We start from the raw sequence: 55040 nt of genomic DNA, 5'->3' as shown, positions 1-55040 counted from the left end.
GGCGGATAGTCGGTCACCTGGCTGACGGTGAGCGAGGGCGCAGCCCGGCCGAGGTCGGCGAACGCGTCGTCCCGGACCGCCAACATCCGCCCGGTCAGCCCGTGCCGGCTCGCCACCGTGAAATCCCAGGCCAGGTAGAGGCTGTGCCGTTTGACACCGGCCCGGGTCAGATCGGTGAGGATCCGCCGCATCTGCGGCACCCGGGCGTCGTGGCGCTTGAGGCCGACACCGGTCACGTACGTCGTGAACGCCTTTGGTGCCCGGATCGACGCCCCGTTGCCGTCGCGCAGGCCGCGCAGCCCGACGACGTAGCGGGTGCCCTCGGTCAGTGCCACCGCCGGACGGATGATCAACAGTTGTCGGTCGGGCTGGCCGGCGGCGTGTGCGTCCAGTTCGGCCCAGTACGGCGTGCGTTTGCCGGTCCGGGCGTTGAGCAGCACGATCGGCGCGTCCGGCGCCAGCGACCGGCCGATGTCGGTGACCGGCGCGATCCGGCTCGCCGTGGCGTCGAGCCCGGGTACGCGCACCAGGATCGGCGAGCCCGGGCTGAACCCGTCCTGCCGGTTCCACTCCGTCGGGTCGATCGGGGTTCCCTGCACGTTGGCGGGCATCGCGGCGGCGGCGAACCGTACCCGCTTGCCGGTGGGGCTGCTCCGGTCCGGCACGGTGAAGTAGTCGTTCGGGAACGGCAGCAGACAGGCGGTCGGGTCGATCGGGTCGCAGGACGGGTGCCCGGCCGGTGCGGGAGTCGTTGGCGGTGCCGCAGGGGCCGCCGTGCCGAGCAGGACGACGACCCCCGCGGTCGCCAGCACGGACACGGCGAGACGGAGCCCTCTGGAGGTGGTCACACGCATCTCCTTTGACGCTGGACGGATCGATGCAGGGGCCGACGGTGGTGGTGATGTTCTTCCTACGCTCATGAAAGAACCTCAGCAAGCGTCGATGCGTCCGCCCACGCCAGCGGTGACTCACCAGAACGTCAGGCGGTGATCACCGGCCAGGCGTAGGCGAGCAGGGCGCAGGCGGCACCGAGAAGCGCGAGCGAGACACCCCTCGTGGGCAGCGGCAGAGCGGCGAGCACGATCAGGATGACGGCGATGACGTAGAGAAATGCCTGGGCCGACATGATGTTCTCCTCGATCAGGGGGTAGAGGGCGGCTGCCCTTCATCCGCCGGGATGCCCCCGAGCGTGATCGCGGAAACGTCCCGCTGATCACGGTTCGGCCCACAGTGGGGACACCGGGCCCCCCGGCCCCCCGCCCCCACGCCTGGAAGGGAGAGGGTGTGACCAGCAGTCCGCCCACCCCCCCGCCCCCAACACCAACACGTGAATGCGCTCGTTCGGAGGGCTCGGGAGGATCAGCAGCCGATCCGGCTGGTCCCCACCGCGACGTCGTCGTACCAGAGGGTGTCGGCTCCGCCGCCGTAGCTCTCCCAGCCCAGCTTCAGGTCGGTGAGCTGCGGTCGCCAGGTGCGGTTGTACCACTGGCCGTCGATGTCGTGCGTCGGTGCCCCGTCGGCGGTCAGCCCCGGGATGGCGGTGCCGTCCAACCAGGTACGCAGCTGACCGGCCGCTCCGTCCACCATGAATTCCACGCAGGTCCACCGATTGGTGGGTAACGGCAGGCTCTGCGCCACCCCGGCCGGGCTCTGCTCGGGCAGGGTCGCGTCGTCGGAGGCGCGGTTCCACTGCAGGGCGCCGTTCTGGCCACCCAACCGCAGATCCTTGTTGCCGTCGGCGGCGTCGACCATCGCCATCATCGTGGTGTGTTCGGTGGGCTGGGCGGTGGTGTGCCGGACCCAGATCCGGCCGTACCGGACGTTGCTCACGCTGCCGAGGTTCTTCGTGGACCTGACGAAGACGTGATTGCAGTACCCGGCGGCGCCGTTGATCCGGACCGACCGGCTGCCACTGTGCGTGGTGGCCGTGTCGATGGTGGCGGTGCCAGCGCCAGAACAGTCCGGGCTTACCACGGCCCAGTCACCAGACGGCGTCGAACCGGTCTGGCTCTCGAAGCCGTCGCAGAGCACCGCGCCGGCGCACCCGGTCGGAGGCTCGGTCGTCGGCGGCGGGGTGGTGGGCGGGGGCGTCGTCGGCGGGGTGGTGGCGCCGTTGCACGGTACGCCGTTCAGACTGAACCCGGTCGGCGCGCCCGCACTGGAGCCGTACGTGCCCTGCAACCCGAACTCGGTGGAGCCGCCGGCCGGGATGCTGCCGTTGTACGACAGGCTGCGGGCTGTCACTGTCGAGCCTGACTGGCTGACCGTGGCGTTCCAGCCGTTGGTGACGCGCTCGTCCCCGGCGTACGTCCAGGTGACGGTCCAACTGGAGACGGCGGTGTCCCCCGGGGAGACCTTGACGGTGGCGGTGAATCCGCCGGGCCACTGGTTGGGCGTGTAGTCGACCTGGCAACCCTGGGCGGCCACGGCTGGGCCGGTGAGCACTGCCGCTCCGGTGGTGGTCGCGGCGGCGGCCAGCGCGGCGACGACCACCAGGGTCGAGGCGGGGCGGGCACGGAAAATCCTCATGGAAGGTCCTTTGGATCGAGCTGGGTGGCGGCGGCGACGGCACGTCCTTCGACGGACGCGACGCGACAACGTGCCCTGGATGCGGCGCGGCGGTGCGCCACAGCGACCGGTCGCGCGTACGACCGAAGTGCCCGGCTCGGGGTGGACCTGTCAGTCGCCGACGGCCCGGTCTCCCAGACTTCAGCGACGCCCGCCCTCAATCTATTGACGAATGCCTATTCAATCAAGCGTCGGCGCTCGGGGTTCCGCTCCGACGCCACCCGCCTGGCGCGCTCTCTCCGGCGGGCGAGATCCGGTGTCGACAGGGAAAGAATGTTCCGGTCCCGTGTCGATCCGTGGGCTGCCCGTTCGACGTGGGGATGCTGGGGCCGGGAGACGGCCCCGTCGAATGAGGAGAACGCGATGTCCAAGTACCTGTTGATCATGCGGGGCACCGATGAGACGAACGCGGCCATGATGGCCGATCTCGACCAGATGATGGCCGCGACCCACCAGTTCATCGAGGACATGATGAAGGCCGACGTTCTCGTCGCGGCCGAAGGGCTGGACGATCCGCGCCTGGGCGTCGTGGTCGACTTCCGTGGCGAGGCACCGGTGGTCACGGACGGCCCGTACGGCGAGACCCGGGAGTTGTTCGGGGGCTATTTCGTGCTCGATGTCGCCACGAAACAGGAGGCGGTCGAGTGGGCCAAGCGGGTCCCGGCGGTCCGCGGCTCCAAGATCGAGGTACGGCGGGTGGCCGAGGCCGACGAGGTTCCGCAGGGCGAGCGCGACGGCCGGATCTGATGGGTACGGCCGACGTCGAGGCCGTCTGGCGGATCGAGTCGGCGCGGATCATCGCCGCGCTGACCCGGTTCACCGGTGACTTCGGGCTGGCCGAGGATGCCACCCAGGAGGCGGTGGCCGAGGCCCTGGTGTCCTGGCCGCGGGCCGCTCCGACCAATCCGGCCGGATGGCTGATGGCCACGGCCAGGCGGCGGGCGATCGACGCGATCCGCCGCCGGGCCGCCCTCCAGGACCGATACGCCCTGTTGGCCGCCGACCCCGCGATCGACCAGGAGATCGACCCTGACCGGATCGACGATGACGTGCTGGCGTTGATGTTCGTCAGCTGCCACCCGGTGCTCCCCCGCGAGGCGCGGGTGGCGCTGACCCTGCGGGTGGTGGGTGGCCTGTCCAGCGAGGAGATCGCCCGCGCGTTCCTGGTGCCCGTACCGACCGTGCAGGCCCGCATCACCCGGGGCAAGAAGGCGATCGCGGCGGCCGGAGTGCCGTTCGAGCTACCGCCGGCCGGCGAGCGCCGGGAGCGGCTCGGCGGCGTGCTCAGCGTCATCTATTCGATCTTCACTGAGGGGTCGACTGCCACGTCGGGCGACCGGCTGTTGCGCCCCGACGTGGCGTACGAGGCGATCCGGCTGGCTCGCACACTGGCGGCGCTACAGCCGGACGAGCCGGAGGTGCACGGCCTGCTCGCGTTGTTCGAGTTGACGGCCGCGCGCTTCCCGGCCCGGACCGACCCGGAGGGCGCACCGATCCTCCTCGCGGACCAGGACCGCCGGTTGTGGGACTTGTCGGCCATTCGCCGTGGGCTGGCCGCGCTGGCAAAGGCATCGCAGCGCGGCCTCGGCCCCTACGGCCTGCAGGCCGCGATCGCGGCCACCCACGCGTCGGCACCCTCTGTCGAGGAGACAGACTGGGCCCGGATCGTCCGGCTCTACGAGGCGCTCGGCCGGGTCGCGCCGTCGCCGGTGGTCGAGCTCAACCGGGCTGTCGCCGTCGCCATGGCCTCGGGCCCGGCAGCGGCCCTGGCCGTCGTGGACGACGTGATCGCCTCGAACCGGCTCCCCGGCTCGCACCTCGTCCCGACCGTACGCGGTGAGCTGCTGACCCGCCTCGGCCGGCTTCCGGAGGCACGCGCCGAGCTGGAACTGGCCGCCCAGCTCTGCGCCAATCAGCGCGAACGCTCAGTGCTGCTCGGCAAGGCGGTCGCGCTGAGCCGCGAATGAGTGGCCGGGTCGGCACAGGGCCACGTCCTGCTCATGGTCACGTGCGACGGAGGCCGGCGAGGACGAGGGCGATCACGCCGTCCGCGTCGGTTCGGTAGGTCGGCTGGTCGTAGGCCGCACAGATGCCGTGGAGGGTCATCATGACGGCGCCGGCGCCCACGTCGTCGCGGATGGTTCCGGCCTTGACGGCGGCGGCCAGCAGGTCGGCGACGACCTGACCCAGGGCCTGGGTGCCCTCCGCCAGCGCCCCCGACTGAGTGGCCATCAGCGTCGCGAGGGTGCGGGCGAGCCCTTCGTGGCGGTGCAGGTGGTCGACGAAGCCACGCAGGAAGGATTCCAGCGCCTGGTCGGCGGGGAGGGTGGCTTGCAGCTCGTGGGCTCGGTCACACATGGCGGTGAGTTCTTCGCGGTAGACCGCTTCGGCCAGGGCTTCGCGGGTGGGGAAATGGCGGTAGAGCGTGCCGGTGCCCACACCGGCCAGTTTGGCGAAGTCGTCGAAGCGCAGGTCGAAGCGGCCGTCGGCGAAGAGCTCGCGAGCCTTGGCGATCAGGGCGTCGCGGTTGCGGCGGGCGTCGGCGCGCAGTGGCTTGGCATCGGTCACGTGGGGGCCCCAGGTTGACAAGTGGAGACTATCTCCATATTTTCGAAAAGCGGAGACGGTCTCCAATTATAGGGTACGAGGTGCCAGGTGAAGATCCTGATGTTCGGCCGCGGCGTGATCGGCGCGGTGTACGGGTGGGCCCTGGAACGGGCCGGGCACCATGTCGAGTTCTACGTCCGGCCCGGGCGGGCGGCGACGTACGGTGATGCGATCGATCTTGATCTCCTTGACGCGCGGCGGCGACCGTGGGGGAAGCGTGTCGCCGAGAGGTGGCCGGTGCGCTACCGCGAGTCTCTGGAGCCGGACCACGACTTCGATCTGATCGTGCTGAGCGTGCAGCACTACGGCTTCGCCGAGGCCGCGGCCTTCCTGGGACCGCGCGTGGGCAAAGCCACCGTGCTCGTCTTCAACAACCTGTGGGTCGAGCCGCTGACCGCGACAGAGCACCTTCCCGCCGATCAGGTGGCCTGGGGATTTCCCGGGGCCGGCGGCGGTTTCGGCGACGACAGTGTGCTGCGTGCGGCTCTGCTTCCCGTGGTCACCTTCGGCACTCTCGACCGGCCGCCGACCGAGCGCGAACGGGCCGTACGCCAGGTGTTTCGCGAGGCGGGGTTCAGGGTCCGGGAGAACCGTGACTTCCGTGGCTGGCTGTCGATCCACTTCATCCAGAACGCGGGCCTGCACACGCAGAGCCTGAAGCTGGGCTCGTTGTCCAAGCTGACGCCCAGCACCATGCGCGAGGCGATCCTTGCCATCCGCGAGCTCCTGCCGCTCGTCGAGGCCCGTGGCGTCGACCTGCGGCGGCACCGGAGCGACCTCCTGCCCTTCACGGCACCGGTCTGGCTGGCAGCTCCGGCACTTGCCTGGCTGTTCGGCCACTTCCCGCCGATGCGCCTGGTGATGAAGGCCCACGCCAACCCCGAGGAGCTGCGCGCGGTCTGCCGCGACACCCTGGCGGAGGCACGCAGGCTGGGCGTGGAGGTGCCCCGGCTGGAGGCGGCCGAGCCCTACTTCACCAGGGAGAGAACGATCTAGCCGGGGCCGCACCCGGGCGACCTGTTCCCCGACAGAGGCAGCGCTTCCTCTTCTGTCGGGGAGGAGGGCGACAAGTCGTTACCGGTGAAGACATCGCGGCGATACTGGCAGCGTGGGAACACGTCCGTGGCGAGGCGCTGTCCCACTGGCAGTCGGTTGACCTACTCAGGGAGATGGCAAAGACATGGAACTGACGGGCGCGAAGTGGCGCAAGAGCAGCCGTAGCAGCGGCAACGGCGGCGACTGCGTCGAGGTTGCCGACAACCTTCCGGGCGTCGTCGCGGTGCGTGACTCCAAGGACCCATCGGGTCCAGCGCTGACTTTCCCTCCGACCGCGTGGGTCGCGTTCGTCGGCCAGGTCGCCGAGCGGTCGTAACTCCCGCCATACGCACAGAAGCGCCCGTCCCCGCTTCGGGCGGGCGCTTACGGTGTGCGGCCGGATGCACACGCCCAGCGGGCCTCGACCCGTGCCCGCCTCGATGAGCAGCGCTGGCCCTGGAAACAACGGGAACAGGCGAGCGCGACGCTGCCGGACATGGCCAGTGACCGATCGCCTCGCAGCATCGTCGCCCGGTCAGCTGGTCGCCGGCTGGTAGTCCATGCCGTTGGTGCCGGGTATCAGGCGAGCGGTGTAGCTCGCACCGGCGGTGGTGTCGGCGTCGTCGTCGGCCTCGAAGCCGATGATGGCGCGGGTGAACGGCACGTCGGCGTGGACGGTGACGGCGATGTCGGCCAGCCAACGGTCGAGTGGGGCGCGCCAGGTCAGCGACTCGACGCCGCTGCGCTGGTCGAACGGGTACCCGCCGATCCTGCCGTCCACCCGGGCCAGCGCACCGAGCGGCAGGTAGAGCACCAGGTTGTCGACGTTGTCGTACCTCGTCGTGTAGCTGCCACACACCACCCGCGCGCCGGACGGCAGCGTGAGCGTCCCGCGCAGGTGCCCGCCCATCGTGAACGCGTCCGCGCCGGGAGTCATCTCGACCAGGTCAACCCCGACGCGGCACTCACGGACGTCAGCGGCCCGCCACAGAGCACCCGCGGCCAGGTCGAGTCGGGCATCATCGGCTGCCCCGAGGACCAGGATCAGCTCGTAGAACCCGCCGGTCCAGTTCTCGACATCGCTCATGTCGTCGGCTGCCATCGCGTCAGGATGCACCTCGGCGAGTGCGGTGTCAGGCGGATAATCACGGGGCCTGAGCTGTCGAGCCGGAGGTCCCCATGCGCGTCATCCGCATCCTGCCGAACCTTCCGGTGGCTGACATCGGCGCCGCGAAGGGCTTCTACACCGACTTTCTCGGTTTGAGCACCGAGGAGTTCAACCTCGGCTGGGTGGCCCGCTACAGCTCGCCTGACCCCGACGTGGCCGTACAGCTCGTCTCCGGCGACGCGTCCGCACCCGAGGACTCGGTCATCAGCGCGCAGGTGGACGACGTGGACGCCGCCTACGCGGAGGCACAGCGGCTCGGTTACGAGATCGTGCACCCGTTGACCACTGAACCGTGGGGTGTGCGCAGGTTCTTTGTCCGTGCCCCGGACGGCAACGTCATCAACGTGGCGGCTCACCGCCCCTGAGGTTGACTGCGGACGACCGTTGCCCCGTCGGCGCGGGTGGACCGCGCCGACGGGGCAACGACTGCGGGTGTGGCGCTACCTCTTGGCGATCGTGATCGTCGCCGAGCGGTAGTTGTTGCGCTTGTCGTTCTTCGTCGGGTCGTAGTTCTTCTCGATGTTGCCGGCGCTGTCGACCGAGAACCAGCGGAACGTCGTCGTCTCGGTCACGTGGAACACCTGCCCCGGCTCACGGAACTCGGTCGCCGCGTAGCGGGGCGACTCGAGGGTGGGCCGGCTGCCGTCGGTCGTGTAGTAGATGGTGGCCGGTTCGCTGGTCTCGAAGTGAACGTCGACCGGCCCGGAGTAGCGCCCCGCGCCGGGGACCAGCTCGGACGTCGGCTTCTTCTTGTCCTTCCCCCAGTCCGCGGCGACCCGGAACATCTCCATGATCCCGTTGGCGTACTCCATCGTCTCGGCGTGGCCGCTGACGAGCTCCGGGTTCCCCACCCACTCCGGTTGGAACGAACCGCCCTGCCAGTTGCCGGTGGCCGGGTTGTAGACCGAGCCGCCGACCTCCCAGCCGAACGCGTAGATCCCATAGGTGTTGTAGAGGTCCTCGCGCACGTTGCCCGCAGAGGAGTAGAGGACGTCGGACGAGCCGCCCACGTTCTCCGGCGTGACGACGGTCTCCCGGTGCGCCTTGACCTGCGACAAAATCCGGGCGGCGGACTGCCAGTAGAACGCCTCGTCACCCAGCGGCGGTCGCGGCGTGGTGATGCGGCCGTCCGCGATGTACGCGCCGGGCTGCCAGAAGAGCTGACCGCCGTTGGAGTGCACCGACATCATGAACTTGATGTTCTTGTACTTCTCGACCAGCCAGATGATGTTCTTCGACTCGGGCTCGGACAGCTCCGCCGGCCCCTGGTAGGTGTCGCTGACGCAACTGGTCGACGCGCCCGCGTACCCGTCGTGCCCGGAGCCGACCCGGTAGTTCCGGTTCAGGTCGACGCCCCAGGAGTTGCGCCTACCCGGGTCGGCGTTCGCGTCCGGGCAGTGGTTGGTCATGTTCCGGCGCTGCGAGGCGAAATTGTAGAAGCTGTAGTTCGCCCCGTCCGGGTTGTTCGACAGGATGAAGAAGACGTCGGTGTTGTCGACGATGTTCTTCGTCTCCCGGTCGGACCGGTAGTTGTGCACCAGACGCTCGGCGGACTCCAGGCTCGTCGTCGCCGGCACCCACTCCCGGGCGTGGTCCTGTGCCTGAATCAGGACGCCGGGCTTCTTCCCGTCGCGGTGCTTGCCGATACGCAGGACCGGGATCGTGACCGGGCCCCGCGGCACCTCCCCCTCCGGCGCGCCGACGCGCTTCTGGTCGAGGAAGTCGGTCAGCGCGACCGGCCCAGCCGTCGGGGCGACGATTCCGGTGCCCCCGTTGGTGCGGTACGGGTGCGCCCGGTCGATGAGACCCGCGGACCGGGTCCGCAACGCCTCGGCCACCTCGGCGGCCGTACTCGCCGCCGCGCCGGCGGCGTCCGTGGCGAGCAGGACCCGGACCGCCGTGCCGGCGACCTCCACCGCGAGCGGCAGGTCCGGCTCGGACCGGCCCACGAAGTCCACAGTGATGTCGTTGCCGCCCTCGTGGCCCCACGCTGCCGAGGTGACGACGACCGCGGCCTGCCCCGTACCGCCGATCTGGGCCTGCGCCTTGCGCTGGTACCCGTTCGTCTGGTTCGGCAGGTAGACGATCTCGGCGATGTCCGGGTACTGGCGGGCGATCTCCTTGGCGCGGCTGTAGAGCTGCTGCGGGTTCCGGTAGCCGTCCACGAAGTCCGACTTGTAGGACGGGTTCGCCGTCAGCGGCGGCGGAGCGTTCTCCAGCCAGTTGGAGACGACGCCGGTCGTGACGCCACCGGTGGAACTCGTCACCTGGATCTTGTCGGGGCGTACGTCGAGCTTGAACAGGTTCCGGTGGAACATGTACTGCCCGGAGTCGACGAACCGGCTCATCGTCCGGGCGAAGCCGAACGGAGTGCCCTTCCCGGTGTCGTTCTCCACCTGCATCCCGACGATCGGGTTCGCCTGCTGCCCCTCGGTGGTCCGCGCCTCGACGTAGAGGAAGCCCTGGCCCTTGGTGGTGAACCAGTCGGCGCGGACGACACGCACCGTCGCCTCGTGGTTCGCGGGCTGAATCGCCCGCGTGTCGGCCGCGCCGATGCCGCCGTCGGCCTCGTCGCTCCAGGCGAAGCCCGCATCGTCGCCGAGCACCTCGACGCCCATCGCGGTGAGTTCGGCGGTCTGCTCGGCGGTCACCACCGCCTCACCTTCGATGCCGTTCGGTACGCGCCGCAGGCCGTGTTCGAGATCGAAACCGGCCGCGGCGACCTTGTCCAGCATCTCGGCACCGGTGAGCCTGATGTGTACGAGGCGTACCGTCTCAGGGTTTTCAAGCTGGGATCGGCTGGCGGTGGCTGAGGGCGCCGCGGGCTCCGCGCCCGCAGGGCCGGTGGTGACGAGCGTGCTCCCCACCAGAGTGGACAGTGCGAGAAGTGCGATGCGCCGATGTCTGCGCCGCATTCCCCCTCCTTCTGCTGACGACGGGTGATTGCCGGCCGGCCGGGTCCGGTGAGCGTATGTGCGTTTACCGGCGCAGAGCTTCGCCTCGATCGAATTTGAGCATTCCTTGAGGCGCTCGATGGCTTGTCGCCCAGCAGAGGGAGGGTTTCCCCTGCTGTCGGGGAGGTGCGTCGCCCGCTCGCCGTGTACCGCGCTGGCGAACCGGTGGGATGGGGAAGTCCGTCGCCCGTCCTCAGGACGCGCGAAGCTGTGCGCGGAACCAGGCCCGGTCGGGGTTCACGACCGCCTGGTCGCCGAGCACGACGGTGGGCACGGTCTCGTTGCCGTCGGCTACCGCCCGGACGGCGGCAGCGCCGGCCGGGTCGTGCCAGATGTCCACCCAGTGCGCCCGTCGGGCGAGCCGGCCGAGGGAGAACCGGAGCTGAAGGCAGTAGCGACAGCCGGGACGCCAGTACACGATCGGCCGTCCGTCGGACGCGCTGGCCCGCTGCGCTTCGGCGGCGCTCACCGAGCGGGGGAAGGCCCACGGCGACAGCAACAGCGCCAACACCAGAAAGACCAACAACTCGACGCCACCGACGGCGGGCAGACCGGAGGTCAGTTGCGTCACCGCCAGCAGCACGCCGCAGGCCGCCATCAGGATCGCCAGCATCCACCGTCGCAGCACGCCGAGGACACTACCCCCAGGTACGCGGGTGGCCGCAGTGGCCGCCAGGTGAGCAGCCATCATGCCTTGACATGCATCAATGTTAACGCCAACATAAGTCCGCCACCTGCACGCAACGCCACCGTCACATACCCAGCCTTTTCGGGCTTCTCTCCCAGTCGTTCCCGACATCGCTGCGTGACGTCGACCGAATCGGCCACGACATCACGGCGCGGTTGTCCGTGCTGGTCAGTGGCCGTTCCCAAGCTCGCGGAGGCCAGATGCCGCTGCCACTCCCTCCTACCGACCCGACCACCCGCCGGGGGCCTGCCGGCCGCGGCGGCCATCGGCGTCTGCGACCGGTGCTCGCCGCGGTGTTGGTGGTGCTCGCCGTGTCGGCCGGCCTGCCCGTGGCCGGGCCGGCGCAGGCCGCACCGGCTGTCAACTACACGAACCCGTTGGCGAACCAGCGGGCCGACCCGCACATCTTCCGGCACACCGACGGCTACTACTACCTGACCGCGACGGTGCCGCAGTACGACCGGATCGTGCTGCGCCGGGCGACGACCCTGCAGGGGTTGGCAACGGCGGCGGAGACCACCATCTGGAGCCGCCACACCAGCGGAGAGATGGGCGCCCACATCTGGGCACCCGAGATCCACTTCATCAACAACCGGTGGTACGTCTACTTCGCCGCCGGCCGGACCGACGACGTGTGGCGGATCCGGATGTACGTGCTGGAGAACGCCAACGCCAACCCGCTGACCGGCACCTGGACCGAACGCGGCCGGATCACCACGCCCTGGGACACCTTCAGTCTGGACGCCTCGACCTTCGTCGCCAACGGGGTGCGCTATCTGACCTGGGCACAGCAGGAGCCGGGGATCTCCAACAACTCCAACGTCTACCTCGCCCGGATGGGTGCCAACCCGTGGCAGATCACAGGCACCGTGACTCGACTCGTCGTGCCGACCTACGACTGGGAGACCCGCGGCTACCGGGTTGCCGAGGGACCAGCCGTGATCCAGCGCAACGGCCGCATCTTCCTCACCTACTCGGCCAGCGCCACGGACGCCAACTACTGCCTCGGGATGCTGAGCGCCTCCGCCACGGCGAACCTGCTCGACGCCGCCTCGTGGAGCAAGAGCCCCAGCCCGGTGTTCGCCAGCAACGCGGCCACCAGCCAGTACGGCCCCGGCCACAACTCGTTCACCGTGTCCGAGGACGGGCAGAGCGACATCCTCGTCTACCACGACCGGAACTACCGCGACATCTCCGGTGACCCGCTCAACGACCCGAACCGGCGCACCCGGCTGCAGAAGGTGTACTGGAACGCCGACGGCACCCCGAACTTCGGTATCCCGGTGCCCGACGGGGCCACACCGGTCCGGTTGCGGTCACATGATCAGGCCAGCAGCTACATCCGGCACTACGACTACCGGGCCCGGATCGAACCGAACGTGACCAACCTGGCCGACTCCCAGTTCCGCATCGTCAACGGCCTCGCCGGCAGCGGATCGGTGTCGCTGGAGTCGACCAACTTCCCCGGCTACTACCTGCGCCACCGGGGCTTCGCCCTGTACGTGGAGAAGAACGACGGCTCGGCACTGTTCGGCAGCGACGCGAGCTTCCGTCGCCAATCCGGCCTCGCCGACAGCGCCGGCATCTCCCTGGAGTCGCAGAACTACCCGGGCCGCCATGTGCGTCATCGCGGCGGACTGCTCTACGTGGAGGCGGTCAGTTCGAGCGCCGACCGCGCCTCGGCCACCTTCCACCTGGAATAGGAGGAGCGATGCCCTTCACCATCACGAGAAAACCGTCCGGCAGCGGGTCAATTCGTCGCGGCCGGCGTACGGGCCTGGTGCTCGCACTGGTCACCACGCTGGTCGGCGCGGCCGGCGCCGTTCTGGTCGGCGCACCGCCGGCAACGGCGGCGAGCATCGACACCAACGCCTACTACGTGCTGGTCAACAGGAACAGCGGCAAGGTCCTCGACGTCCGGGACACCTCGACGGCGGATGGCGCGGTGATCCAGCAGTGGTCCCGTAACGACGGGGCCTGGCAACAGTTCCAGTTCGTCTCCTCCGGCGGCGGCTACTACCGCCTCAAGGCTCGGCACAGCGGCAAGGTCGTCGACCTGTGGGAGTGGAACACCGCCGACGGTGCTGAGTACCGGCAGTGGCCCGATGCCAATGGCACCAACCAGCAGTTCCAGGTCCTCGACTCCGACGGCGGCTACATCCGGCTGATCAACCGCCACTCGGCCAAGGTGCTGGAGGTCTGGGAGCGGTCCACCGCCGACGGCGGCCGGATCAGTCAGTACGCCGACCTCAACGGCACGAACCAGCAGTGGCAGCTGGTCGCGGTAGGCGGCAGCACGCCACCGACCACCGGCTGTGGCAGCGGGTCGACCAACGCCGAGGCCGTGCTGAGCGGGAGCACCTGGACGGCCCGCAATGGCTCGTCGACGGTCTACTCGGGTTCGGACATGCTGTCGGCGATGCAGGCGGCGGTCAACTCGCTCTCGGCGGGGCGTACGTCGAAGCAGCGGGTGGTGGTGCGCGGCTCCGGCTCGATGAGCGCCGGCTCGCGGTTGTCGCTGCCGTCGTACACCACACTGGCCGTGTGCGGCACGATCAACGTGACCGGGTCGGGCTCGGGTGACCAGGCGCCGGTGTACTCGCGGGGAACCACTGACGTCGAGGTGCAGAACCTCACGCTGACCGGTTCGCCGTTGTACGGGATCTTCATGCGCAACGTGAACAACCTGACCCTCGGGCAGATCGACATGCGACTCTCCGCCGGCTTGGGCGTCCGCATCGACAACCACGGTGGCGATCGAGCGGTCAAGGTGCGCAACATCCGCATCGACAACGTGTACGTGTCGGGGACCGGCACCCACGGGGTGGAGACGTACGGCGTGGACGGTCTGACGATCGGCACGGTCACGGCGCGAAACACCCGGGACTCCGGTCTGCTGCTCAACGACACGATCAACGCCACGGTGGGCACTGTCGACGCGCAGGGCGCCGGGACGGGCACCGGGTACGCGGCGTTCCGGATGGCCAACCGCAACGGCCGGATAGGCAACTCGTACCCGACCAATATCCGGGTCGGGAACGTGATCGCTTCCGGGGGCGGTCGGGGGATCTTCTGCGTCTCCGAGTCCGGTGGCGCGGTCATCGACCGGGTGACGATCTCGAACACGGGTAACAACTCGATCCTGGTGGAGAACTGCTACAACGTCGTCATCGCCGGAGTGTCCGGGACGGTGACGGGCGGTGGCGAGGTGCGGATCGCCTCGCGATCGGAGTTCCCGATCTCATCCGGCATCCGCTTCCAGAACCTGACCGTCACCAACACCAACATCACCCAGAACCCCTGCGGCGGGGCGAACAACACGATCAGCAACGTCACCCGGATCAACTCGACGTTGACGTGGTGCTGACCCGATGAGGAGCGGCCGTCCGACCCCGGGCGGCCGCTCCCGCCCCGGCGGGAGGCGGATCACCGGCGACGGCGGGCCATCCACTGCCAGATGTGGGTGCCGTTGAGGCTCGGGTCGTTGCGGGCCACGTAGATCCAGGACCAGTGCCCGGGGAACTGGTAGCCGTTCCACACGACGTGGTCGTACAGGGTGATCAGCGATCCCGGGATGAGGTCGTGCGCGTGGATCGTGTTGGTCTCGGGCGGGACGGTGTCGTCGTCGCGTGAGGTGACCAGCCAGGTCGGCGTGCGGATCCCGGCCAGCTCCGCGTCGGTGATCAGCGGCGGGCCCTCCCCGCTGAGCGGCTCGACGACACCGCAGATGGGCACCGATGCGGCGAACAGGTCGGGGTAGGCAACGGTCATCTCCAGGGACATGTAACCGCCGTTGCTGCAACCGACCACGTAGATCCGGTCGGGGTCGACCCGCTTGCGGCGTACCAGATCCCGGACGATCTCGCGGATCAGCGGAGCGAACCGGGGGCCGTCCTCCATCCAGTAGGAGGTGCTCTGCGGAGCGACGACGTACGCGCCGGAGAAGATCTGCTGTGCTTGCGGGGTCGCGAAGCCGAGCGCTCCGCGGTTGGCACGCAGTGTGGTCTCGTTGTCGTAGTAGTCGTCGGGCAGCGATGCACCCTCACCGCCGCCGTGCAACCAGACGATCAGTGGCCGCCGACCGCCTCGGGGCGAGTGGTCGGGAGAGTACAGCCGGTACTTCAGGCCGGAGCCCGAGACGTGGTAGCTGAAGGCGTCCACCTCGGGGTTCGACAGCCCTGCCTGCACGAAGCGGCCGATGGTGACCGGCGAGCCGTGGCGCCGGACGATCGGAGTGTTCTGCGTGATGGTGTAGACGAGGTCCAGCTGGACGTTGCGGCCCCTGCTCAGGATGTAGCCGAGGGTGCCGCCGCCGGCCTGACCTTCGGCGTGGCTCAGCTCCAGCACGATGTTCCCGTGCCGGTCGAGCCGGGCCACGGTCACCGTGCGGTCCAGGTCGTACTCGCTGAAGATCAGGTCGCCGGGGGCGATCGGGATCGGGCTGGTGGCCTTGGCGTGCACGGTGAACGTGCCGGGGGTCAGCCCGGCCGGGTCGATCGGCCCGAGTCGGGCGGTGTCGAGAGTGACGGAGGTGACCTGCTCACCTCCGTCGAGCGTTTTCGCGTCAAGGGTGAAGCTCACGCTGGTCGGATGGTGGCCACCGGCGTGGGCGGCGAGGCCGGGCAGCGCAAGGCCGATGGCCGCACCGGCCCCACCGGCCAGAACGGTGCGACGAGTGACAGGCGTGGACATGCGGGCCCCCGTACCTAGCAATGTCGACAAGCGTCGATGGCCTCTCAACGTAACGCGGTGGAGATCCGCTGGCAACAGAGGCGCCACGGCGATCAGGGCGCCTGGGTCGTACTTTCCGACGATCTGGAGTCGCACCACCGTTCGTACGATGGGTTGCATGTTCCCTCGCCTGCACGCGGTGTTGGCCGAGCCGCGGGTCTCCCCCACCCCGCCCCGGGTGTGGCGCGACTGGGCGGTGATCGCAGTCCTCGCGCCGGCGATGGTGGTGGAAGGGATCCTCCGACCCGACCTGCCGTGGCGGGTGGGCTGCGTCGTCGTCGCGCTCGCGCTGCTGCCCACCATCCGGTGGCGGCGGACCAAGCCGCTCGCGATGGTGGTGGTCGCGTTCGGCTGCACGACTGTCGCCCCGTTCGTGCTGCCCGGTGATCCCTGCCAACTGTTCACGGCGAGCTTCCTGGTCCTCCTGGTCTACGCGCTGTTCCGCTGGGGCTCCGGCCGGGATGCCGTGCTCGGTTCGTTCTTCGTGGTGGCGAAGGTGACCGCCGCCGGGCTGGTCGGCGGGATCGACGGCGGGGAACTGGTCGCCGGCTTCGCGGTGATGTTCGCCGCCGCCACGCTGGGGGTCGCGATTCGTTTCCGGGCCGCCGCCCGGTTGCGCGAACTCGATCAGGTGAAGCTGTTGGAGCGTGAACGACTCGCCCGCGACCTGCACGACACGGTGGCCCACCACGTGTCGGCGATGGCGATCCGCGCCCAGGCCGGCATCGCCGCGTCGGCCAGCCAGCCGGGTGCCGCCGTCGAGGCGCTGCGCACCATCGAGGCCGAGGCGTCCCGTGCGCTCGCCGAGATGCGCGCGATGGTCCGCGTCCTGCGTCGCGACCAGCCCGTCGACCTGGGACCCAACCCGCAGGTGGCCGACATCGAACGGCTCGCCGGCCACTTCCGCACCGGGCCGACCGTCGACGTCGATCTGCACGGCGACCTCGGCGACCTTCCACCCACTGTCGGCTCCGCGCTCTACCGGCTGGCCCAGGAATCGGTCACCAACGCCCGTCGTCACGCCCGCCACGCCACCCGGATCGAGGTCAGCGTCGCGGCCGACGACACGTCCGTGCGGCTGCGGGTCAGCGACGACGGCGAGGCCGGAGCCGCCCGCCCGACCGGCTCGCCCGGTTTCGGCCTGGTGGGCATGATGGAGCGCGCCGACCTGCTCGGCGGCACCTGCGAGGCGGGCCCCAACCCCGACCGTGGATGGACCGTCACGGCCGTGCTCCCGCGCCAGGGGGTCGACGCGTGACGGTTCGCGTGCTGGTCGCCGACGACCAGGAGATCGTCCGCACCGGCCTCACCATCATCCTGAACACCCAGCCCGGCATCGAGGTCGTCGGTGGCGCTGGCGACGGCCGGCAGGCGGTCGAGCTCGCCCGGCGGCTGCGCCCCGACGTGTGTCTGTTCGACATCCGGATGCCGGGCATGGACGGCATCGAGGCCACCCGGGCGCTCGCCGGGCCGACGGTCCGGGAACCGCTCGCGGTGGTCGTCATCACGACCTTCGACCTCGACGAGTACGTGTACGCGGCGCTGCGGGCCGGCGCCCGCGGCTTCCTGCTCAAGGAGGCCGGCCCCGACCTGCTCAGCCAGGCCGTGCACGCCGCCGCCAACGGGGACGCGCTGATCGCGCCGAGTGTCACCGCCCGGCTGCTGAGGGCGTTCGCCGACGCGGACCCGGCCGCGCCGCGCCGGCAGCCCATCGAGGCGCTCACCGACCGGGAGGAGCAGGTTCTGGTCGCCGTCGCGCGGGGACGCACCAATCAGGAGATCGCCGACGAGCTGTACATCACGTTGAGCACGGTCAAGTCGCACGTCACCAGCCTGATGACCAAGTTGGGGGTGCGTAACCGGGTCGAGGTGGCGATGTGGGCGTACGAGACGAATCGCAACCGACGGCACTGGTGACCGACGGAAGTACGACGGCGGCGTCCGACCATGGGCCGATTGGATCGCGGCCCATGTGCCGATGAGTGGAGGCGGGTGCGGCGTCCACCATCGGTGGCATGACGATGCGCGAGTGGCGGCTTCCGGCCGCGTTGATCCTGTTGGGCCTGATCCCGATGCTCGCCGGAGCGGGACGGCTCACCGAGCTGGGCACCGGACCCGAGGTCACCCCGGCGAACGCTCGCTTCGTCGCCGATCCGCTGCCGGTGGTGCTGCACATCGTCGGTGCGGTGGTCTACACGATCCTGGGCGCGTTCCAGTTCGTACCCCGTCTGCGCCGCCACGGCTGGCACCGCCGTGCCGGTCGGGTGCTCGTCCCCTGTGGGCTGACGGTCGCGTTCACCGGCCTGTGGATGGCCGTCGCGTACGACCTGCCGGCCCACGACAACGACGTGCTGGCCGGAATGCGGCTCGTCTTCGGCTCGGCCATGGCCGGTTCGATCCTGCTCGGCCTCGCCGCCGTGCTGCACCGGGACATCACCCAGCACCGCAGGTGGATGGTGCGCGGCTACGCGATCGGTCTCGGGGCCGGCACCCAGGCGTTCACCCACGCGCCGTACTTCATCGCGGTCGGCGAACAGCCCGATGGGAACGTCCGCGCCGCGCTGGTGGTCGCCGGCTGGGTGATCAACCTTGCGGTGGCCGAGTGGTACCTGCGGCGTCCGGCCCGGGTCGTCAGCGTGGTGGCAGTGCGCTGAGCTGAGCCCGAGCGGCAGGCGGGTCGAGGTCGACGGCCGGTGACCGGTTCAGGCCGCCGCGGATGTCCTCCTCGATCCGCTTCGCGGCGGCCAGCAGCGGTGGGAGCAACTCCCGGCGGATCATCTCGAACGACCCCCGGGTAGCGTGCGCGGAGACGTTCACCGCCGCGATCACCGACCCGTCCTCGCCGTGGATCGGCGCGGCCACGGAGCGCAGGCCCTCCTCCAACTCCTGGTCCACGATGGCGTAGCCCTGGGTGGCGATCCTCGTCAGGACGGTGCGCAGCTTGGCCGGGTCGGTGATGGTGCGCCGGGTCAGCGGCCGCAGCTGCGCCGTGGCGAGGTAGTCGTCCAGCCAGTCCGCCGGTTGCGCGGCGAGCAGCACCCGCCCCATGGAGGTGGCGTACGCGGGGAACCGGGTGCCGACGCTGATCCCCACCGTCATGATCCGCTTGGTGGGCACCCGGGCGACGTAGACCACCTCGTCGCCGTCGAGCACCGACACCGAGCAGGACTCGTGCACCCGCGCGACCAGCGCCTCCATGTGCCGCTGCGCGACCTCGGGCAGGCTGAGGCTGGACAGGTACGCGTAGCCGAGTTCGAGGATCCGCGCCCGCAGTGAGAAGAGCCGGCCGTCGGTGTGCACGTAGCCCAACTCGACCAGGGTGAGCAGGAACCGGCGTGCCGCGGCCCGGGTCAGCCCGGTGCGTCTGGCCACCTCGCTGAGCGTGAGCTGCGGATGTTCGCCGTCGAACGCCCGGATCACCGCGAGGCCGCGCTCCAGCGACTGAACGAACTCCGGCGACCTCGTCGCCTCCTCGCTCACACTCACCCGGCCTCCTGCCGCAGGGTCTCCCGGGCCACCTTGAACGCCCGGTTCGCCGCCGGTACACCAGCGTAGACGCCGACCTGGAGCAGGACCTCCGCCACCTCCTGCGGGCTCAGCCCGTTGCGCAGCGCGGCCCGGACGTGCATCGCCAACTCGTCGTCGTGGTGCAGGGTGGCGAGCACGGCGAGGGTGATGCAACTACGGGTACGCCGGTCGAGGCCGGGCCGGCTCCACACCTCGCCCCAGGCGTAGCGGGTGATGAAGTCCTGGAAGTCGGCGGTGAAGTCGTCCGTGCCGGCGACCGCGCGGTCCACGTGCGCGTCACCGAGCACCTCTCGCCGTACCGTCATGCCTGCCTCGTGCCGCTCGCGGTCGTTCATCTGTCACCACGTCCCTCGTCGAAGTGTTCCAACAGGAGTCGGCGCACCTGCTCGGGTTGCTCGACGTTGGCCAGGTGCGCCGCCGCGTCGACAACGGCCAGCCGGGCCCGTGGAATGCGCCCGACGATCTCGCGGGCGTGCGGCAGCGGGGTGGCCGGGTCGTCGGCCCCCGCGATGACCAGCGTCGGCGCGGCGACCCGGCCGAGGTCGGGTCGGAGGTCCATCGCGGCTATCGCCTCGCAGCAGGCGGCGTACCCGTCCGGCGGCGTCGCGGTCAGCATGCCGTGGTGGGCGGCGACCACCTCCGGCCGGGCGGCGGCGAAGGCCGGGGTGAACCAGCGGGCCACCACCGCCTCGGCGATCGTCGGCAGCCCTCCGGCCCGAACCGTCGCCGCTCGTTCCCGCCACTGCTCGGGTGGGCCGAGCGACGCCGACGTGCAGAGCAGCGCCAACCGCCGCACCCGGTCGGGCGCGTACGTGGCGAGCCACATGCCCACCATGCCGCCGAGGGACAGCCCCGCGTAGTGGACCCACGGCACGTCGAGGTCGTCCAGCGTACGCAGCAGCTCCCGGCCCAGCAGGTCCAGCGTGTACGGCCCGGGTGGCACCGCCGAACGCCCGTGGCCGAGGTGGTCGTACCGGATGACCCGGAACCGTTGGGCGAGCGCCGGAACCTGGGGTTCCCACATCGCGGCGGCGGTGCCGAGGGAGCTGCCGAGCAGCAGCACCGGCGCGGCGGCCGGGCCGTCGACGGTGAGATGCAACCGGGAGGTCATCCGTCCGCTCCCCGAACGGCGACCAGGGCTCGGTCGACGAACAGCCCGGCCGAGCCGAGCCAGTGGTACGGGTCGAGCGCCTCGTCCATCTCGGCCTCGGACAGGTGGGCGCGGACCTCCGGATCGGCGAGCAGCGCGGCGCGGAACGACGGTTCGGCGGCGGCACGGGTCACCAGGTCGTGCGCGGCGCGGCGACCGACGGCGGGCGTCAGTCGCGCGGCCACGGCCTCGGCGAGCAGGAGGCCGCCGGTCGCGTCGAGGTTCTCCCGCATCCGCTCCGGACGGACCTGTAGCCCGGTCAGCATCCGGGCGCACCGGGCGGCGGCGCCGCCGGCCACGTGCAGCAGGTCGAGCAGCGGCTCCCACTCGGCGTGCCAGGCGCCGGCGGCCCGCTCATGCTCCTGCACCGCCGCGGCGAACACTGTGGCGACGAGACCGGGACCGCGTCGCGTCGCGGCGGTGACGAGGATCGAGTCCACCGGGTTGCGTTTGTGCGGCATGGCCGAGGAGCCGCCTCGTCCGGCGCCGCCCTCGGCGACCTCGCCTACTTCGTTCTGGGCGAGCAACCCGACGTCGAGCGCGGCCTTGCCGGTGGCCACGAGGAGCCCTCCGAGGGCGGTGGCCAGATCGAGCCAGGGCTGACGGCGGGTGTGCCAGGGCAGCGGGCTCGGCGTCAGGCGCAGGTGCGCCGCGAACCGCTCGGCGACGTCGGCACCGGCCGGGCCGAACGCGGCCAGGGTGCCGACCGCGCCACCGAGTTGCGCGGGCTGTGCGGCGCGGGCCTGGCGCAGTCGGACCCGCGCCTCGGCCAGGCCGGTCAACCAGCCGGCCGCCTTGAGCCCGAACGTGGTGGGTGCCGCCTGCTGCCCGAGGGTCCGGGCGACCATCACGGTGCCCCGGTGGGCGTCGGCCAGCTGGGCGGCGGCGTCCACGGCAGTGTCGAGGTGACGCAGCAGCGGCCCGAGCGCCCGCACGGCCACCAGGGCCAGCGCGGTGTCCAGCACATCCTGGCTGGTGGCGCCGAGATGCACCCAGGCTCGGGCCTCCTCCGGCACGGCGGCGGTCAGCTCGCCCAGGATCGGGACGACCGGGTTGCCCGTGGCGTCGGCCGCCCGGCCGAGGGCCCCCGGGTCGTACCGCTCGGCGCGGCACCGCTCGGCGATCGCCTCGGCCGCCGGCGCGGGCAGGATGCCGGCATCCGCCGCGGCCCGCGCGAGCGCGGCCTCCACGTCGAGCATCGCCTGGAGCAGGGATTGGTCGCTGAGTTCCGCGTCGACGTCCGGGGCGCCGGAGAGGCCGCCGAGCAGGCCGTCAGACCGCGAAGAAGACGGTCTCATTGTCTCCCTGCAGGTGGATGTCGAACCGGAACCCGTCCGAGGCGGGTCTCGCCAGCAGGGTGCCACGGCGGTCGGTGTCGACGCTGCGCAGCACGGGGTCGGCGGCGTTCGCCGCCGGCTCGTCGGGGAAGTAGAGCCGGGTCACCAGGCGGTGCAGCAGCCCTCGCCCGAAGACCGACAGGGCCAGGTGAGGGGCTTCGGTGCCGCCGTCCGGGTCGGGCAGCGAGCCCGGCTTGACGGTCAACAACCGGTAGCACCCCTGCCCGTCGGTCTCGCTGCGCCCGAATCCGCGAAAACCCGCGAGCGCGGGCGGCCGGGCCCCCCGGGGGTCGTCCGGGTGGTCGAACCGGCCGTCCGGGTCGGCCTGCCAACTCTCCACCATCGCGTCGACCACCGGTGTCCCGGTGCCGTCGACGATCCGACCCCTGATCCAGAACGCGCCAGGTGTGCCCTCGGGTACGACGTACGGGCCGTCGGGCCAGCGCAGGCCGATGTGCAGGTACGGCCCGACGGTCTGCGCGGGCATGACGCCCAGCTGCTCACTCATCGTCGTCCTCGTCCTCGAAGGGGGTGCTCTCCCGGCCACGCAGCACGATGTCGAACTCGTACGCCAGCGCCCACTCCGGTGCCGTGGTGGCGTGGTCGTACCGGGCGATCATCCGGTCCCGGGCCTTCGGGTCGCGGACCGAGTTGAAGATCGGGTCCTGGAAGAAGAGCGGGTCGCCCGGGAAGTACATCTGCGTCACCAGCCGCTGGGTGAACGCGCGGCCGAAGAGGGAGAAGTGGATGTGCGCCGGCCGCCAGGCGTTGTCGTGGTTACGCCAGGGGTAGGCGCCAGGCTGCACGGTGATGAACTGGTAGCGCCCCTGGTCGTCGGTGAGCGCCCGACCCACCCCTTCGAAGTGGGGGTCGAGCGGCGCCGGCCAGGTGTCGCGTGCGTCGCGGTACCGGCCGGCGGCGTTGGCCTGCCAGATCTCGACCAGCGTGCGGGGTACCGGTCGGCCGTCACCGTCGCGGACCCGCCCGTGCACGATGATCCGTTGTCCCTGCGGTTCACCGTCGTGCTGGCGGGTCAGGTCGTGGTCGAGTGCGCCGAGGCGCCCCTCCCCCAGCAACGGCCCGGTGATCTCGGTCAGCCGCTGCGGCAGGTAGATCAGTGGGTGTCTCGGCGCCCGCGCCACCGTCGACTTGTAGCCGGGGCTGAGCAGGGGCGGGTGGGCGTCGACGTCGTCGCGCCGGTACCGCGGTAGCACCAGGCCGCCGTCGGCCCGGGTGTCCTGTGTGGTCATTGTCGTCTCCCGTCGGACTTCGTCGCCTCCAGCGCCCGCAGCACCGCGAGTTCCCGGGCCGTCGGCGGCTCACTCGTGGCCAGCCCCTCGGCGACGGCGAGGTCCCAGCCGGTGGCCGCCCGCGCCTGCTCCCGCGTCACGCCCGGGTGCAGGTGGGTGAGCGTGAGTTCGCAGGTGACCGGGTCGGGTTCGAGGACGCCGAGATCGGTGATCACCACTCGGGGGCCTCCGCCTCGCAGGCCGAGTCGTTCCCGGTCGCCCGGGCCTGTCCCGTACCCGACCGAGGTGACGAAGTCGACCCGTTCGGTGAACGTCCGAAGGTCCTGGCGGACGATCACCACGACCTCACCACAGGAGGCGGCGATCTCCGGGGCGCCACCGGCACCGGGCAGTCGTACCTTCGGGGCGTCGTAGTCGCCGCCGACCACCGTGGTGTTGATGTTGCCGTACCGGTCGAGCTGCGCGGCGCCGAGGAAGCCCACGTCGATCCGGCCGGGCTGGAGCCAGTAGTTGAACACCTCGGGCACCGACACCACCGCGTCGGCCGTGTCGGCGAGGACGCCGTCTCCGATGGAGAGCGGAAGCCGGTCGGGCTTCGCGCCGAGGCACCCGGATTCGTAGATGAGCACCAGGTTCGGGGCGTGCGTCGCCCGGGCGAGATTCGCCGCCGTGCTGGGCAACCCGATCCCGACGAAGCAGGCGGTGTCGTCGCGCAGTTGCCGCGCGGCGGCGACGGTCATCATCTCGTCAGCGGTCCAGTCCGCCATCGCGTTCCCCTCGCTCGCTGCGCTGACTCATGCCGCCGCGCCGGCCGTGTGCACGTGCTCGTCCAGCCAGGCGCGGAAGGTGTCGCGGTGTCGGCTGACGGCGTCCCAGTCCCGGTAGAAGTCGTTGTCCCGCACCGAGTAGCCGTGGGCGTAGGAGGGGTGCGCGCCACCGGGCACCTCGGCCACCGCGGTGACCGCCCAGCCGGGCAGGACGACCTGCCCGGGTACGGGTTCCAACTCGTCCACGATCTCCTCGACGGTGACCAGTGACCGGTGTGCGGCGAGCACCGCCTCCTTCTGCACCCCGGTGATGCCCCACATCTGCACGTTACCGTTGCGGTCGGCGCGCTGGGCGTGCACGACTGTCACGTCGGGACGCAGGGCGGGGACGGCGGTGAGCGTCTCGCCGGTGAAGGGGCAGGTGATGGGCCGGATGTTGGTGGTGTGGCCGGGCAGGTCGGTGCCGGTGTAACCACGCAGGACGGCGAACGGCAACCCGGACGCCCCGGCGACGTACCGGTTCGCCATGCCCGCGTGGCTGTGCTCCTCCAGTTCGAGCGGACGCGGCCAGGCGTGCTGCACGGCGTCCCGGAAGCGGTGCAGCGACCCGACGCCCGGATTGCCGCCCCAGGAGAAGACCAGGCGACGGGCGCACCCGGCACCGATGAGCTGGTCGTAGATGACGTCGGGGGTCATCCGCACGAGGGTCAGGTCCTGCCGCCCCTGGCGGATGATCTCGTGACCGGCGGCGAACGGAATGAGGTGCGTGAACCCCTCCAGGGCCACCACATCACCGTCGCGGACCAGGTGCGCCACGCCTTCGGTCAGCGAGACGAGCTTCGCCATGGGCCTCCCGCCTCCCGCGAAAACCGTGCTGCCGCCAGCCGTTCGCTATGCGGACTGCCGTACACATATCGAACGTACGGCGGCGGACGACATCCGTCAACGATCGCCCGACCGGCCGTCCACAGTGTTCGGTACCCACGTCGGGCGATGCGTTGACGCGAGCCGGACCACGTGCCAACGTTCATACAGAGAACGGCCGTTCGGTGAGCGAACACCTCCGGGTCCTTTCGTGAACGGAAGCCCGCCGCGCCCGGTCACCCCGGGAGCACCCCCACCTGCCCCACGCTCCGAGGAGGACCGCCATGACACTGCTGGACGCCATGACCTGGCAGGGCACCCTGCACAGCGACGGCTGGGTGGAACCGGCCGGCGGCACGGCACCCGTGCGATCTCCCGCCACCGGGGAGGAGATCGCCCAGGTCGGCGTGGCGAACGCCGAGGACGTGACGCGCGCCTGCGCCCGCGCCGCCGCCGGCCAGCGCGCCTGGGCCGCCACCGGCTATGCCGAGCGGGCCGCGGTGCTGCGCCGGGCCGGGCAACTGTTCGAGCGGCACGCCGCCGAGATCGGCGACTGGATCGTGCGGGAGGCCGGGTCCATCCCACCCAAGGCCGGTGTCGAGACCGACACCGCGGCTCAGGAGTGCTACGAGGCGGCGGCGCTGGCGTCGCACCCGCTCGGCGAGATCATCCCGAGCGCGCAACAGCGGCTCAGCCTGGCTCGTCGGTTGCCCGTCGGCGTCGTCGGAGTCATCGCGCCGTTCAACTTTCCACTCATCCTGGCCATCCGTTCCGTCGCCCCGGCCCTCGCGCTCGGCAACGCCGTGGTGCTCAAGCCCGATCCGCGCACGGCCGTCTGCGGCGGCGTCTCGATCGCCCGGGTCTTCGAGGAGGCCGGCCTGCCCGACGGCCTGCTGCACGTCCTTCCCGGCGGGGTCGAGGTCGGTGAGGCGCTGGTGGCCGACCCGAACGTGCGGGTGATCAGCTTCACCGGCTCGACCGCGGCCGGCCGCAAGGTCGGCGAGGCGGCGGCACGCCACCTCAAACGCGCCCACCTCGAACTCGGTGGCAACTCGGCGCTGATCGTGCTCGACGACGCCGACCTTGATCTCGCGGTCTCCGCCGGCGCCTGGGGGTCGTTCCTGCACCAGGGCCAGATCTGCATGACCACCGGCCGACACCTGGTGCACGAGAGCCTGTCCGAGCGGTACGTCGAACGACTGGCGGAGAAGGCGGACCACCTACCGGTCGGCGACCCGGCGAAGGAGCAGGTGGCGCTCGGCCCGATCATCGACGAGCGCCAGCGCGACAAGATCCACGCACTGGTCACGGCGAGCGTCGATGCGGGCGCCCGGCTGGCGGCCGGGGGCACGTACGAGGGGCTGTTCTACCGCCCGACCGTGCTCGCCGACGTCACCCCCGCGACCCCGGCGTACGCCCAGGAGGTCTTCGGCCCGGTCGCGCCGGTGATCACCTTCACCGATCACGACGAGGCCGTGGAGTTGGCCCGGCAGACCGATTACGGCCTGTCGCTGGGCATCCTGAGCCGCGACGTGATGAAGGCGATGGCGCTCGCCGACCGGATCCCCAGCGGGATCGTGCACATCAACGATCAGACGGTCAGCGACGAGGCGGTGGCGCCCTTCGGTGGGGTGGGAGCGTCCGGCACCGGCTCGCGATTCGGCGGGCCGGCGGCGAACGTCGAGGCGTTCACCGAGACCCAGTGGCTCACCGTGCGGGGCGACATCGCGCGGTACCCGTTCTGACGCCGGAAGGAGAGGAGGAGGGGACCATGCCGGGAATGCGTACCCAGGTCGGCATCGTCGGTGCCGGGCCGGCGGGGCTCATGCTGTCGCACCTGCTGCACCTGCGCGGAATCGAGTCCGTGGTGCTGGAGAGCCGCAGCCGCGACTACGTCGAGCACCGGCTCCGGGCGGGCGTCCTCGAACAGGGCTCGGTCGACCTGCTCTGCCGCAGCGGCGTGGGCGAACGGCTGCGCCGGGAGGGACTACGCCACGAGGGCATCGAGCTGCGCTTCGCCGGGGAGTCGCACCGGGTGCCGATGGCAGATCTGACCGGGCGGGCGATCACCGTCTACGGGCAGCAGGAGGTGGTCAAGGACCTGATCGCCGCCCGACTCGCGGCCGGCGGCTCGATCCTCTTCGAGGCCGACGCGGTACGCCTGGACGGTCTCGACTCGGAATCGCCGGTGGTCCACTTTCGCCGTGACGGGCGCGACGAGGAACTGCGCTGCGACTTCGTGGCCGGCTGCGACGGCTTCCACGGTGTGAGCCGCGGCGCGGTGCCCGAGGGGGTGCTGACCACCTACGAGCGGGCGTACCCCTTTGCCTGGTTGGGGGTCCTCGCCGCCGCGCCGCCGGCGGTGGACGAACTCATCTACGCCAACCACGAACGGGGCTTCGCCCTCTACAGCATGCGCTCCCCCGAGATCTCGCGGCTGTATCTACAGGTCGCGCCGGACGAGGACATCGCCGCGTGGCCGGACGAGCGGATCTGGACGGAGCTGCGGGCGCGGTTGGAGACGGTGCCGGGATGGTCGCTCAACGAGGGGCCGATCCTGGAGAAGTCCATCACCGGGATGCGCAGCTTCGTGGTCGAGCCGATGCAGTGGGAGCGGCTGTTCCTGGCCGGGGACGCCGTGCACATCGTCCCGCCCACCGGCGCGAAGGGAATGAACCTGGCCCTCGCCGACGTCGCGCTGCTCGGCGACGCCTTCGCCGCGTGGTACGACGGGGGCCGCACCGACCTGCTGGAGAGCTACTCGGCCACGGCGTTGCGCAGGGTCTGGCGGGCCCAGCACTTCTCCTGGTGGATGACCTCCATGCTGCACCGGCTGGAGCGTGACGACCCGTACGAGGCGAAGCTGCAGACCGCCACGCTGAGGTACGTGACCACCTCCGACGCCTACGCCACAAGCCTTTCCGAGAACTATGTGGGCCTGCCCGAGGTCTGAGCGGGAGTCGCCGCGACGCCGCCAGCGCCGCGCGTCGTTCAACTTATCCATGACGGGCGTCAGAAATTATTGACTTTCAATGCCGGCGTGACTGACCATGGCCACCACAGCGGCGTGCGCCCCCACGCAGCGGTAGTTCACCTGCAAATCCGAGGCATCCGCCGACTTCCGACGCACCCACCACCCCCGCCCAGGAAGGGCCTCGTCAATGAAGAAGGTCATGGCTCTCGGGCTGATCGCCGCTACCGCGATCGCCCTCACCGGATGTACCGACTCCGACGCGTCCAAGCCGTCCGAACAGCCCTCGGGCGATCTGCGCAAGGTCCGGGTCGCGGCGCTGCCCATCACCGAGACCGCCGCGCTCTGGGGCGGCATCAAGGCGGGCCTCTTCGCCGAACGCGGCCTCCAGGTCGAGGTGCTGCCCGCCCAGGGCGGCGCGCAGGCCATTCCCGCTCTCCTGAACGGCGACATCGACTTCGCGATCGGCCAGCCCTTCGGCCCGTTCCGGGCCGACCTGCGGGATCTCGGGGTCGTCATCATCGGCAACTACGCTTCCTCGTACGCCGACGGCGACGACATCAACGCCGTGGTGGCGTCGGCGAAATCCGGCATCAAGCGGCCCGCCGAGCTCGCGGGCAAACGGGTCGCGGTCAACAGCCTCGGTGCCGCCGGCGATGTGACGATCATGGCAGCGGTCGAGAAGGACGGCGGCGATCCGTCGAAGATCAAGTTCGTCGAGGTCGCCTTCCCGGACGCCCCGGCCCAACTCGAATCCGGCAACATCGACGCCGCCTGGGTGCCGGAGCCGTTCGTCACGCAACTGAAGGGCCGGGGCGACACCTTCATCGTCGCGCCCTACCAGGCGGTGGTGCCCGGCCTGGCCACGCTCACCACCATCACCACCAAGGAACGCACGGAAAAGGACGCCAAGCTCGTCGAGGACTTCACGGCGGCGATGAAGAAGACGTTGGAGTGGGCCAAGGACCCCGCCAACGAGGCCGCGCTGCGGCAGGCCATCAAGGACAACCTGGAGCTGCCCGCGCCGGTAGCCGACTCGGTGCGGCTGCCGGCCTTCGGTTGGGACATCGACCGGTCGAGCCTGCAGACGCTCGCCGAACTCGCGCAGAAGTACAAGGTGCTCGACAAGCAACCCAACCTCGACCGTCTCATCCAGCAGCAGTAGCTGGCGCGACCCCGCCCTCCCCGGCCCGGACCGGGGAGGGCCTCGCCGCCCGCGCGACGACGGGAGTGACATGCGTGTTCTTTCCACCCGACGCCTGCGCGCGTTACGCAAAGCGATGCTGGGTGTCGTCGGCCTGACCGGCTTCCTCGTCGTCTGGCAGCTGATCCCGACGCTGGGCCTGATCAACCCGTTGTATCTGCCCTACGTGACGGACGTGCTGGCGCGGCTGTTCGAGCAGCTCGTCGACCTCGCGTTCTGGCGGCGGCTGGGCGGCACCATGACGTCCTGGGCGATCGGCCTGACGACGGCGACCATCGCGGCCATCATCCTCGGCACGGTCGTCGGGTTGGTGCCCTTCCTGCGGCGCGCGACCCACACGATTGTCGAGTTCCTCCGCCCGATCCCGTCGGTCGCCCTCATTCCGCTCGCCGTGCTGATGTTCGGCATCCAGCGGCAGGCCGCTCTCGTCATCATCATCTACGCGTCGTTCTGGCAGGTGTTCGTGCAGGTGATCTACGGCGTCGCCGACGTCGACGCGGTGGCACGCGACACCGCCCGCAGTTTCGGTCTGACCCGGCGGGAGCAGCTGACGCACCTCGTCCTGCCGACCACCCTGCCGTACCTCATGACCGGCCTGCGGCTCGCGGCGGCGGTCGCGCTCATCCTCGCCATCACGGCGGAGATGGTGATCGGCAACCCCGGCCTCGGGCGCATGATCGAACTGTCCCGGTCAGCCGGCGACGCCGCCGGCCTGTACGCGCTGGTCGTGGTCACCGGCCTGCTCGGGCTCACGGTGAACATCGCCTTCCGCTTCATCGAGCGTCGGGTGCTGTCGTGGCACCAGTCCGTACGAGGAGAGGAGCCGTTGTGACCGCGTGCACCGGGCGGATCGCCGCCACGGCACGCAGCCGGACGGTCGGATCCCGGATCGCGGCGAGCCTGCTCTACCCGCTGGGGCTGCCGACCCTGCTGCTGGTGCTCTGGGGTCTGGTGGCGACGAGGACGACGAGCAAGTTCTTCCCCGACCCGTTGACGATCGCCGAAGCCTTCCGGGAGACCTGGGTCGGCCCGGCGTTCGTCGAGGACGTGCTGCCCAGCCTCGCCCGCCTCGGCCTCGGCGTCGCCGGATCGATCGTGCTCGGCGTCGCCGCCGGCACCGTCATCGGCCTGACCCACTGGTTGCGTGAACTCCTCGAACCGCTGCTGGAGTTTCTCCGGGCCATCCCGCCGCCGGTGCTGATTCCGGTGGCCATGCTCCTGCTCGGGATCACCGACACCATGAAGGTGGTCGTGATCATCTCCGGCGCGGTCTGGCCGATCCTGTTGAACACCATCGAGGGTGTCCGGGGAACGGACAGCGTGATGAAGGAGACCGCCGAATCGTTCCGGGTCTCCTGGTGGGAGCGGCTCTGGTTCCTCGTGCTCCCGGCCGCCAGCCCACGGATCATGGCCGGGGTCCGCCAGGCTCTCTCCGTCGCGCTGATCCTGATGGTCATCTCCGAGATGTTCGCCTCCTCCGCAGGCCTCGGCTACCGGATCGCCTACTTCCAGCGCAACTACCTCATCGCCGAGATGTGGAGCGGCATCCTCCTGCTCGGTCTCGTCGGTGTCTTCCTCGCCGTCGCTTTCGGTCTCGTCGAACGGCGCGTGCTGCGCTGGTACCACGGAATCAGGGAGGTCAACCGTGCCTGATCGGCGCACCCTGCTGCGGGTGGAGCACCTGCGAAAGGTCTACGAGGCCACGACGGGCGACGTCGAGGCGATCGGGGACATCAGCTTCACGATGGACGCCGGCGAGCTCGTCTGCATCGTCGGGCCGTCCGGTTGCGGCAAGACCACCCTGCTGAAGTGCCTCGCCGGCCTGCTGCGGCCCACCAGCGGCGTGGTCGAGATGGACGGCTCACCGGTGACCGGGCCCAGCCCGGCCATGGCCGTCGTGTTCCAGGAGTACGGCCGCAGCCTCTACCCCTGGCTGACGGTACGCGGAAACGTCGAGCTTCCGCTGCGGCACAAGAAACTCACCCGCGCGGCCCGAAACAAGCTGGTCGTCGACGCGCTTGAGGCGGTGGGCCTCGCGCACGCCGCGCGCAGCCACCCGTGGCAGCTCTCCGGGGGGATGCAGCAGCGCGTGGCGATCGCACGGGCGATCGCCTACCAGCCCGACGTCCTGATCATGGATGAGCCGTTCGCGGCGGTGGACGCGCAGACCCGCGCCGACCTGGAGGACCTGGTCCGTGAGCTGCACGCGAGCCGCACGATCTCGATTCTGTTCGTCACCCATGACATCGACGAGTCGGTGTATCTCGGTCAGCGGGTTCTCGTACTGTCCACCTCGCCGACCTGGGTCCAGGAGGACCTGGCGATCGACCTGCCGCCGGAGCGCGATCAGATCACGACCCGCGCCCTGCCCCGTTTCACGGAGCTACGGACGCACGTCTACGACCAGATCCAGCGCGCCAAGCGCGGGCAGGTCGCGGCCCCGCGGTCCGTGCCGTGATCGCCGGGCAGGACAATGAACTCGCCGAAAGGGAGGGGCCGTGGGTAGTCGTCAGCCGAAGCAGTTGTTGCTCGCCTTCTTCGGCGAGCATGTCGTCGATGGCGCAACGGGACCGATCCGGGCGAGCGTCCTGATCAACGTGCTGGAGGGCGCGGACGTCGCCGCGCCGGCCACCCGCGCGACCCTCGACCGTCTCGTGCACAGCGGCATCCTGGCCCGCAGCAGGAGTGGCCGGGAGACGCTGTTCTCGCTGACCGAGCACGGGGTCGCGGTGTTGCGCGAGGCGAAGTCCCGGGTTCGCGGGCCGCGGCCGTTCGACCCACAGGGCAGCGGGTGGACCCTGGTCACCTTCTCGATCCCCGAGGGCCAGCGGATGCTGCGGCACCGGCTGCGCTCGACCCTCACCTGGGAGGGGTTCGCGCCGATCCGGGACGGGCTCTGGCTCGCCCCCGGCGAGGTCGACCTCGCCGGGTCGTTGGAGCCGCTGCGGCAGGACCTCGCGCCCAACACCGTGATCGCCTTCCACGCCCGCGAACTCGCCGGGTTCCCGATCGGCGAGAGCGTGCGCGCCGCGTGGGACATCGAGGCGATCCGGCGTGCCCACCTCGCCTTCATCGACGTGTGGGACGACCCGTCCGCGATGGCGGTGGCGCCGAGCGCCCTCACCGTACGGACGATGCTCGTGGCGGACTGGCTCGCGCTGCTGCGCGCCGACCCGAGGCTGCCGGCCGAGTTCATGGACGCGGAGTGGCCCGCCACGAGATCGGTGCAGACCTACCGTCGGATGCACGAGAAGCTGGCCGGGGCGTCCGCTGCGGAATTCGCCGAACTCGTCGCGGCCCGGCCCGCGGCTAGGCGCCGAATCGGGCCCTCAGATCGGCCTTCTGCACCTTCCCCGACGCCGTCCGCGGCAACTCGTCCACGATGACGACGTTCTTCGGCAGCTTGTAGCGCGCGATCCTGCCGTCGAGGCGATCCCGGATGGTGGCGGTGTCCACCGACGCTCCCTCCCGTACGGTCACGATCGCCCACGGCACCTCCCCCCAACGCTCGTCCGGTACGCCGATGACCGCCGCCGAGGTCACCCCGTCGACCTCGCTGAGCAGCTGCTCGAGTTCGAGCGGATAGATGTTCTCGCCCCCCGATATGATCATGTCCTTGAGGCGGCCGGTGATGTAGAGGTAGCCGTCGGCGTCCAGGTGGCCGAGGTCGCCGGAGCGGAACCACCCGTCGGCCGTGAACGCCTCGGCGGTCGCCTCCGGGAGCCCGTGATAGCCGGGGAAGACATTGGGTCCGGCGACCTCGATCTCACCGACGACGCCGGTGGGCACCACCGCACCGGCCGTATCGGTGATCCGCACGTCGGTGAAGAAGTGCGGCAGACCGACACTGCCCTGTTTGACACGGGTCATCGCGGGCGGCAGAGCGGTGGCGCCCGGCGCGGCCTCGGTCATGCCGTAACCCTGCGAGAACGACAGGCCCCGCGCCTCGTACGCGTTGAGGACGCGGGCCGGCACCGCCGAACCTCCGCAGGTGAGCTTCGTCAATGTCGACAGGTCGGTCGACGCCCAGGCGGGGTGGTCGGCCATCAACTGGTAGGTGGTCGGTACGCCGCTGAGCATGGTGACCCCGTGCCGCTCGATCTGCGCGAGCGCGCGGCCCGGCTCGAAGCCCTTCTCGATGACCATCGTGGCGCCCTTGAGGATGACGGGCAGGGCGCCCATGCCGAGCGAGGCGACGTGGAACAGCGGCGAGATCATGAGCGCGACGTCGGTGGAGACGACGTCGTAGTCGACCACGCAGTTGAGCGCCACCCAGGTCAGGTTGCCGTGGGTCAGCACCGCGCCCTTGGCCCGGCCGGTCGTGCCGGAGGTGTAGACGATCGCCGCCGGATCCTCGTGGGTGGTGTCGGCGTGGTCGGTGAAACCGGCGGCGGCCCGGGTCAGGTGGGCCAGCCCGGGTCGGTCCGCGGTCCCCTCGCCGTTGACGATGACGTACGGGATCCGGGCGGCCGGCGCGGCGGAGGCCACCGGCAGCGCGAAGTCGGGGTCGTGGATCAGCACCCTCGCGCCGCAGTCGGCGAGGACGTAGGCGATCTCGGGGGCGGCGAGCCGGGTGTTGATCGGCACGAAGACCGCCCCGACCTGTGCCGCCGCGAACATCACCTGGAGGAGTTCGGGGCTGTTCTCACCGAGGTAGGCGACGGAGTCGCCCTTGCCGACGCCCCGCTCCCGCAGCACCGCCGAGATCCGGTCCGCGGCGTCGGCGAACTGTCCGTACGTGATGGGCGACCGGTCGCCGTAGATGATCGCGACCTGGTCCGGGGACTTGAGCCGGCGCTTGGCCACCCAGGCGCCGATTCCGTACTGCTGCATCATCATTCTCCCGGGGTGGAGGTGGTGTGCTCGCCCGGCTCGACGGGTGCCCCCGGGCTCAGGCGTAGAAGCGGTACAGCCCTCGCGCGACGACCGCCGGTTTGGTCCCGCCCTCGATCTCGATCGTCTGGTCGACAGCGATCTGATAGCCGCCGCGAACCTCGACGACCTCGGCGACGGTGGCCCGCATGCGCACCCGCGCCCCGACCACGACCGGCGCGGGGAAGCGCACCTTGTCGAGGCCGTAGTTCACCTTCGTGGTCACGCCCTTGACTTCGAGCAACTCCGTCCAGAAAGGAACAGCCAGGGAGAGGGTGAGGAAGCCGTGCGCGATCGGCGCGCCGAACGGGCCGGTCTTCGCCCGTTCGGGGTCGACGTGAATCCACTGGTGGTCGTCGGTGGCGTCTGCGAACAGGTCCACCTGGTCCTGGGTGACAGTGCGGTACCCGGTGTGACCGAGATCGGTGCCGGCGAGGTCGGCGAGCCGGTCGTAGGTGATGGTCGTCGTCATGGCGTTTCCTCTCGTCGTCACCGGGCAAGGCCCAGCAGTCGGGCCGCGTTGTCCTTCAGGATGCCCGGGAGCACGTCCGGCTTGAGGTCGGTCGTCTGCACGTCGCGCAGCCACCGGTCGGGGGTGAGCATCGGGAAGTCGGTGCCGAAGAGCACCCGTCGCTTCAGCATCGAATTGGCGTAGCGCACCAACTCGGCGGGGAAGTACTTCGGGCTCCAGCCGGACAGGTCGATCCAGGTGTTGTGCTTGTGCGTGGCCACCGACAACGCCTCGTCCTGCCAGGGCACCGACGGGTGGGCCATGATGATCTGCAGGTTGGGAAAGTCGGCCGCGATCGGGTCGAGCAGGATCGGGTTCGACAGGCCGAGCCGCAGACCGTAGCCCCCCGGTGTACCCGCGCCGATGCCGGTCTGCCCGGTGTGGAAGAGCGCCGGGACGCCGGCCCGCTCCAGGAGGCCCCACAGCGGCGCGTACTCGTCGTGGCTGGGATCGAAGCCCTGCACCGTGGGGTGGAACTTGAAGCCGCGTACACCCTCCTCCTGGATCAGCCGGTCGGCGAGTTCGAGAGCCGCTCCCCCGGTGCGCGGGTCGACCGACCCGAACGGGATGAGCACGTCGGCGTGCTCGGCCGCCGCGCGGGCGATGTCGGTGCTCGACAGTGGCTGGTGCTTCAGCTGGGTACGCGCGTCGACGGTGAAGACGACGGCCGCCATGCGCCGCTCGCGGTAGTACTGTGCCACCGCGTCGACCGCGGGCCGTGGGCCGTCCGTCCTGAAGTACGCGGACGCCGCCGCCACGAGCGGCTCGGGCAGCGAGGTGTGACCGTGGTCGTCGACCTCGATGTGCACGTGCATGTCGATTGCCGTGACGTCGTCGAGGTCGATCGCTGACTGGTACATGGGGGGCCAACCTCCGTCGGGCGGGTGCTCGGGTCGGTCAGGGCGTCGCGGGCTCGAACTCCTCGGGGAGTTTCGGGAAGCGTTCACCGACGCTCTGCGCGGCACCGGCGAACGTCGTCGGCCAGGCCTCCACGAGCGCGTCGTACGTCCAGCCGCCCTCGCGGTGCGCGGTCAGCGCCGCCTCGGGGTGGGTCCAGATCTGCAGGCGGTCCCCGCCGACGCCGATCACCTGCCCGGTCACCGAGGCCGCCGCGTCGGAGCCGAGGAACGCGACGAGCCCGGCCACGTCGTCCGTCGTGCCGAACCCCAGCTCCTGTCGGAAGAACGCGGGCATCGGCTCGCCGTTCGCCTCGGCCCGCACCGCCGCGGCGAAGTAGGGGACGGTGGCGGTCATCGCGGTCGCGGCGACCGGAACGACGGTGTTGGCGGTGATGCCGGCCCGCTTGAGTTCGAGCGCCCAGGTACGGACCATGCCGACGATGCCCGCCTTGGCGGCCGCGTAGTTGGTCTGGCCGAAGTTGCCCCGCTGCCCGGTGGGTGACCCGACGCAGATGATCCGCCCGCCCTCGCCGGCCTGCCGCATGTGCTGCACCGCTTCGCGCACCGTGGTGAACGTGCCGCGCAGGTGCACGTTGATGACGGTGTCGAAGTCGTCGTCGCTCATCTTCCACAGCACCGTGTCGCGCAGCAGGCCAGCGTTGGTGACGAGGATGTCCAGCCGCCCGAAGTGCGCGACCGCCGTGCTGACGAGCTCTTTCGCGGTCTCGGTCGGGCCGACCGGTGCGACCACCGCGACGGCCCGGCCGCCGGACGCCCCGATCGCCGCCACGGCGTCGGCGGTGGCCTCGGGGTCGACGTCGTTGACCACGACCGAGGCGCCGCGCCGCGCCAACTCCTGTGAGTAGGCGAGGCCGAGCCCCCGCCCGGCGCCGGTGACGATGGCGACTTTGCCGGCCAGTGACATGAGTGCTCCCTTTCGTCGATGCTGTTCTGCGCACGAAGGTGGGAGGAACACGCGCACCGGCAACGTAATGCAGAATTTGATCGGGCGTCAACGATTTGCAGTCTGTCTACATGCGACGGGTGCCCGGGGGTGGGTCCATCAGCGCCCGGGAGACCACCCGGCCGGCGGCCCGCACCAGCGGTGCCAACGCCACCGGGTCCGCCTGGTCGTGGGCGACCACCAGCGAGATCGCCGCCACCACACCCTCCGGTACGCGGATCGGCGCGGCCACCGAGAGGGCGTCCATCGTGACCTGACGGTCGCTGACCGCGTACCCGGCCCGGCGCACGTCGGCGAGGCAGCGGCGCAGCCGCCCAGGGTCGGTGATGGTCAGCTCGGTGTACCGCTCCAGCGGCGCGGCCAGCACCTGCTCCTGAACCTCCGCAGGCGCGTGGGCGAGCAGGACCAGCCCGACGCCTGTGGCGTGCAACGCGAAGCGACCCCCCACCCGGGTGAGCACGGGCACCGCGTGCCGCCCGGCGATCCGTTCGATGAAGACGAGTTCGAGGTCCTGCCGGACGGCGAGCTGGACGTTCTCGTGGGTCACCTCGTACAGGTCCTCCATGACCGGCAGGGCCACCTCCCGCAGCCCCAGGCCCCTCGGGGCCAGCGAGGCGACCTCCCACAGCCGCAGACCGATCCGGTATCGCCCGTCGTCGCCGCGCTCCAGCGCCCCCCACTCGACCAGCTCGGCGGTGCGTCGGTGCACGGTGGGCAGTGGCAGCCGGGTGCGCCGCGCCAACTCGCTCAGGGTCAACGCCGGGGTGGCCGGGCTGAACGCGTCGAGCAGCGCCAGCACCTTGCTCGTCACCGACCGCCCCGGTTCTGCGCGCACCCCGTCATCATCCCCGCCCGCGCCGGGCGCTCACAGCTCCAGCACGAGTCGGGGCGTACGGGCCCGGGAGACGCAGATCATCATGGTGTCCCCGGCGGCCCGTTCCTGCGCGGTGAGCAGGCTGTCGCGATGCTCGGGCACGCCGGCGAGCACCGGGGTCTCGCAGGTGCCGCAGGTGCCCTCCCGGCAGGACGAGAGGACCTGCACACCGGCCTCCTCCACCGCCTGCAGGATCGGCGTGCCCGGCGGCACGGTCACCGTCCGCCCGGACAGCGCGAGCTCGACCTCGATCGTCGTCTCCGACGCGCCGGAAACGGCCTGCGCGGTGAACCGTTCGACGTGCAGGCAGCCGGGGGGCCAGCTGCGGCACAGCTCTTCCACCGCGCTGATCAGTGGTTCCGGACCGCAGCAGTAGACGAGCCCGGTGCCGGGCCGACCCAGCAACCCGACCAGGTCGAGCAACCCGGTCTCGTCCTGCGGGTGCAGGCTCACCCGGTCGCCGTACTTCTCCCGCAGGGTGGTGGCGAAGGCCATCGTCGCGCGGGTGCGTCCCCCGTAGACCAACCGCCAGTCCGCGCCCGCGGCGTCGGCGGCGGCGACCATCGGTGCGATGGGAGTGATCCCGATGCCACCGGCGACGAAGAGATAACGCCGCGCCGGGACCAGCGGGAACGTGTTACGCGGTCCGCTCACCCGGACGGTCGCGCCGACGGTGAGCCGCTCGTGCGCCAGCCGGGAACCGCCGCGTCCGTTCGGTTCGCGCTGCACCGCGACCCGCAGGACGGACCGGTCCGCCGGGTCGCCGCAGAGGGAGTACTGCCGGACCAGCCCGGCGCCCAGCTCCAGGTCGATGTGCGCGCCGGGCGTCCACTCGGGCAGGTCACCGCCGTCCGGGCGACACAGGCGGATCGCCACGGTTTCGGCAGCCACCTGCTCCCGGCCGGCGACCACCAACTCCACCCCGGTCAACACGTCCACCGTCACTCGCGCATCGCCAGTCGCCTCGGCGGTCCGGGGACCGGCACAGTCAGGCCCTGGTGGCCCTGCGGGTGGGCGAGCAGCCACTCCCACAACTCGATCGGGTCCTCGGCGAGGCGTTCGGCCCCGCAGTGGCAGATCCCGCGCAGGGTGTCGGTGCCCGGCACCCAGTGGATCCGGTAGACCCGGTCACCAGGCGCAGTGCCCGCCCGGGACCTCACCGCGTCGCTCCCACCGTTCCCGACTCCACCATCCGGGCCAGCAGCCGCCGGGCGGCCAGGCCACCGGTGTCGATGTTGATGCTCAACTCCTGGTACCTGTCCGGTTCGGTCGCGATCACCTGCTCCAGGATGTTGAGCGCGGTCACGTCCTGCATGACCACTGTGTGGTTGCTGTGGTGGAGGTACTCACTGACCGACTCGTCGTCGATCGCGAAGTCCCGCGCCACCGCCCAGAAGTCATAGGTGGTGTGCTCGGTCGACGGGGTGATGGCGTACACGATCTCGGCGTGGAACGCTTCGCTGTCCTCGCCCTCGGCGGGCGGGTGGACACCCTGCGGGGCGATCCGGCTGTGCAGGAGGTAGAGGCAGGGCGGGTGGTATTCGATGTCCTGCCATCGGGTGATCCGGCCCTGGATCCCGGTCGAGCGCGCGTAGAACGGCGGGCACTCGGCGTCGTCCATGTGCCGACTGACGTAGACGATCCCCCGGTCCTCGTCGACCTCGGTGGTGATCGGGGTGTTCGCCACCTCCGGCGTGCCGATGTAGCCGCCGTGCAGATAGGTCTCGTGGGAGAGATCCAGGAGGTTGTCCACCAGCAGGCCGTACCGTGCGTTCAGCGGCGCCATCCCCCGCACCACCGCGTACCGCGGGTCGGCGAGCCACGGCGCGCGGGGAATCGTGGCCGGGTCGGCGCGATCCAGGTCACCGATCCAGACCCAGATGAAGGAGTCCTGTTCCACCACCGGGAACGAAACCACCCGCGCGGTGCGCGGGATGCGCTGTTGACCGGGTACGAAGACACACGCGCCGGTCGGATCGTAGGTGAAGCCGTGATAACCGCAGACGATCGTGTCGCCGTCGAGCCGGCTCTCGGACAGCGGGAAGCGCCGGTGCACACACCGGTCGGCGAGCGCCACCGCCTTCCCGGCACCGGTGCGGTACAGCACCAGCGGCTCACCGAGCACCGTACGGGCCAGCAGATCCCGCCCGACCTCACTGCCGTAGGCCGCCACATACCACTGGTTACGCGCAAATGCCATGCGACCGGACCTCCATGCGGACGGACGTCGATGGAGTTCGCATCATCCCGTGTGGTGTCCACGGTGGTGACTGACGCTTTCACTGGGTGAAAGCCGAAGCACTCAGCCCTCGCCGGACTCCCGCTTCTGCTGCTGTTCGGCGCTCGACGATCGGCGACTCCTGCTCAACCGGTCGCCTCGTCCTGCGCCCGCAACCCGTGCAGGTCGTAGCTGAACTCACCGGCATCCAGCCGGGCCCGCAGCCGGGTCTCCTTCTCGATCCGACTCAGCGTCGCGGCGGCCACCTCGGCCGCACTCCCCCGCGCCACGACCACGGCACCGTCGGCGTCGAGCACCACCACGTCGCCCGGGTTGACGGTCGTCCCACCCACGTGGACCGCGACGTCGAGCGAGCCCCGCGCACGCTTGGTCGCGCCTCGTACCCGTTGCCACCGGGCCCAGATCGGCAGCCCGAGTTCCCGGAGCTCGTCCACGTCGCGTACCGCCGCGTCCGCCAGCAGGCCCGCCGCGCCAGCGACCTTGGCCTGGGTGGCCAGCAGCTCACCGATCAGGGCTACCGGTGCGGGCTCGGGCATGGTGAGCACGAGCACGTCGCCCGGGCGCACCAACGTCATCGCCTCGTGCGCGGCCCGGTTGTCGTCCTGACCGCAGCGGACGGTCCGCGCCACACCGGCGACCCGGGTGCCCGGAACGATCTGGACAAGGTCGACGTCGAGCAGGCCAGACCGGCCGGCGGCCTCGTAGACGGTCGCCACCCCGCCGGCAGCCAACGTCTCGATCACACCCGGTCCGACGACCGCCACGTCACGAAGCTCGCTCACAGTGCCCCCACCACGTTCGGAATCAATCGCTGGAACGCCTCGGCCTGCCGAACGGCGGGGTCGCCGGTCACCCGGCGAGCGTGGTTGCCACGCTGATCGGCCCGCTGCGTGTAGTAGTCGCGCAGGTAGCCCTGGGCGCCCATCGACGCCATCGCCTCCTGCTTGGCCGCCATCGCATCGGTGATGTCGACGAAGACGGTGGGGACGAACCCACACAGCTCGGGCTGGTGCGGTTCAAAGACCAGGAACTCCGAGGGCGGGGCGGTCCGGAAGCCACTGGACACCCCGGCTCCCGCGGTGAGCTGCCGGGCGGTCGCCACTGCGGTGTGCGCCACCGGGTGATCCGGGTTGAACGGGTCGCGGTCCGGGTGGGTGAGCACCACGTGCGGCGCGTACTCCCGCATCAGCGCGGCCAGGCGGTCGATGTCCTCGTCCCTGATCCGCAACGGGTAGTCGCCGAGATCGAACGTCTCCAGACGGGCGCCGACCGCGGCGGCGGCGCGTTCCGCCTCCGCGTGCCGCAGCCGCTTGACGTTCTCCACCGTCTGGTTCGGGTCCTTCCAGAGCTCACCGGACTCGCCCCGTTCTCCGTAGGAGAGCGCCAGCACGACGGCCTCACCACCCGCCATGGTGTGCTTGGCGATCGCCCCGGCGGCCCGCCAGACGAAGTCGGCCGAGTGGGCACCCACCACGAGCATTCGCCGCGCGCTCATGCTGGCACCGTCGCCTTGGGCATCGCCAGACGACGGGAGTTGACCACCGCCATGACGTGAATCTCCTCATCGGTGAAGCCGGCGTCGAGCAGGCGGTCGGCGAAGAGCGCCAGACCGTCCTCGACCGGCGGGTTGAAGGGTTGCCCGAGGTCGCTGGAGAGGACGGAGTGCGCCGTGCCGACCGCCCGGATGGTGGCGAACAGCTCCACCCAGGCGACCTTGCCCGAGTGCGGGGTGGTGAAGCAGCGCTCCAACAGGGCACCCGCCTCGGCCAGCTCCCGCTGCTGCTCGGCCGGCAGCCGCTGGGAGGTGAACTCGGGATGGGTGACCACGATCCGGCGTACGCTCTCTTCGCGGGCGGCCCGGACGACGGCGACGATCTCGTCGCCGCTCAGGTGTCCGGTGGCGAGTGTGATGTCGTGCCGGGCTATCACCCGCAGCACCTGGCGTACCCGCTCGAGAACGCGCCCTTCGTCATCGACGACCTCGACCGGCTCCGGCACGATGCCCTGGCTGTGCAGGTCGGCTTGGAACGCCCCCCACATCGCCGGCATGGCACCCGGCAGATCGGTGGCGGTGTTACGCCGCTGGTTTCCGGAGTCCACCGTCGGCATCCAGACGATGCGCGCGCCCTGCCGTGCCGCGACCTCGACGGCGACGGGGTTGATGCCGCCCATGGCGCCGTTGAGAGTGATCGCGCCGAGCGTGTCGACGCCGGGGACCACTTTGCGGACGACGGCCGCCCGCTCGGCCGTGGCCACGTAATGGGACTTGAGGACGAAACCGGCGAGCCCGACCTCGGCACACCGGTACGCCAGATCGACGTCGTCGATCCGCCGCGCCATGACGTCAGGGGCCACGTGGACGTGCGTGTCGTAGGCACCGCGGACCAGGGCGCGGGCCCGAGCGGACGGGGCAGGGTGGTCAGACATCGTGCTCCTTCGAAGGGTTTCGCGGCTCTGCCGAACCGGCTGTCCACCGTCCACGGGCCTGTAGCTGCGTAAATGGCTCCTTCGCAGGGCCCAGGGAATGAGATCCGTGAATCAGTCCGGCAACAGTCGTGGCGATCATCATCTACGATCATTCATCGACAAGAGCAATGTGGACAGCCTCGGCCCGTGCGGTCTTTGTCGGCATGGCGCGCCGGCGCCTTCCCCGAGACTCTCAAGCTGGAGGCAGCACATGGTCAAGCGCTCTCGCACCCTGGTGGTGACGTTGCTCGCCGCGGCCCTTGCCGCGACCGGTTGCAGCGGTTCTGATGACAAGAGTGGCGACCCGACCGGCAAGGAGACCGACAGGGTCGCCTACATCACCGCCTTCGGCGCTGTGGGTCGGGACGCGTTCGCCTGGGTGGCGAAGGAGAAGGGCTACTTCGCCGAGGCCGGCATTGAGGTCGACATCAAAGAGGGCGCTGGCAATCAGCAGAACCTGACGGCCCTCAAATCCGGTCAGGTCCAGTTCGGTGCGCTCGACTTCACCGGTGCCGTGATTCAGGCGGGCAAGGGTGAGTTCACTGACTGGCGGGCCATCGCCGCCGTACACCAACAGACGCTGATCTCGGTGATGACCACCGCGGACACCAACATCACCACTCCGAAGGACCTGCAGGGCAAGACGATGGCGACCGGCGCCGGGTCGGTGACTGAGCTGCTCTTCCCGGCCTACGCCCGGCTGGCCGGGTTCGACCCGAAGACGGTGAAGATCGAGGGCGTCCAGGCCACGGCGCTCAACGGACTCATGGCCAGCCGGAAGGTCGATGCGCTGGGTACATTCCTGCTCAGCCGCAACGCGCTACAGGCCGCCTCCAAGAAGGAGGTGGTGGTGCTGCCCTACAGCGACTATCTGCGGGACCTTTTCGGCAACGCGATCATCACCACTCCCGCGCTCATCGAGAAGGACCCCGACCTGGTGCAGCGATTCACCGACGCGGTGCTGAAGGGGCTCCAATACAGCATCGAGCACCCGGACGAGGCCGCCGCGATCCTCAACAAGGTGAAACCCACCTATGCCGTGGCAGCGGGCAAGGGCGAGATCGATGCGATGTCCCCGCACGTTCGCCCCGCGTCAGGTGCCCCGATCGGCTTCATGGATGAGAAGCAGGTGGCTCAGACAATCACCGTCCTACAGGGTGCCGACCTGATTCCACCCGGCCTGACCCCGGAAAAGGTCGTCGACCTGAGGTTCGTGAAGAAGTCCTGACGGAAGATCATCGTGACTGACCGCCGCCCGCCGTCACAACGCTGGCCCCACGTCGGGCTGCCCGCGCTCGGTGGGGTGCTGGCGATCGCGCTCTGGTGGCTGGCCACCTGGGCCTTCGACATCGAGCCGTTCTTCCTGCCCGCACCCCCGGACGTGGTCGACGCGTTCGTCCGGCTCCCTGGCTACCTCGCCGAGCAGACGATGGTCACCTTCCTGGAGACCGTCATCGGGTTCGGGATCGCGGCCGTGGGTGGGCTCCTGCTCGCCGTCCTGCTCGCCGCCTCCCGGACGGTCGAGCGGATGGCCCTCCCCATGATCGCCGGAATCAACGCGGTGCCGAAGGTGGCGCTCGCACCGCTGCTCCTGGTCTGGATCGGGTTCGGCTACGAAACCAAAGTCGTGATGGTCGTGCTGCTCTGCTTCTTTCCGATCCTGGTCTCGACCATGGCCGGGCTGACCTCGACCCCGAACGAACTCGGCGAACTCGCCCGGTCCCTCTCCGCCTCGTGGTGGCAGACCTTCGTGAAGGTACGACTCCCGTGGGCCCTGCCGCAGGTCTTCGTCGGACTGAAGGTCGCGACCTCGCTGGCCATCATCGGCGCGACCATCGGCGAGGTGATCAACCCCGAGGCCGGGCTCGGCTCGGTGATCGCCAGTTCCGGCCAGTCCGCCGACACTCCGCTCGCGTTCGCGGCGCTGACCCTGCTCGCGCTGATGGGCGCACTGCTCTTCTACCTGATGGCCGGCCTCGAACGCCTCCTCGCCCCGTGGGCACGGGCGATCTCGTCGTAGAAGCGCCTGTCAGGCTCTGTGGCGTTCGCGGCGGCTGCTTTGAACCGGGACCGCCGCGCGGTGCGCGGTCGTGGCTCTCGCACGTGACGGTGTGGCTGCCGCCGGCGGTACGGCAGCCACACCGAAGTGTCACCTGTTCTGCTTCTCCTGGCACGGCACGCAGAAGCGGGCGTGCGGAAGGATCTCGAGCCGCGCGGCCGGGATGCTCTGCTGGCACCGCTGGCACGCACCGTAGGTGCCGTCGCTGATCCGGCTCAGCGCACCGGTGATCTGCTCGATGTTCTGACGGGTGGCCACCAGCAGCGCGGCCTGGTTGTGGGCCTCGCCCGGGTCGCCGGTGTCGGCGTTGAGCTCGGTCAGTTCCCGCAGCCGAGCCGTCTGGGTGGCGAAGTCGTCCGCCAGGGACGCTCGCAGGTCAGCCAGCCAACTCTGGTCGAGAGTACGACGATGGTCGACGCTCATGCTCTGCCTTCCTTCAAGGGGATTGGGCGGGAAAAACAAAAAGGGCCGAAGCTTGGATAGCTTCGCCCTGGCGGTCGTGCTGGATATGCAACGACTCCGCGGGTGGGCCTCGGCCGGTTCGCATCGGGCTCGACGCTGTGTGCGTCTGCGCGATGCGCGGCGTGCGGACAACCGGCACCCGCATGTCGGCCTTGAGGCGGGTCGCCGTCGGGACCCGGACAGCACCGCCTACCGCCACCTCGGTGGCGGCGGGCGAGCGGAAGGTCACCGACAGCATGCCCCCACCATAGATCGGTGTCTGCGGTAAAGCCAACGTCTGCGGTGATGCCTCAGATCGTCCGGATGTGCCGCGGGACGCCCTCGAACCGAGGCAGACGTTCTCCTGACAGTTGGGTTCCGGCCAGCTATCTGTGGTCGTCCGGAGGCTGCTGCTTCGTCAGGTGGAGCAGCCACCCCTCGCCGGTGCGGATCAGCGCGTATCGCCGGCTGCCGGTGCGGCCGTGCAGGGTGAACAGCATCCGGCGGTCGGTGCGGTCGTGCTCCTCCCAGGTGCCGATGTCGGCGATCGACTTGTCGACGTCCTCGTAGGTGAGGTGATCGAGGTCGTGATCGGGCACTGCGATCGCGAGCCGGTTGTCGCCGGGGTTGCCCGGCAGGCCGCGGGGCACCGCCCACGAGCGCAGCACACCGTCCTCCTCGAGCCGCAGGTCGAAGTGCGGTCGCGGTTTGCGGTGGTCGTGCAGGACGAAGGCGGGTGCCACTGCCCCATTCTCGGCGCCGGCCGGCCGTCCCGCCTGCCGACGCGACCACCTCGCGAGCCTGGGTGAGCGGAATCCACGCGGTTCAGAGGAATTTGCGTGACGCGCATATTTGCGTGCCACGCAACTAGTGCTACCGTGGGGGCATGACAGGGCTACGGGAGCGCAAGAAGGCCGAGACTCGGGCGGCGCTCGGCTGGGCCGCGATCCACCTCAGCGCCGAGCGCGGCTACGACAACGTCCGCGTCGAGGACATCGCCGAGGCCGCCGGCGTCTCCCCCCGCACCTTCAACAACTACTTCTCCAGCAAGGCCGAGGCGATCGCCTCCCGCCACCTCGACCGCAGCCTGCGCACCGCCGCCGCGCTGCGCGGACGCCCCGCCGACGAGCCGCTCTGGACGGCGCTCACCCAGGCCGCGTTGGAGCAGTTCACGCCCGGCCCCGAGGTCGAGGCGATGCCCTCCCCCGCACACGCCCAGTGGGTCGCCGGCGTCCGCACCATGCTCGCCGAGCCCGCGCTGCAGGGCGAGCGGCTGCGCGCCGTCGCAATCGCCGAGGCCGAGCTCGCCGCTGCGGTCGCCGAACGCACCGGCACCGACCCCGCGACCACCATGTATCCGAGGCTCGTCGCGGCCGCCGCCAGCGCCGCCGTCACCGTCGCCATGCAGCACTATCTGGACAGCGCCGACCCACCCGCCCCGATCGAACGCCTCATCACCGACGCCTTCGCCCAGGTCGCCGCCGGCCTTCCTGCCCCGTCGCACTGAGCCGCCCGCAGTCCAGAGACAACCTCACCCGCCTCAAGCCGCTCACACTCCCGCGGCAGACCGGCCACGTGCCGCGCCTGCCGTGGCGATGACGCGCACCCCGAAAGGACCACGATCGTGATCGATGTCGTCATCGTCGGGGCCGGCCCCAACGGCCTCATGCTCGCCTGCGAGCTGGCCCTCGCCGGCGTGCACCCCGTCGTCCTCGAACGCCACACCACGCCAACCGGCGAGGCTCGCGCCAACGGCCTCGTCGGGCAGGTCGTCCGCCTGCTCGACCGGCGCGGCCTCTGCACGCGGCTCAGCGGCGAGAGCACCCCGCCGGTGCCCCAACCAGGCTTCACCTTCGGCGCGTTCCCGCTGGATCTCACGATGCTCGCGGAAAACCCGCACTACGTGCTCGGGGTGCCACAGGCCCAGCTCGAGGCCGCCCTCGCCGCCCGGGCCACCGAGCTCGGCGTCGACCTGCGCCGCGGCCACGAGGTCGTCGACCTCCGCCAACGGCCCGACGGGGTCGAGGTCGACCTCGCCGACGGTACGCAGTTCTTCAGCCGTTTCCTCGTCGGCGCCGACGGTGGCCGCAGCGCGGTGCGCCGGCTGGCCGGTATCGACTTTCCCGGTGTCACCACGGACCGGTCGATCTCCCGCACCGCCACCGTGACCGTGCCCGCGTCATCCCTCGACCCCGAGACGGGCGGCCTGCGCGTCCCCGGCTACGGCGTCGTCCCGCCCTTCCAACACACCCGTACCGCGCGTGGCCTGATCGCCTGGGCCCCGTTCCCCGGCCGTCCGGCGATCCTGAGCACGACGGAGTGGCCCGACACACCATCGATCGACGAAACCCCCATGGACCTGGCGGAGTTCCGCGCCAGCGTCGCCCGGGTGCTCGGCGCCGACATCCCCCTCGACGCGCCGGACGGCCCCGGCCTGCTGCGGCGACTGACCGGCCGCAACACCCGCATCGCCGCCCACTATCGCGCCGACCGGGTGCTGCTGGTCGGCGACGCCGCGCACGTGCACCCGGCGATCGGTGGGCCCGGCCTCAACCTGGGCCTGCAGGACGCCGTCAATCTGGGTTGGAAGCTCGCCGCCACGGTGCGCGGCTGGGCACCGCAGGGGCTGCTCGACACGTACGAGACGGAGCGTCGCCCCGTCGCCGAACGGGTCGTCATGTCCACCCAGGCGCAGTCAGCGCTCATCGGCCCCGGCGACGAAATCACCGGCCTGCGGGAACTCTTCGCCGAGTTGCTGCGCAGGCCGGAGGTGACCGGGCACATCGCCGCGCTGATGTCCGGCGCGGACATCCACTACCCCGCCGACCCCGCCGACCCGTTGGCCGGCCGTTGCGCCCCCGACGTGATCGTGCACGGCGAGCACGGCCCGATACGCCTCGCCGAGCTGACCCGCACCGCCCGGCCACTGCTGCTGGACTCCACTGGCGCCTACGCCGAGGTCGCCGCGCCCTGGCGGGACCGCGTCGACCTGGTCACCGGGCAACTGGAAGGCACGCCCGTCACCGCGTTGCTCGTACGCCCCGACTGCTTCGTCGCCTGGTCCGCCGGGGACGTCGACACGCTACGCGCCGCGCTCACCCACCATTTCGGCCTTGCACGATGACCAGGCAGGGCCGGGCATGGCCCGACGGCAGCAGTCACCCCGTCGGCCATGCCCGGCCATGCCTGGTCCCGTTCAGTGCCCGTACGCGTGGGACGCCTTCCAGTCCTCCACCGAAGTGAGCGGAACCGGCGCGGGCCGCTGCACCACGGTCGTCAGCTCGATCCGCTGACCCTCCGCCGCCGACCGGAGCAGGCTGGTCATCGTTTCGAGGACGTGCAGCGCGACGTCGCCGCCAGCGCGTGGCGGACGCTGATCGTCGGCCCTGACCAGGTCGATCAGACCGATGCCCCGGGAACCGTCGGCATAGCCGGCCTGCGGTTCGAGAGCGCGCCATTCGGTGCCGCCGAGCGCGAAGAGGCGGACCTCACCGTCGAAGTAGTTCGGGTCGGGCACCGCGAGCGTGCCGGCCTCCCCGTGGACCTCGATCGGTGCGGCCGTCGTCATGACGCCGTCGAAGCTCGTCGTGATTGTGGAGAGCGCACCGTTGGCGTGCTCGAGCACGCCGGTCAGGTGGGTGTCCACCCCCACCGGGACCCGCTGGCCGGTGCGCGGGCCCGAGCCGATGACGCGCTCGGCGCGCAGGCGGCTGGCGGCTCCGGTCACCGCGCGAACCGGCCCGAGCAGGTGGATCAGCGCCGAGATGTAGTACGGCCCCATGTCCAGCAACGGGCCGCCGCCCGGGGCGTAGTAGAAGTCGGGGTTGGGGTGCCAGCGCTCGTGCCCGGGGGTGACCATGACGGCCGAGGCGGACATCGGACGCCCGATGAGCCCGGCGTCGATCACCGCCCGCGCCGTCTGCGTACCCGTGCCCAGGACCGTGTCCGGCGCGCACCCGACGCGCACGCCCGCCGACGCGGCCCGTTCGATGACCGAGCGGCCGTCCGGGAACGTCACGGCGAGCGGCTTCTCGACGTACACGTTCTTGCCCGCCTCGATCGTGCCCAGCGAGATGTCGGCGTGCGCTGCGGGGATGGTGAGGTTGAGGACCGTCTGCACGTCCGGGCGGGCGAGCAGACGCTCGACGCTCAATGCCTCGGCGCCCGGGATCGTGGCGGCGACCGCCGACGACCGGGCGGCGTCGAGGTCGGCCACCGCGACGATGCTCACCTCGGGATGGTCGGCGAGTGTGTCCAGGTAGGCGCCGGAGATGACCCCGAGACCTACGACGCCGACGCGGTGCGGGTCGCCCACACCATCCCCCTCTCGATGACGGTACGAACGCCTACGTGCTCCAGCACGTCGAGGCTGTGCCCCGGGGTCGTCACGACGATGCGCCCGGCACCCCAGAGCCGGGTCCAGATCGCCGGCGAGGTGACCGGCCGGTGCCACGGATGCCACGCCTGCGTCGGGTGGGTGGTGACCGCCAGCACGTCGATCAGGTCGTCGTGCAGCACCCAGTACTGCTCGGTGACCAGGTCGAAGTCGTCGATTCCGGCGGTGATCGGGTGTTCCCGGCCGAGGTCGGTGATGCGCACCGCGTGGGGCAGGAAGTTGTCCTCCTCGCCACCGTGACGTGCACACGGCTCCAGGCCCGGATGGGTCGCGAACTGGCCACCCACCAGATGCAGGTAGTCGGATGATGCACGGAACGAGTCCACGATGCCGCCGTGCCAGCCGGTGAAGCCCGTACCGGCGATGACCGCCGCGCTGAGACCTGCCACCTGCTCGGCGGTGATCTGCGACATCGTCATGCACTGCACGACGAGGTCGGTCTCGGCCATCGCGGCGGCGTCGGCGTAGATCTCTGTCGACTCCTCGACCCGCACGGCATAGCCGCTTCGTTCGAGGAACGGGATGAACAGCTCCGTCGCCTTGACCGGCTGGTGCCCCTCCCACCCGCCCCGAACCACCAGTGCCCTCTGCTGCGCCACCCTCGCTCCCTCCCACGGTCTGTCACCACCGGGCTGGCCGCTTCCGCCCCGGCTCCGTGCCATCGATGCCCATGCGCGGCGGGCACCGCCACCGTACCCGTGGTCGCCGACAAAGCCGGCGTCCGTCGGCCTCCGGATTCCACACTGAGCGGTCTGCTTGAGCGCCCATCGACTGATCAACCGCTACGGCGGTTACCCCACAGGCGAGGGCTCTGGACCGAGCCCCGGCCGCCGAGGTGCTGACCCTTGCCATGGGGCTGAGGCGAGGCGGCCTTCTTGCCCTTCGCGCGTCGGGCAGCCCGATTCGCGGGAACGGCAGGCAGATCCGCCTCTGTCTCGGTCTCGGCCGTCGTCGACGTGTCGGCATCCACCTCGTGGGCGTCCTGGGCAGGCTCAGGCTCCGGCATCGGGTTCTCCTTGGCTGTGGTGGGGTCCGGCGGGCCGTCGACGGCCGACAGACACGGACTGATCGACGCCGGGGTGCGGGCCTTGACGGTAGCGCAACGCCGGGCCGTCCTCGACCGGCGAGCCCCCGGACCGCGAACGCATCGCCGCAACTGGATACTTCTCCTGGCCCGATCCGACGGGCGCCCGTGCCGAAGCTCGCCATGATCGCGCGGCCAGAGTTGCGGCCCAGTATGCGGAGGTGGGTATTGGGCCGTCCGGAGAAGCCCGTGGACCCGACGGCGGGCCCGGTGCAACGGTTGGCGTGGCAGTTACGACAGTTGCGGGAGCACGCGGGCAACCCGAGCTATCGGCTCCTGGCTCGGCGCGCCCACTACTCGGCAAGCACGTTGGCAGACGCGGCGAAGGGCGACCGGCTGCCGTCGTTGGAGGTGACGCTCGCCTACGTCCAGGCCTGTGGCGGGGACCTGACCGAGTGGCGGGCACGGTGGTCGGCCATCGTCGAAGCGGCGGAAGCCTCCGGCACCGCCGAGACCACCTCCCAGCGCTGCCCGTATCAGGGGCTGACGGCATTCCAGCCCGAGCAGGCGGAGCTGTTCTTCGGCCGTACGGAGCTGGTCGGACGGCTGCTGGCACGGGCCGATCAGCGGTGCCTGAGTGCAGTCATCGGGGCTTCCGGAAGCGGCAAGTCCTCCTTGCTGCGAGCCGGTCTGCTGGGAGCCATCACCGCCGACCGTGGGCTGGCGCGGCGGTGGCGGACGATGTTGTTGACGCCGACCGAACGCCCGCTGGAGGCGTTGGCCGCCGAGGTCGCGAAGTTGACCGGCCAGGATGCCCCAGAGGTCCGGAAGGATCTGGCGGCCGATGCCGCCGCGCTCGACATCGCGGTGCGCACCACATTGGCGGGCGGCCCGCCGCAGGCCCGCGCGCTGCTGGTGGTGGATCAGTTCGAGGAGGTGTTCACACTCTGCCCCGACAAGGCGGAACGTCGCCGGTTCATCGAGGCGCTGCTGGACGCCGCGCAGGGGCCTGACCGCCGCACCACAGTGGTGCTCGGGGTACGCGCCGACTTCATCGCCCACCTCATGCAGTATCCGAACCTGGCCGCCGCACTGGACGACGAGGCGTACCTTCTGGTGCGGCCGATGAGCCCCACCGACCTGCGGGAGATCATCATCCGGCCCGCCGCCCAGGTCGGCATGGGCGTCGAGGCCGACCTGGTCAGCACGGTGCTCGCCGACGCCGCCGACGAGCCGGGCGCGCTGCCGCTCGTCTCGCACGCGCTCCTCGAAACGTGGCAACGACGAAGCGGGGAGACCCTCACCCTGTCGGCCTATCAGGCCAGCGGCGGCGTACGCGGGGCGATCGCCCAGACTGCCGAGCGGGCCTATGCCGGCTTCGGGGCAGCCGAGCAACAAGCCGCTCGCCGGGTCTTCCTACGGCTCACCGCACTGGGCGACGGCACCGAGGACACCCGGCGGCCCATCATGCGCACCGAACTCGACGGCATCGCCGACGAGGCTGTCACCGCACGAGTTCTGGACCAGTTGGCCGAATCCCGTCTGGTGGTCATGGGCGACGGCACGGTGGAGGTGGCCCACGAGGCACTCATCCGGGCGTGGCCGCGGCTACACCGATGGCTGACCGATGATCGCGCGAACCTGCTGATCCACCGGCGGCTCACCGAGGCCGCGCACACCTGGGCGGCGCTCGACCGTGATGCCGGGGCCCTGTACCGGGGAACGCAACTACTGGGCGCACAGGCCCTGGCCGAGGACCATCCGGAGGAGCTCAACGAGCTCGAAGGCTCTTTCCTGCACGCCAGCTCCGCTCTCGCCGAGTCCGAGCAGAACGCCGCCCGGCGTCAGGCCCGCCTGTTCAAGCGTTTCGTCGCAGGCATTTCCACGCTGCTGGTACTGGCCCTGCTGGGTGGCGGCGTCGCCGTACGACAACGCCAGGACGCCCGCCGACAACAGGTCGCCACCCTCTCCGGTGAACTGTCGCTGCAAGCCCGATCCCTGCTCGCCACCGATCCCGATCTGGCCGGCCTGCTCGCCGTCGAGGCCGACCACCTCAACTCGAACACCGAGACCCAGGGCAGCGTGCTCAGCGCGGCAGCCGCGCCCCGCCGCACCGAACTCAACGTCGGCGGGCCGTCCATCTACACGGTCGCGTTCAACCCGGACCACTCCCTGTTGGCCTCCGCGGCCGGTGACGGCACCATCGGATTGTGGGACCCCGCACGTGGCACGCGGATCGCCACCCTCTCCGGCCACACCGGTCGGACCGCCGACCTGGCCTTCGCGGACCACGGAAGGCTGCTCGCCTCCGTCGGGATCGACAGGTCCATCATCATCTGGGACGTGGCGACGCGCCAACAGACGACCCGGTTGACCGAGGACAGCCTCGGGTCGGGACTGGCCTTCAGCCCCGACGGGACCAAGCTCGCCGTCGGCCTCACGGGCGGCCCCGGCGCCGATGCGAACGCCGGCCGTGCCGGCGACATCGCCCTCTACGATCTGCGGACGACAACTCGCACAGTGCTGCGCGAGCACCGGCACCCGGTCAGATCGCTCACGTTCAGCCACGACGGCGCGATCCTCGCCTCCACCGACGGGGTGGAGCACCCGGCCGCCTGGCGGGTGGCGACCGGCACGGTGTTCGCCAGACTGCCCGCCGAGCATGTCTTCTCGGTCGCCTTCGGTCCCTCCGGGTATGTCCTCGCGGGTTCCGCCGACGATCGCGGGGTGTATCTGTGGGATCTTGCTGGCGACCGGCCGGTCAGCCTTCCGCCACTACCGCTGGCCGGCCGCTATGCATGGACCATCTCCGCGCCCACCGACAGCAGGCTCGCCGTGGCTGACGAGAACGGCGCGATCACCATCTGGGACGTGCGTCGCCGCGAGTCCCTGCAGACCTTCCAGGACCGGGGCCGCACCGAAACCGTATCCGTCGCACTGAGCCCGGACGCGGCGATGCTCGCCTCCGCCGGCTTCAACGGAACCATCGTGCTCCACCATCTGCGGGACGCCCCGTTCAGCGGTTTCACGGCACAGGTCAAAGACATGAAGATCAGCCCGGACGGCAGCCGGGTCGCCTCGGCGGGCAGCGACGGCACCGTCCGCCTCTGGGACACCGACGGCAGGCAAGTGGCCGTCCTCGCCGGGCACGCGGACGAGGTGCAGGCCGTCGCGTTCAGCCCCGACGGGACCCGGCTCGCCGCCGTGACCCGGAACAACATCATCACGATCTGGGATCTCCACCGTCAACGACACGCCACACGACCGATCGTGTCCAAGGGAATCGGTGCGTCCACGGACGTCGCCTTCGATCCCGGTGGTCGTCTCGTCGCAGCCGCCACGCTCGGCCCCTTCATCTGGGACGTCGGCGACATCGACAACCCGACCGACATCACGGCCAGGTTCCCGGCGCAGATCGTGACGTCGCTGGCCTTCACTCCGGACGGCCGCCGCCTCCTGGGCGCGAGTGTGGGCGGCTTCGTCAACACGTGGGACGTCACCACCGGCAAACTTCTCAGCCGAGTGAAAAGCCAGCAGGGCACGGTGCAGGACATCGCGGTCAGCCCCGACGGGGCTCTGCTCGCGACCGCCGGCGACAGCCGTACCGTCAAGCTCTGGGACGCCGCGACCGGCAGCGAACTCGCCGTTCTGCACGGCCACACCGCGCCCGTACAGGTCCTTGCCTTCAGTCGCGACGGCCGCCGGATGGCGTCCGCCGGTGACGACCGCACCATCGTCGTCTGGGACACCGTTACCCAACAACGCGTTGCGACCCTCAGCGGCCATGGCGCGAGAATCCGCGGGCTCGCCTTCACTGCGGCCGGAACTCTCCTCTCTGGCGCCGAGGACGGCCGGATCATCCGCTGGTCGTTCGATCTCCGCGCCGCCAGGGCCCGGATCTGCGCCACGGTCGGCCGTGCGCTGACCCGGCAGGAGTGGGCGACGCACATCCCGTCGGAGCGGTACGACCCCGCCTGCGGCGCCCCACCGAGTCGCTGACTGAGCTGCGCAGACATCCCGAAGGATTGTCCGACGTTGTTTGTCCGGTGCCGCGGCTCTGTCGGACAACCTCGCCCCGAACCAGCCTGACTCCAGGACACGAGCCGTGCGGCCGGTGTCCACCGAGGAACTCGATCGCCCGGGGAGCAGCCCGACGGGGGTCCCCGGGCATCGACAGACGCCGCGATGAAGGAGAACTCGATGAAGCGAATGGCAACACTGCTCGCACTGCTCATGACCGTGTTGGCGGGCACGCTCGTCGCCGCCAGCCCCGCCCACGCTCGCACTCAGCCGGAATGCGAGTCCTACGGCATCGTCAGCAACCAGGCGGGCTATCAGGTCGCCGCGCCGTTCGGCAGGTACGGCGTCCTGCCGTGCTCGCTGGTCTGGGGCGACGCCGGGGCGGGCACGGTGGCCCTCCAGTGGGCCCTGAACGACTGCTACCTCGCACCCGCGGGCAAGGCGCGGCTCGAAGATGACGGGGTGTTCGGCCAATTGACCTTCAACGCGCTGAAGTTCGCCCAGGGCAAGGCGGGCATCAGCGCGGACGGCCAGTTCGGGCCGCAGTCACGCGCGTCCCTGAAGTTCCCCGCGCACACGGGCGGAACCTACGGAACCCCTACCTGCGCCCGCCTCGGCCGTCCACTGCCGTAACCGCCGCTGGGCAGGCCACGCCGGCGGTGACAGCGCAGACGCTGTCACCGCCGGCAAGTCCGTGAGCGTGTCGATCAGAGGTCCGGACCGCGAGCCAGAGCAGCGCCGATCCCTTGGCAGCACGATGGGCGGAACTACGTGCCAGGCAGCTTCTTCTGTCTATTCGCCCGCAGCGATCCGACCGCACAGTTGAAGCGTTCCGGACGGATCAGCCGGTCGGACGAACCAAGGGAGCTGGGGATCACAATGACGAAGAATGCACTGTTCGCGAGCACCCTGGCCGCCCTGATCGTGTTGCTCTTCCCGGCCGCCGCCAATGCCGACGACCCGACGGACCCCGCCGCTCCCCCGGTCACCGTCGTGGACAGCAGCAACTCGACGGCCTGGGACTGAACGCACCGACCAAGACTCGCCCTGCCGGCCTTGGCGGTCCGCAGTCGTGGGGATTCACCCGCCGAAGAACGCCAGTGGAAGGCAGTTGACCGATGACCCAAGCAGTGCCGGTCACCCCGATCGCGGGTTTGATCGTCGTCGGACCACGTTCGGAACACCCGCAACTGCACGATCTGCTGGCCGAGCGCACCGCGCTCTGGCGGCGGGCGCAGATCCCGACCGGCTCGGTGAGCGGCAAGCCCTGGACCGCCGGATCGGTCGAGGCCGCGGTGCGCGACGCGGTCCTCTCTGTGGACTGGGCCGACGACAGCACCGCGGCGATAGTGGACCCGGAGCATCGGGTGACGACACTCCTGGTACTGCCCGGTGAGGGCCGGACCCGCTGGACCGGCATTCGGAGCTTGGCGGATCTCGAATCGATGCCGGC

General features: G+C 70.4%; 57 protein-coding genes and 1 pseudogene (2 of these 58 only partly in view). 26 read left to right on the top strand and 32 right to left on the bottom strand.

Features of this window, described 5'->3' with window-relative positions; genetic code table 11:
• The 3 genes from V6U86_RS01490 to V6U86_RS01480 all read right to left on the bottom strand — a co-directional run.
• Positions 1-854 carry the 5' end (the start) of a hypothetical protein gene (locus V6U86_RS01490; RefSeq protein ID WP_334497515.1) on the bottom strand. It extends 1189 nt beyond the left edge of the window, so 854 of the gene's 2043 nt are visible here — the first part of the coding sequence; its start codon is at positions 852-854; its stop codon lies off the left edge, out of view.
• A gap of 125 nt (positions 855-979) precedes the next feature.
• On the bottom strand, positions 980-1126 hold the full coding sequence (locus V6U86_RS01485; RefSeq protein ID WP_334497513.1) for a hypothetical protein: 147 nt from the start codon (positions 1124-1126) through the stop codon (positions 980-982).
• 233 nt (positions 1127-1359) lie between these two features.
• On the bottom strand, positions 1360-2529 hold the full coding sequence (locus V6U86_RS01480) for a cellulose-binding domain-containing protein (protein WP_334497511.1): 1170 nt from the start codon (positions 2527-2529) through the stop codon (positions 1360-1362).
• Between the two features lie 402 nt (positions 2530-2931).
• On the opposite strand from V6U86_RS01480, the gene V6U86_RS01475 reads away from it, so the two are divergent.
• A complete protein-coding gene (locus tag V6U86_RS01475; protein WP_334497509.1) occupies positions 2932-3315 on the top strand; it encodes a YciI family protein in 384 nt (127 codons plus the stop codon).
• Positions 3315-4535: an RNA polymerase sigma factor gene (locus tag V6U86_RS01470; protein ID WP_334497507.1), complete on the top strand. Its 1221-nt coding sequence runs from the start codon at positions 3315-3317 to the stop codon at positions 4533-4535. The genes V6U86_RS01475 and V6U86_RS01470 overlap by 1 nt, the downstream gene beginning before the upstream one ends.
• Before the next feature lie 37 nt (positions 4536-4572).
• Here V6U86_RS01470 and V6U86_RS01465 read toward each other — a convergent pair whose 3' ends face one another.
• On the bottom strand, positions 4573-5136 hold the full coding sequence (locus tag V6U86_RS01465; RefSeq protein ID WP_334497505.1) for a TetR/AcrR family transcriptional regulator: 564 nt from the start codon (positions 5134-5136) through the stop codon (positions 4573-4575).
• A gap of 87 nt (positions 5137-5223) precedes the next feature.
• Here V6U86_RS01465 and V6U86_RS01460 point away from each other — a divergent pair, with 87 nt between their 5' ends.
• From V6U86_RS01460 to V6U86_RS01450, 3 genes and pseudogenes are all read left to right on the top strand, one after another.
• Positions 5224-6171, top strand: coding sequence for a ketopantoate reductase family protein (locus tag V6U86_RS01460; RefSeq protein ID WP_334497503.1), 948 nt, complete (start codon positions 5224-5226; stop codon positions 6169-6171).
• Between the two features lie 65 nt (positions 6172-6236).
• Positions 6237-6365: pseudogene (locus tag V6U86_RS01455) on the top strand (XRE family transcriptional regulator); the annotation flags it as partial.
• On the top strand, positions 6356-6547 hold the full coding sequence (locus tag V6U86_RS01450) for a DUF397 domain-containing protein (protein ID WP_334497501.1): 192 nt from the start codon (positions 6356-6358) through the stop codon (positions 6545-6547). The pseudogene V6U86_RS01455 and the gene V6U86_RS01450, both read left to right, overlap by 10 nt.
• 198 nt (positions 6548-6745) lie before the next feature.
• Here V6U86_RS01450 and V6U86_RS01445 read toward each other — a convergent pair whose 3' ends face one another.
• A complete protein-coding gene (locus V6U86_RS01445) occupies positions 6746-7312 on the bottom strand; it encodes a hypothetical protein (protein WP_334497499.1) in 567 nt (188 codons plus the stop codon).
• A gap of 77 nt (positions 7313-7389) precedes the next feature.
• Here V6U86_RS01445 and V6U86_RS01440 point away from each other — a divergent pair, with 77 nt between their 5' ends.
• The gene (locus V6U86_RS01440; protein ID WP_334497497.1) at positions 7390-7743 is read left to right on the top strand and encodes a VOC family protein; all 354 of its coding nucleotides are present in this window, start codon (positions 7390-7392) and stop codon (positions 7741-7743) included.
• Positions 7744-7818: 75 nt separating this feature from the next.
• On the opposite strand, the gene V6U86_RS01435 is transcribed toward V6U86_RS01440, so the two are convergent.
• Both V6U86_RS01435 and V6U86_RS01430 read right to left on the bottom strand, forming a co-directional pair.
• Positions 7819-10293, bottom strand: coding sequence for a M14 family metallopeptidase (locus V6U86_RS01435; RefSeq protein WP_334497495.1), 2475 nt, complete (start codon positions 10291-10293; stop codon positions 7819-7821).
• A 232-nt stretch (positions 10294-10525) separates the two neighbouring features.
• Positions 10526-10960 carry a glutaredoxin domain-containing protein gene (locus V6U86_RS01430; protein ID WP_334497493.1) on the bottom strand — a complete coding sequence of 145 codons (435 nt, stop codon included), beginning with the start codon at positions 10958-10960 and terminating at the stop codon, positions 10526-10528.
• Between the two features lie 260 nt (positions 10961-11220).
• On the opposite strand from V6U86_RS01430, the gene V6U86_RS01425 reads away from it, so the two are divergent.
• Both V6U86_RS01425 and V6U86_RS01420 read left to right on the top strand, forming a co-directional pair.
• Entirely contained in the window at positions 11221-12723 is a 1503-nt protein-coding gene (locus V6U86_RS01425) for a family 43 glycosylhydrolase (protein ID WP_334497490.1), read from the top strand.
• Positions 12724-12731: 8 nt separating this feature from the next.
• Positions 12732-14387, top strand: coding sequence for an RICIN domain-containing protein (locus tag V6U86_RS01420; protein WP_334497488.1), 1656 nt, complete (start codon positions 12732-12734; stop codon positions 14385-14387).
• A gap of 59 nt (positions 14388-14446) precedes the next feature.
• On the opposite strand, the gene V6U86_RS01415 is transcribed toward V6U86_RS01420, so the two are convergent.
• Positions 14447-15712, bottom strand: a complete 1266-nt coding sequence (locus tag V6U86_RS01415) for a prolyl oligopeptidase family serine peptidase (protein WP_334497486.1) — start codon at positions 15710-15712, stop codon at positions 14447-14449.
• Positions 15713-15869: 157 nt separating this feature from the next.
• Here V6U86_RS01415 and V6U86_RS01410 point away from each other — a divergent pair, with 157 nt between their 5' ends.
• The 3 genes from V6U86_RS01410 to V6U86_RS01400 all read left to right on the top strand — a co-directional run bounded on the left by V6U86_RS01410 (position 15870) and on the right by V6U86_RS01400 (position 18405).
• The gene (locus tag V6U86_RS01410; RefSeq protein ID WP_334497484.1) at positions 15870-17009 is read left to right on the top strand and encodes a sensor histidine kinase; all 1140 of its coding nucleotides are present in this window, start codon (positions 15870-15872) and stop codon (positions 17007-17009) included.
• Complete coding sequence (locus tag V6U86_RS01405; RefSeq protein ID WP_334497482.1) at positions 17006-17668, top strand: response regulator transcription factor; 663 nt, start codon at positions 17006-17008, stop codon at positions 17666-17668. The genes V6U86_RS01410 and V6U86_RS01405 overlap by 4 nt, the downstream gene beginning before the upstream one ends.
• A 98-nt stretch (positions 17669-17766) precedes the next feature.
• A complete protein-coding gene (locus tag V6U86_RS01400; protein ID WP_334497480.1) occupies positions 17767-18405 on the top strand; it encodes a DUF2306 domain-containing protein in 639 nt (212 codons plus the stop codon).
• Here the strand turns inward: V6U86_RS01400 and V6U86_RS01395 are convergent.
• The 8 genes from V6U86_RS01395 to V6U86_RS01360 are packed head-to-tail and all read right to left on the bottom strand — an operon-like array spanning position 18383 to position 24629.
• The gene (locus V6U86_RS01395) at positions 18383-19237 is read right to left on the bottom strand and encodes an IclR family transcriptional regulator (protein ID WP_334497478.1); all 855 of its coding nucleotides are present in this window, start codon (positions 19235-19237) and stop codon (positions 18383-18385) included. The two genes, V6U86_RS01400 and V6U86_RS01395, sit on opposite strands and share 23 nt — an antisense overlap.
• Positions 19234-19584: a 4-carboxymuconolactone decarboxylase gene (gene pcaC / locus V6U86_RS01390; protein WP_334497476.1), complete on the bottom strand. Its 351-nt coding sequence runs from the start codon at positions 19582-19584 to the stop codon at positions 19234-19236. The genes V6U86_RS01395 and pcaC overlap by 4 nt, the downstream gene beginning before the upstream one ends.
• 26 nt (positions 19585-19610) lie before the next feature.
• Positions 19611-20390, bottom strand: coding sequence for a 3-oxoadipate enol-lactonase (gene pcaD, locus V6U86_RS01385; RefSeq protein WP_334497474.1), 780 nt, complete (start codon positions 20388-20390; stop codon positions 19611-19613).
• On the bottom strand, positions 20387-21727 hold the full coding sequence (pcaB, locus tag V6U86_RS01380; RefSeq protein WP_334497472.1) for a 3-carboxy-cis,cis-muconate cycloisomerase: 1341 nt from the start codon (positions 21725-21727) through the stop codon (positions 20387-20389). Before pcaB ends, pcaD begins: the two co-directional genes overlap by 4 nt.
• On the bottom strand, positions 21702-22274 hold the full coding sequence (gene pcaG, locus V6U86_RS01375; RefSeq protein WP_334497470.1) for a protocatechuate 3,4-dioxygenase subunit alpha: 573 nt from the start codon (positions 22272-22274) through the stop codon (positions 21702-21704). Before pcaG ends, pcaB begins: the two co-directional genes overlap by 26 nt.
• Complete coding sequence (pcaH, locus tag V6U86_RS01370) at positions 22267-23016, bottom strand: protocatechuate 3,4-dioxygenase subunit beta (RefSeq protein WP_334497468.1); 750 nt, start codon at positions 23014-23016, stop codon at positions 22267-22269. Before pcaH ends, pcaG begins: the two co-directional genes overlap by 8 nt.
• Positions 23013-23783 (bottom strand): CoA-transferase subunit beta, encoded by a 771-nt coding sequence (locus V6U86_RS01365; RefSeq protein ID WP_334497466.1) that lies wholly within the window; start codon positions 23781-23783, stop codon positions 23013-23015. The genes pcaH and V6U86_RS01365 overlap by 4 nt, the downstream gene beginning before the upstream one ends.
• Positions 23784-23810: 27 nt before the next feature.
• Positions 23811-24629, bottom strand: coding sequence for a CoA transferase subunit A (locus tag V6U86_RS01360; RefSeq protein WP_334497464.1), 819 nt, complete (start codon positions 24627-24629; stop codon positions 23811-23813).
• A 302-nt stretch (positions 24630-24931) separates the two neighbouring features.
• On the opposite strand from V6U86_RS01360, the gene V6U86_RS01355 reads away from it, so the two are divergent.
• From V6U86_RS01355 to V6U86_RS01325, 7 genes are all read left to right on the top strand, one after another.
• The gene (locus tag V6U86_RS01355; protein ID WP_334497462.1) at positions 24932-26392 is read left to right on the top strand and encodes a benzaldehyde dehydrogenase; all 1461 of its coding nucleotides are present in this window, start codon (positions 24932-24934) and stop codon (positions 26390-26392) included.
• Between the two features lie 26 nt (positions 26393-26418).
• Positions 26419-27600, top strand: a complete 1182-nt coding sequence (locus V6U86_RS01350; protein WP_334497460.1) for a 4-hydroxybenzoate 3-monooxygenase — start codon at positions 26419-26421, stop codon at positions 27598-27600.
• A gap of 208 nt (positions 27601-27808) precedes the next feature.
• Positions 27809-28783, top strand: coding sequence for an ABC transporter substrate-binding protein (locus tag V6U86_RS01345; protein ID WP_334497458.1), 975 nt, complete (start codon positions 27809-27811; stop codon positions 28781-28783).
• A 70-nt stretch (positions 28784-28853) separates the two neighbouring features.
• On the top strand, positions 28854-29654 hold the full coding sequence (locus V6U86_RS01340; protein ID WP_334497456.1) for an ABC transporter permease: 801 nt from the start codon (positions 28854-28856) through the stop codon (positions 29652-29654).
• On the top strand, positions 29651-30475 hold the full coding sequence (locus V6U86_RS01335; RefSeq protein ID WP_334497454.1) for an ABC transporter permease: 825 nt from the start codon (positions 29651-29653) through the stop codon (positions 30473-30475). Before V6U86_RS01340 ends, V6U86_RS01335 begins: the two co-directional genes overlap by 4 nt.
• On the top strand, positions 30468-31280 hold the full coding sequence (locus V6U86_RS01330) for an ABC transporter ATP-binding protein (protein WP_334497452.1): 813 nt from the start codon (positions 30468-30470) through the stop codon (positions 31278-31280). The genes V6U86_RS01335 and V6U86_RS01330 overlap by 8 nt, the downstream gene beginning before the upstream one ends.
• Before the next feature lie 40 nt (positions 31281-31320).
• Positions 31321-32208, top strand: coding sequence for a PaaX family transcriptional regulator (locus V6U86_RS01325; protein WP_334497450.1), 888 nt, complete (start codon positions 31321-31323; stop codon positions 32206-32208).
• Here V6U86_RS01325 and V6U86_RS01320 read toward each other — a convergent pair.
• From V6U86_RS01320 to V6U86_RS01270, 11 genes are all read right to left on the bottom strand, one after another.
• Entirely contained in the window at positions 32132-33655 is a 1524-nt protein-coding gene (locus V6U86_RS01320) for an acyl-CoA synthetase (protein WP_334497448.1), read from the bottom strand. The two genes, V6U86_RS01325 and V6U86_RS01320, sit on opposite strands and share 77 nt — an antisense overlap.
• Positions 33656-33713: 58 nt before the next feature.
• Positions 33714-34166, bottom strand: a complete 453-nt coding sequence (locus V6U86_RS01315; protein WP_334497446.1) for a MaoC family dehydratase — start codon at positions 34164-34166, stop codon at positions 33714-33716.
• Positions 34167-34183: 17 nt separating this feature from the next.
• The gene (locus tag V6U86_RS01310; protein ID WP_334497444.1) at positions 34184-35065 is read right to left on the bottom strand and encodes an amidohydrolase family protein; all 882 of its coding nucleotides are present in this window, start codon (positions 35063-35065) and stop codon (positions 34184-34186) included.
• A gap of 37 nt (positions 35066-35102) precedes the next feature.
• Positions 35103-36029, bottom strand: a complete 927-nt coding sequence (locus tag V6U86_RS01305) for an SDR family oxidoreductase (protein WP_334497442.1) — start codon at positions 36027-36029, stop codon at positions 35103-35105.
• A 106-nt stretch (positions 36030-36135) separates the two neighbouring features.
• On the bottom strand, positions 36136-36903 hold the full coding sequence (locus tag V6U86_RS01300; RefSeq protein WP_334497440.1) for an IclR family transcriptional regulator: 768 nt from the start codon (positions 36901-36903) through the stop codon (positions 36136-36138).
• 30 nt (positions 36904-36933) lie between these two features.
• A complete protein-coding gene (locus V6U86_RS01295) occupies positions 36934-37887 on the bottom strand; it encodes a PDR/VanB family oxidoreductase (protein WP_334497438.1) in 954 nt (317 codons plus the stop codon).
• Positions 37884-38102 carry a hypothetical protein gene (locus V6U86_RS01290; RefSeq protein ID WP_334497436.1) on the bottom strand — a complete coding sequence of 73 codons (219 nt, stop codon included), beginning with the start codon at positions 38100-38102 and terminating at the stop codon, positions 37884-37886. The genes V6U86_RS01295 and V6U86_RS01290 overlap by 4 nt, the downstream gene beginning before the upstream one ends.
• Positions 38099-39142 carry an aromatic ring-hydroxylating dioxygenase subunit alpha gene (locus V6U86_RS01285; RefSeq protein ID WP_334497434.1) on the bottom strand — a complete coding sequence of 348 codons (1044 nt, stop codon included), beginning with the start codon at positions 39140-39142 and terminating at the stop codon, positions 38099-38101. Before V6U86_RS01285 ends, V6U86_RS01290 begins: the two co-directional genes overlap by 4 nt.
• A gap of 164 nt (positions 39143-39306) precedes the next feature.
• A complete protein-coding gene (locus V6U86_RS01280) occupies positions 39307-39963 on the bottom strand; it encodes a 4-carboxy-4-hydroxy-2-oxoadipate aldolase/oxaloacetate decarboxylase (protein ID WP_334497432.1) in 657 nt (218 codons plus the stop codon).
• Positions 39960-40676: a PIG-L deacetylase family protein gene (locus tag V6U86_RS01275; protein ID WP_334497430.1), complete on the bottom strand. Its 717-nt coding sequence runs from the start codon at positions 40674-40676 to the stop codon at positions 39960-39962. The genes V6U86_RS01280 and V6U86_RS01275 overlap by 4 nt, the downstream gene beginning before the upstream one ends.
• Entirely contained in the window at positions 40673-41608 is a 936-nt protein-coding gene (locus tag V6U86_RS01270) for a DUF6282 family protein (RefSeq protein WP_334497428.1), read from the bottom strand. Before V6U86_RS01270 ends, V6U86_RS01275 begins: the two co-directional genes overlap by 4 nt.
• 106 nt (positions 41609-41714) lie before the next feature.
• Here V6U86_RS01270 and V6U86_RS01265 point away from each other — a divergent pair, with 106 nt between their 5' ends.
• Positions 41715-42875 carry an ABC transporter substrate-binding protein gene (locus tag V6U86_RS01265; protein ID WP_334497427.1) on the top strand — a complete coding sequence of 387 codons (1161 nt, stop codon included), beginning with the start codon at positions 41715-41717 and terminating at the stop codon, positions 42873-42875.
• 12 nt (positions 42876-42887) lie between these two features.
• Complete coding sequence (locus V6U86_RS01260) at positions 42888-43667, top strand: ABC transporter permease (RefSeq protein WP_334497425.1); 780 nt, start codon at positions 42888-42890, stop codon at positions 43665-43667.
• Between the two features lie 129 nt (positions 43668-43796).
• On the opposite strand, the gene V6U86_RS01255 is transcribed toward V6U86_RS01260, so the two are convergent.
• The 3 genes from V6U86_RS01255 to V6U86_RS01245 form a co-directional block, all read right to left on the bottom strand.
• Positions 43797-44129 (bottom strand): TraR/DksA family transcriptional regulator, encoded by a 333-nt coding sequence (locus V6U86_RS01255; protein ID WP_334497423.1) that lies wholly within the window; start codon positions 44127-44129, stop codon positions 43797-43799.
• A gap of 13 nt (positions 44130-44142) precedes the next feature.
• The gene (locus V6U86_RS01250) at positions 44143-44406 is read right to left on the bottom strand and encodes a hypothetical protein (protein WP_334497421.1); all 264 of its coding nucleotides are present in this window, start codon (positions 44404-44406) and stop codon (positions 44143-44145) included.
• Positions 44407-44533: 127 nt separating this feature from the next.
• A complete protein-coding gene (locus tag V6U86_RS01245) occupies positions 44534-44890 on the bottom strand; it encodes a DNA polymerase ligase N-terminal domain-containing protein (RefSeq protein ID WP_334497419.1) in 357 nt (118 codons plus the stop codon).
• Between the two features lie 143 nt (positions 44891-45033).
• Here V6U86_RS01245 and V6U86_RS01240 point away from each other — a divergent pair, with 143 nt between their 5' ends.
• The gene (locus V6U86_RS01240; protein ID WP_334497417.1) at positions 45034-45654 is read left to right on the top strand and encodes an acyl-CoA-like ligand-binding transcription factor; all 621 of its coding nucleotides are present in this window, start codon (positions 45034-45036) and stop codon (positions 45652-45654) included.
• Between the two features lie 117 nt (positions 45655-45771).
• Positions 45772-47271, top strand: a complete 1500-nt coding sequence (locus V6U86_RS01235) for an FAD-dependent monooxygenase (protein WP_334497415.1) — start codon at positions 45772-45774, stop codon at positions 47269-47271.
• Positions 47272-47343: 72 nt separating this feature from the next.
• On the opposite strand, the gene V6U86_RS01230 is transcribed toward V6U86_RS01235, so the two are convergent.
• Together V6U86_RS01230 and V6U86_RS01225 are read right to left on the bottom strand one after the other, a co-directional pair.
• Positions 47344-48462: a Gfo/Idh/MocA family protein gene (locus V6U86_RS01230; RefSeq protein WP_334497413.1), complete on the bottom strand. Its 1119-nt coding sequence runs from the start codon at positions 48460-48462 to the stop codon at positions 47344-47346.
• Positions 48432-49142 (bottom strand): ThuA domain-containing protein, encoded by a 711-nt coding sequence (locus V6U86_RS01225; protein WP_334497411.1) that lies wholly within the window; start codon positions 49140-49142, stop codon positions 48432-48434. The genes V6U86_RS01230 and V6U86_RS01225 overlap by 31 nt, the downstream gene beginning before the upstream one ends.
• 674 nt (positions 49143-49816) lie before the next feature.
• Between V6U86_RS01225 and V6U86_RS01220 the strand changes: the two genes are divergently transcribed.
• From V6U86_RS01220 to V6U86_RS01205, 4 genes are all read left to right on the top strand, one after another.
• On the top strand, positions 49817-53566 hold the full coding sequence (locus V6U86_RS01220; protein WP_334497409.1) for an nSTAND1 domain-containing NTPase: 3750 nt from the start codon (positions 49817-49819) through the stop codon (positions 53564-53566).
• 201 nt (positions 53567-53767) lie between these two features.
• On the top strand, positions 53768-54220 hold the full coding sequence (locus V6U86_RS01215) for a peptidoglycan-binding domain-containing protein (RefSeq protein ID WP_334497407.1): 453 nt from the start codon (positions 53768-53770) through the stop codon (positions 54218-54220).
• A gap of 246 nt (positions 54221-54466) precedes the next feature.
• On the top strand, positions 54467-54613 hold the full coding sequence (locus V6U86_RS01210; protein WP_334497405.1) for a hypothetical protein: 147 nt from the start codon (positions 54467-54469) through the stop codon (positions 54611-54613).
• A 92-nt stretch (positions 54614-54705) separates the two neighbouring features.
• Positions 54706-55040: the 5' portion of a hypothetical protein gene (locus V6U86_RS01205; RefSeq protein WP_334497403.1), read on the top strand. Its footprint extends 730 nt past the window's final position; 335 of the gene's 1065 nt are visible here — the first part of the coding sequence; it begins with the start codon at positions 54706-54708; its stop codon lies off the right edge, out of view.

This window comes from Micromonospora sp. CPCC 205558, assembly GCF_036902955.1.
In the GTDB taxonomy this organism is placed as follows: Bacteria; Actinomycetota; Actinomycetes; order Mycobacteriales; family Micromonosporaceae; genus Micromonospora.
This window is presented reverse-complemented; position numbering and strand designations above follow the sequence as displayed.

Bases quoted from the DNA above. Each gene is read 5' to 3' on its own strand.
- V6U86_RS01485 (WP_334497513.1), bottom strand. From the start codon at position 1,126: ATGTCGGCCCAGGCATTTCTCTACGTCATCGCCGTCATCCTGATCGTG.
- V6U86_RS01480 (WP_334497511.1), bottom strand. From the start codon at position 2,529: ATGAGGATTTTCCGTGCCCGCCCCGCCTCGACCCTGGTGGTCGTCGCC.
- V6U86_RS01475 (WP_334497509.1), top strand. From the start codon at position 2,932: ATGTCCAAGTACCTGTTGATCATGCGGGGCACCGATGAGACGAACGCG.
- V6U86_RS01470 (WP_334497507.1), top strand. From the start codon at position 3,315: ATGGGTACGGCCGACGTCGAGGCCGTCTGGCGGATCGAGTCGGCGCGG.
- V6U86_RS01450 (WP_334497501.1), top strand. From the start codon at position 6,356: ATGGAACTGACGGGCGCGAAGTGGCGCAAGAGCAGCCGTAGCAGCGGC.
- V6U86_RS01445 (WP_334497499.1), bottom strand. From the start codon at position 7,312: ATGGCAGCCGACGACATGAGCGATGTCGAGAACTGGACCGGCGGGTTC.
- V6U86_RS01440 (WP_334497497.1), top strand. From the start codon at position 7,390: ATGCGCGTCATCCGCATCCTGCCGAACCTTCCGGTGGCTGACATCGGC.
- V6U86_RS01435 (WP_334497495.1), bottom strand. From the start codon at position 10,293: ATGCGGCGCAGACATCGGCGCATCGCACTTCTCGCACTGTCCACTCTG.
- V6U86_RS01425 (WP_334497490.1), top strand. From the start codon at position 11,221: ATGCCGCTGCCACTCCCTCCTACCGACCCGACCACCCGCCGGGGGCCT.
- V6U86_RS01420 (WP_334497488.1), top strand. From the start codon at position 12,732: ATGCCCTTCACCATCACGAGAAAACCGTCCGGCAGCGGGTCAATTCGT.
- V6U86_RS01415 (WP_334497486.1), bottom strand. From the start codon at position 15,712: ATGTCCACGCCTGTCACTCGTCGCACCGTTCTGGCCGGTGGGGCCGGT.
- V6U86_RS01410 (WP_334497484.1), top strand. From the start codon at position 15,870: ATGTTCCCTCGCCTGCACGCGGTGTTGGCCGAGCCGCGGGTCTCCCCC.
- V6U86_RS01400 (WP_334497480.1), top strand. From the start codon at position 17,767: ATGACGATGCGCGAGTGGCGGCTTCCGGCCGCGTTGATCCTGTTGGGC.
- pcaC (WP_334497476.1), bottom strand. From the start codon at position 19,584: ATGACGGTACGGCGAGAGGTGCTCGGTGACGCGCACGTGGACCGCGCG.
- pcaD (WP_334497474.1), bottom strand. From the start codon at position 20,390: ATGACCTCCCGGTTGCATCTCACCGTCGACGGCCCGGCCGCCGCGCCG.
- pcaB (WP_334497472.1), bottom strand. From the start codon at position 21,727: ATGAGACCGTCTTCTTCGCGGTCTGACGGCCTGCTCGGCGGCCTCTCC.
- pcaG (WP_334497470.1), bottom strand. From the start codon at position 22,274: ATGAGTGAGCAGCTGGGCGTCATGCCCGCGCAGACCGTCGGGCCGTAC.
- pcaH (WP_334497468.1), bottom strand. From the start codon at position 23,016: ATGACCACACAGGACACCCGGGCCGACGGCGGCCTGGTGCTACCGCGG.
- V6U86_RS01365 (WP_334497466.1), bottom strand. From the start codon at position 23,783: ATGGCGGACTGGACCGCTGACGAGATGATGACCGTCGCCGCCGCGCGG.
- V6U86_RS01360 (WP_334497464.1), bottom strand. From the start codon at position 24,629: ATGGCGAAGCTCGTCTCGCTGACCGAAGGCGTGGCGCACCTGGTCCGC.
- V6U86_RS01355 (WP_334497462.1), top strand. From the start codon at position 24,932: ATGACACTGCTGGACGCCATGACCTGGCAGGGCACCCTGCACAGCGAC.
- V6U86_RS01350 (WP_334497460.1), top strand. From the start codon at position 26,419: ATGCCGGGAATGCGTACCCAGGTCGGCATCGTCGGTGCCGGGCCGGCG.
- V6U86_RS01345 (WP_334497458.1), top strand. From the start codon at position 27,809: ATGAAGAAGGTCATGGCTCTCGGGCTGATCGCCGCTACCGCGATCGCC.
- V6U86_RS01340 (WP_334497456.1), top strand. From the start codon at position 28,854: ATGCGTGTTCTTTCCACCCGACGCCTGCGCGCGTTACGCAAAGCGATG.
- V6U86_RS01320 (WP_334497448.1), bottom strand. From the start codon at position 33,655: ATGCAGCAGTACGGAATCGGCGCCTGGGTGGCCAAGCGCCGGCTCAAG.
- V6U86_RS01315 (WP_334497446.1), bottom strand. From the start codon at position 34,166: ATGACGACGACCATCACCTACGACCGGCTCGCCGACCTCGCCGGCACC.
- V6U86_RS01310 (WP_334497444.1), bottom strand. From the start codon at position 35,065: ATGTACCAGTCAGCGATCGACCTCGACGACGTCACGGCAATCGACATG.
- V6U86_RS01305 (WP_334497442.1), bottom strand. From the start codon at position 36,029: ATGTCACTGGCCGGCAAAGTCGCCATCGTCACCGGCGCCGGGCGGGGG.
- V6U86_RS01285 (WP_334497434.1), bottom strand. From the start codon at position 39,142: ATGGCATTTGCGCGTAACCAGTGGTATGTGGCGGCCTACGGCAGTGAG.
- V6U86_RS01275 (WP_334497430.1), bottom strand. From the start codon at position 40,676: ATGAGCGCGCGGCGAATGCTCGTGGTGGGTGCCCACTCGGCCGACTTC.
- V6U86_RS01270 (WP_334497428.1), bottom strand. From the start codon at position 41,608: ATGTCTGACCACCCTGCCCCGTCCGCTCGGGCCCGCGCCCTGGTCCGC.
- V6U86_RS01255 (WP_334497423.1), bottom strand. From the start codon at position 44,129: ATGAGCGTCGACCATCGTCGTACTCTCGACCAGAGTTGGCTGGCTGAC.
- V6U86_RS01250 (WP_334497421.1), bottom strand. From the start codon at position 44,406: ATGCTGTCGGTGACCTTCCGCTCGCCCGCCGCCACCGAGGTGGCGGTA.
- V6U86_RS01240 (WP_334497417.1), top strand. From the start codon at position 45,034: ATGACAGGGCTACGGGAGCGCAAGAAGGCCGAGACTCGGGCGGCGCTC.
- V6U86_RS01215 (WP_334497407.1), top strand. From the start codon at position 53,768: ATGAAGCGAATGGCAACACTGCTCGCACTGCTCATGACCGTGTTGGCG.
- V6U86_RS01210 (WP_334497405.1), top strand. From the start codon at position 54,467: ATGACGAAGAATGCACTGTTCGCGAGCACCCTGGCCGCCCTGATCGTG.